Here is a 57,368-nt window from a genome sequence, read left to right as displayed (position 1 = left end):
TGCGCCGTCGAGTGGCGGGGCCATCCCCTCGGATCGGGGTGCCGGTGACATCGGGTTACCCGCCACGGCGCACACCGGCACGGCCGCCGCGGCCGCGGGACTGGCCACGCTGGACGGTGACGATTTCGGCGGTGGCCCGACGACGCCAATGCTGCCGGGCGCCTGGGATCTGGACGGCCACCTCGACGGTGACGGCCCGGCGGCCGGGGACCGGCGCGATGACTGGCCCTAGCCCGTCGGCGCGGACGTTGCGCGCGACGAGATGTTCGCAGCCTCCGAGGGGTTGCGCCCCGTCGATGAAATGGGGGCCACGCTGAGGTCTGAGTCGGGGCGCCATGTCGGGTCTATGGAGTTGCTGGTCGGCATTCTGCTGGTGTGCGCGTTGTCGGCGGCGGTGCTGCGTCATGTGGTCCTGAGCAGCGCAGCCCTGTCGACGGCGGGCACCGTATTCTGCGGCGTGTTCCTGCAGGCGCTTCCGTTTCTCGCGCTCGGCGTGTCGGTCAGTGGGCTGATCGCGGTGTTCGTGTCGCCGGAACGGCTGGCGCACTGGCTGCCGCGCCGGGCCGCGGTGGCGGTGTTGGTCGCCGGCGTGGGCGGTGCGGCACTGCCCGGCTGCGAATGCGGGTCGGTGCCGGTGGCGCGGCGACTGTTCGGCGACGGCGGGGCCACGGGAGCCGCGGCGCTGACCTTCATGCTGGCTGCGCCGGCGATCAACCCGGTGGTCCTCGTCGCCACCGCGGTGGCGTTTCCCGATGCGCCGCGAATGGTCCTCGCGCGGTTGGGGGCGTCGCTGCTGACCGCGGTGATCATGGGCTGGACCTGGTCGCGGTGGGGCCGGCCGGGGTGGGTCACCCGCGGGCTGAGCGCTCCCAGCGTCCGGACCGAGTCACGTCGGGTCGTGTTCGCCGAGGCGGCGCGCCACGACTTCCTGCACGCTGCGTCCTATCTGGTGTTGGGTGCCGGCGCGGCGGCACTGCTCCACGTGCTCGCTCCTTCCTGGCTGTTCACCCACCCGGCGGCAGACCAGATCCTCGGGGTGGCGCTGATGGCCGTCCTTGCTGTGGTGCTGGCTCTGTGTTCGGAGGCCGACGCCTTTGTCGCCGCCGGCATGACGATGGTGCCGCTGCTGCCCCGCCTGGTGTTCTTGGTGGTGGGGCCGGCGGTCGACATCAAGCTCTTCGCGATGCAGGCGGGAATGTTCGGCCGTTCCTTTGCGGTGCGCTTCGCGCCCTGCACGTTGGTGGTCGCGACGGCGAGCGCGTGTGCCGTGGGTCTGTTGGTGCTCGGCGGGTGAATGAGCCGAGAGACCGAGAACGCCGTCCTGCTGTTGCTGGCTGTCGCCGTGGCCATGACCTTGGTGTGGGACGTGTTCACCCGATACGTCAAGCCCGGACTACTGCCCTGGCTGGTCGCGTCGGTGGCACTGCTCGCCGGTCTGGCGCTCACGGCGATCGTCGCCGACGTGCGCCGCGGCGGACCGCGGATCGGGCATCACGGCCAGGGACATTCCCATCGGGCCGGCACAGCCTGGCTGCTCGTGCTTCCCGTGGTGGTGCTGATCTTCGTGACGCCACCGGCACTGCGACCCACGGCCGCTCATCCCGCCGCGACGCAGGCGGTCGATCACCGTCGCGATCGCCCCTTTCCGCCGCTGCCGCCCGGCCCGGCGCCCGAAGTGCCGCTGCCGGAGGTGCTGATGCGTGCGGCGCACGACACCACCGGCTCGTTGCGGAACCGTCGGATCACCGTGACCGGCTTCGTCCTCAACGAGGCCCGCGGTGTGGACCTGGGACGCGTCGTCATCGTCTGCTGCGCCGCCGACGCGCAGTTGGCCCGTATCCATCTGAGCGGACCGGCTGCCGCCGGTGCCCGCGGACTACCCGAGAACACCTGGATTCGGGTCCAGGGTGTGGTGACACCAGCTGCCCGCCAACACAATCCAGATACGATCCCGACGCTGCAGGTCACCCGGTTCGCCCGCGTCGACGCCCCCGCAAACCCCTACGCCTATCCTCGCTGACAATGCTCGGCGGCCACCTCAGTTGCAGGAACTCGAGTTTTTGGCCCACGCCGCAAATCCGCCGAGCCGCGCCGGCAGCGGCGTGCTTTCCCATTCGCCTGACTCCAGCCAATCTCGCAGGGCCGCCGCCTGGGCATGGCTGGTGATGGGGCCGATCCACTGCGGCGGTCTGCAGGCGTCCCGGGCGCTCGTGCAGGGCTGGAGAAGCGCCATGACGCCGCATCCGGCCGGCCGCGCCGCGCAGGTCATCGGTCCCAGCATGCAGGCGGCGGAGACGAGCACGCCATGCGGGCAGCGACGGATGGAGGGCCGCAGTTCGTCGACCACCGAGAGTGCGTGCCCGCTTCCGCAGTCGGCGCAGACGATCACCGTGAACGGGCGGTCGGTACCCCGGTGCGCGGGCGTCACCGGGTGACGCCCTGTCCGGGATAGGGCAGCAGCGCCATTTCGCGGGCGTTCTTGCTTGTGGGCCATGGTCAGCGCTCCTCCCGGAATTCGACGTGCCGACGGATCACCGGGTCGTACTTGCGCAGCAGCAGCCGGTCCGGGTCGCTGCGCCGGTTCTTGCGGGTCACGTAGGTGTAGCCGGTGCCCGCAGTGGAGCGCAGCTTGACGATCGGGCGGATCTCGTTGCCCGCCATCAGATCCGCTGCCCCTCTCGGCGCAGCCTGGCCACGACGGCCTCGATGCCGTCGCGGTCGATGACCTTGATGCCCTTGGCGCTGACCCGCAGCCGAATTCGACGGCCTTCCGAGGCGAGGTGATACGTCTTGAGCTGGACGTTGGGTGACCAGCGCCGGCGGGTTCGGCGATGGGAATGCGACACCGCGTTACCGAACCCTGGGATCCGGCCGGTCACTTGGCAACGAGTGGACACCGGGCAGCCTCCTCGACCGCTTAATGAAAATGATTTTCGACAAGCTTCGGCGAACACGGTACCGTACGAGGCGAGTTAATGAAAATGATTCTCAATAAGGAGGACGATGCGCACGCCCGTCATCCTGGTCGCCGGCCAGACAGACACCGCTTCGGTCGTCGGGGAGCTGCTGAGCATGCCCGGAACCACTGTCGTCGAGCATCGTTTCGACGGGCATGTGGTGCGGCGAACCCTGATGACGTTGCGGGACGGCGCGATGCGTTCCGCCGAATGCGGTCTGGAACTCGCGCACGGCTGCGTGTCGTGCACAATCCGCAACGATCTGCTGGTGTTGCTGCGTCAACTCCACCGTCGCGCCGGTGTGGAACGCATCGTGGTTCACCTTGCGCCCTGGCTGGAGCCGGAACCGATCTGCATGGCCATCAACCACGTTCGCGTCCGCGTCGGGCCCGGCTACGTCGACGGGCCCGCGGCCCTGGACGTGTCGATCGCCGTGGTGGTCACCTGCGTCGACTCGGCGGAGTGGCTGAATCAAGCACTCGGTGAGGCGGACCTCCCCGACGGTCGCACTCAAGCGCAGGTGGTGGTCGGTCAGGGCGAATTCGCCGACGTGGCCGTGCTCAACCGGGCCGACCCCTTCGTCGCGTCCGTGTTGCGCCGGCTCGCGCCGCGCGCACGCATCTGCGTGGGTGCCGACGGTATCGAGGACGCGCTGAACAGCTTGTACCGTGACGCGCGGCGCGGCCGCGGTGACGACCCGCACGGTCCGTTGCTGGCCGGGCAGCCTCCCCTGGATTCGCGGGGGCCGATCAGCCTGGTCGAGTTCAACGCCCGACGCCCCTTTCATCCGCAGCGGTTGCACGACCGTCTGGACGTGCTGCTGGACGGTGTGATCCGCACCCGGGGGCGGATCTGGCTGGCCACCCGGGCCGACCACGCGATGTGGCTGGAATCCGCCGGTGGCGGACTGCGCGTCAGTTCGGCCGGCAGGTGGCTGGCCGCCCTGACGCCGTCCGAGCGTGTCGGCATCGATCCGGAGCGACGCGCCTTCGCCGAACTGGGATGGGATGCCGAGCACGGCGATCGGCACACCGCGATGACCATCCTGGTGTGCGGCGCCGACGTCGCCGATATCCACGGCGCCCTGCATGACGCGTTGCTCACCGACGACGAGTTCGCCGCGCGGGACTGGGGCCGTTACGACGACCCGTTCGGCGAGTGGCACGAAGACCCCTGCACGGACCTGGCGGAAGCCGCCGAAGACAACACCCCCGCCCATCACAGCCCAGACGGAGAACGCTGATGCAACGAGAAATTCATCCCGACTACCATCCCGTCGTCTTTCAGGACGCCACCACCGGGGCGATGTTCCCGACCCGGTCTACTGTCACCAGTTCGCGCACCATCGAATGGGAGACACCGGATGGAGTGCGCAGCTATCCACTCGTCGTGGTCGAGGTTTCCTCGGACTCGCACCCGTTCTGGACCGGCAGCCGCCGCATCGTCGACAGCGCCGGGCAGGTGGAGAAATTCCGGCGCCGCTACGGCGACCGCGAACGAGTCCGCGAGGTTGAACCGGGTGCAATCTAATGGGCGTGGGCGAGGCTCCACGACGGCAGCGGATCGGCGTAGTCGACCCACCGCTGGGGGCCTTCGGCCATTTCGCTGTCGGTCAGCAACGCCGCGTGCATCAGTTCTAGTACCCGGTTGCGGTCAAGTTTGACCCCGATGAAAACGATTTCCTGACCGGGCGGAAAGTCGGCGGTAGACCAGTACTGCGCCGGTTCGATCATCAGATTGGGACCCGCTTGGGACCAGATCGCCGCGACGTCGGGCCGGCTCGCGATCCAGCAGAAACCCTTGCTGCGCAACAGGCCCTGCAACTGCTCCAGCGCCGCATTCAGACGCTGCGGGTGCAGCGGGCGTCGCGCCTGGAAGGTCACGCTGCTGATCCCGTATTCCTCGGTCTCGGGTACGTGTCCGTCGGCGATCTCGTCGGCCCAGCCCGGTGACTCGGCGGCGAGTTCGGGGTCGAACAGGCCCGTGTCGAGCACCTCTGACAGCGCGACCCGCCCGTGCTCGGTGGGCACGATCTTGGCCGCCGGGTTCAGACGCCGCAGCACCGCCGCCACCGTCGCATTGGTTTTCGCGCTGACCAGATCGGTTTTGTTCAGCAGAATCACGTCGGCGAACTCCACTTGGTCGACGAGCAGATCGGCGATGGTGCGGACGTCGCCTTCCCCGGCCGCGAGGTGGCGGTCGGCCAGCGCTTCCCCGCGTGCGAGCTCGCGCAGAAACGTCGATGCATCGACGACGGTCACCATGGTGTCGAGTCGCGCGACGTGGCTCAAGCTGAATCCGTCGTCGAATTCCCAACCGAAGCTGGCGGCGACCGGCATGGGTTCGGAGATCCCCGTCGACTCGATCAGCAGGTAATCGAAACGCCCCGTCGATGCCAACCGGGCGACCGACTCGATGAGGTCTTCGCGCAGCGTGCAGCAGATACAGCCGTTGGTCAGTTCGACCAGCTTCTCCTCGGTGCGGTCCAGGTGCCCCGCCCCGGCGACCAGTGCCGCGTCGATGTTGACCTCGCTCATGTCGTTGACGATCACCGCGACGCGCCGCCCCTCCCGGTTGGCCAGCACATGGTTGAGCAGGGTTGTCTTCCCCGCTCCCAGGAATCCGGACAGCACGGTTACGGGGACGGCGGGCACGTGTCGTCGCGGCATGCGTTAATGATAATCATTTTCAATAAGCTGGCAAGACGATTCGGCTCAGGCCATCGGCGTAATGTCGGATCAATGCGTAGCGAAGGTGATACTTGGGACATCACAACCAGTGTCGGCTCCACGGCGTTGTTCGTCGCGACCGCGCGGGCGCTGGAAGCCCAGAAGCCCGACCCGCTGGCCGTCGACCCGTTTGCCGAAGTCTTCTGCCGCGCTGTCGGCGGCCGCTGGGCTGACGTACTCGACGGTAACGCCCCCGACCACGACCTCAAGACGGCCGATTTCGGCGAGCACTTCGTCAACTTCCAGGGCGCCCGCACCAGATTCTTCGACGAGTACTTCCGCCGGGCCGCCGGCGCGGGCGTACGGCAGGTGGTCATCCTGGCGGCGGGACTGGACTCCCGCGCCTACCGCCTGGACTGGCCGGCCGCGACGACGATCTTCGAACTGGACCGCCCGCAGGTTCTCGACTTCAAACGCGCGGCGCTCGCCGAGCGGGGTGCCCAACCGCGTGCGGTGCGCCGCGAGATCGCGGTCGACCTGCGCGAGGACTGGCCGCAGGCCCTGCGGGACAGCGGTTTCGATCCGGCCATGCCCTCGGCGTGGATCGCCGAGGGACTGCTGATCTATCTGCCGGCCGCCGCTCAGGAGCAGTTGTTCACCGGCATCGACGGCCTGGCCGGCCACGGCAGCCATGCCGCCATCGAGGATGGCACGCCGCTGGACCAGCAGGAGTTCGAGGCCAAGCGTGACCAGGAGCGGGCCGCGATGGATGCGGGCGGGGCGCAACGCCCGTTTTATCAACTGGTCTACAACGAGCGCTGCGCGCCGGCCACCGAATGGTTCGCCAACCGGGGGTGGCATGCGAGTGGCGTTTCGCTGGCCGACTACCTGCGGCAGGCCGGCCGCCCGGTGCCCGGTCCGGACACCGATGCGGGGTCCATGCTCGTCCGTAACACGCTGGTCAGCGCCGTCAAGGCGTAAGCGCGCGGTAACCCGCTTCGGCGTATCGCCGGGCGGCCGTCCGCATCTCGTCGGTGATCGGGCTGCGGTTCGCAGGTTCGTCCGCGAAGACGCGTTTCGCTGAGTCCTTGGAGTGGAACAAAGACTTTTCGGCCATGAGTTCGATTGCCGCAGTATCGATGTCGAGGCCGAAATGCGGGCCGACGCGCTCCCAGACCGCGGCGGGCAGCTCGGCGTGATCGACGCACAGGCGCCGAGTCATATCGCCATCGGCCGCATCCAGCATCGCGCCGAGCGCCCGCGCGGCGAACTCGGCGCGGCCCATGGTCGGTACCGCGGCCGGATCCAGGCCGAATCGCCACGCGGCGCGCAATGGGTGAGCCTGCAGCCCGAGCCAGCCCGGCGGGTCGGCAAGGAGCGAGGCGAGCACCAGAGCCGGATCGCGCTGGACCCAGACCCACGGCGTGTCGGGGAAGGCGGCGGCGAGCACGGCACGGCGGCGGAAGTTCCAGCTGGTGGTTTTGAGCACCAGCCGTTGTTCGTCGGCATGCCGGCGGCGGCCGAGAGCCCGGACCAGCAGCCGCACCAGGTGGACCAACGTGGCGTCGTCGAGCCGGCCGGGACCGAGTCCGAGGAGCGTGTTGAGCGGCGCCGGCTCGGCGACGACGACGACACCGGGCAGCACGCCCAACAGCCGGGACACCAGCGTGGACCCACACCGCGACAGGTGAAAGATCATGCCGGCCGGCTCCAGTGACGGCTCGTCGTCCAGCGCGGCCAGCGCATCGAGTCCGGTCCGCACGAGCGGGCGGGCGGTGGGGCCGGCCGCCCAGCGGTTGACGGTCCGGTCGAAGAACGGTTCGGTGAAGCGCTCTGCGGACAGGTCGGCCCAGTAGACCGCCGGGGCGGCCCCGGAGAAGTCGAGCCTGATGGGCGTCCAGCGGGCCAGGTCGGCGAATTCCATGGGAAGCCTTCGATCAATCGCCGGGCAGCCGGATGAGGAATCCGCTGGTGACGAGCCTTCGGGCCAGCATGATTTGTTGGTCCAGACGCAGCCCGGGCAGTTCGCACACGTGAAAAGGCCGCGTGCTGGATGCGATGAACCGCAGTGCGGCTTCGTGATCGGCGGGGGCGTCGATCGAGAGTTGGGAAAACTGCAACGTCACGCCGTCGGCCGTCGGCGCGACCCGCGCGTAGAGCGGCCGGTACTTGCCTACCCGGGTCCGGCCTTCTATCGCCATGGCGTCGGCGACCCCTCCCACCGGTGGGCAGCGGCCGCGGCGAACCAAGACATCCGCCAATGCGTCGAGCCCTCCCGAGATGGCGTCCGGGTTCCCCACGGCGGTGATGGCGTCACGCAGCAGGACACCCAACGCGCCGCTGAGTTCCGGGTCGTCGAGGTGCTGCGGCGGCAGCTGGGCATTGAGGCGGTCGTCGCGGAAGCTCAGCGAATGCAGGGCCCCGATGGCAAGGGTGAGTGCGGTGGGCGCGTGGAGTCCGACGGTCAAGTGCACGGAAGGCTGCGCGCCGGCGTCGGCGGCGTGCACCAGACCGCGGGGCAGATACAGCACGTCGCCGGCTCGCGTGCGCACATCGGTGGGCGACCGAAGAGCCTCGGCGTCCACCGTCTTGTCGCGGTTCTGCATCTGGTGGGGCGGTATGCGGACGTCGCCGAACAGATGCCAGGTCTTGGATCCGGCAATCTGCAGGATCACGACGTCATGGTCGTCGTAGTGCGGCACGAGTCCCCGTGATGCAGGCGGCGTGATGTAGGCGTTGACCTGTACCGGGAAGTTCAGGTCGACCTCCAGCGATTGGGCCAGCGACGCGATCGGACGTGCGTAGCGCTCCACGCCGTCCAGGACGATCGTGAAACCGTCGGCGAAGTCCGTGCGAACGCTGGCCAGGTCAAGCCCGCCGTCGCCGAGTCGGTAGCTCTGGGGCCCACTCTTCTTGTCCTCCCCCCTGATCAGGCGAACCGCCGAGGGGTCGCCGCGAAAGAGCTCGAGAAGTTCTTCGACCGCCGAAGGGGCGGGCAGCAGGCGGTCGAAGTAGCCTGCGGAGTTCCGGTTGACGTGGCAATAGGTCTTTGCCCAGATTTCCTGGCGGAAGTACTCCACCGTCAATGGGGCAATCAGCCACGTCAGCGACGGTTCGATGGTCGGCCTCCCAAAAACCTGTGCCGGCATCGTGCGGGAGCCGCACGCACACCCTCGTCGCAAGGACCGTACGGACCAGTCACTCACGGAACTACGGCCCCTGTTCAGACGACCAATATAAGGCTATTGCGCGAACGGCTGTGGCGTGAGGCTGGTGCACGATCATGCGGGGTGAGAGGGAAAGGCCGGCATCTGGTGGTTTTTCAGGCGTTGCCGCCGGAGGTCAATTCGGCGTTGATGTACTCGGGTGCGGGGTCGACTCCCCTGCGGGAAGCGGCTGCGGCCTGGAGCGGATTGGGTTCGGAATTGGGTTCGGCCGCAGATGCTTTTGCCCTGGTGATTTCGGGAGTGGCCGGTCAGCACTGGCAGGGCTCGTCGTCGACGGCGATGCTGGCCGCAGCCTCACCGTATGTCGCGTGGCTGAACGGGACGGCCGGTCGAGCCCACGGGGTGGCCGCTGCGGCCACCACCGTGGCCGGTGCTTACGACGCCGCTCGTGCGGCGACGGTGCATCCGTCGGCGGTGGCGGCCAATCGCACGGAGTTCGCGCAACTGCTCCAGTCGAACTTTCTCGGGCAGAACGCGCCGTCGATCGCGGCCGCCGAGACACGGTACGAGCAGATGTGGGCGGCCGACGTGGCTGCGATGGCGGGTTACCACGGGGAGGTGTCGGCGGCGGCCGCGCAACTGCCGTCGTGGAACACCGGGCTGGGCAACCTGGGCAACTGGAACCTGGGCAGCGGCAATATCGGTGACACCAACCTGGGCAGCGGGAATGTCGGTGACACCAATCTGGGCAGCGGCAACATCGGCAGTCTCAACCTGGGCGGCGGTAACCATGGCAGCACCAATCTGGGGAGCGGGAATGTCGGTGACACCAATCTGGGCAGCGGCAACATCGGCAGTCTCAACGTGGGCGGCGGGAACCACGGCAGCCACAACTTCGGCAGCGGAAACCTCGGCTCCGGCAACTTCGGCAGCGGAAACAGCGGCAACTCCGATATCGGGTTCGGCAACCTCGGCTGCAATGACATCGGCTTCGGCAACACCGGCAGCGGGGACATCGGTCTCGGGCTCACCGGCAACAATCAGGTGGGTATCAACATCACCGGGTTGATGAACTCCGGGCCGGGAAATCTCGGCGTGGGGAATTCAGGTAGCGACAACATCGGATTCTTCAACTCCGGGAACGGCAACTTCGGCATCGTCAATTCCGGTGACGGCAATTTCGGTTTCGGAAACTCAGGCGATACCAATACGGGCCTCTGGAACGGTGGGAGCTTCAACTCCGGTTTCGGCAACGCGGCGGACCTCGACTTCGGGTTCGGAAACGCCGGTGCGGGAAATACGGGCTTCTGGGATGCGGGCAGCGGCAATGTGGGGTTCGCCGATGCGGGTCTTTTCAACGCCGGCGACTTCGACTCCGGTGGGGGCACGTTCGACTACTCGGGCGGCGCGACAGTGCCGGCAGGCGTGGGTTCCAACACCGGTAGCTTCAACTCGGGCAATGTGAACACGGGCTGGTTCAACTCCGGTGACAGCAACACAGGTCTGTTCAATTCGGGCACATTGGACACCGGGATCGGTCAATCGGCCGACCTGGCCGGGGTGGTCGCGAGTTCGGGCTACGGCAACTCCGGAACCGGATCCTCGGGCTTCTTCAACACGGGCAACGCGTCGTCGGGCCTGCTGAATCATGGCTCGCAAAGCGCCGGCTCGTTCAACACGGGCGACGTCCAGTCGGGGATGTTCAACACCGGCGGCTCCAATTCGGGCTTTTTCAACCGGGATTACGACAACGTCGGCATCGCCGACACCGGTTCCTACAACTCCGGCCTCGGGCTCTCGGGTAGCGACAACACCGGCCTTTCCAACTCGGGCACCTACGATGCGGGTGCTTTCAACCAGGGCAACTACCAAGTCGGCATCCTCGGGCCCGGGCCGATCGCCACCGAGACGGGCACCGACTGATCGGCATGATGGAACTTTTGCCCGTCGGCCACCGACCTACTCCAGGCCTGCTGACCGCGTCCGCCCCCAGCCCGGGTGGTCGTCGATCTGACATCCAAGGAGCTTTGCCGCTTTCGCTGACGAAAGCGGCACAGTGACCACGCCGGTCTGGATGGCGTCGCCGCCGGAGGTCCATGCCGCGTTGCTGAGCAGCGGTCCCGGGTCCGGCGGATTACTGGCCGCGGCCGGGTCGTGGAAATCGTTGAGCGAGGCCTATACATCGGTCGCAGAAGGGCTCGGCGCGATTCTGGCGGCGGTGCAGGCCGGGGCGTGGGAGGGGCCCACCGCCGAACAGTACGTGGTCGCGCACGTGCCCTACCTGATCTGGCTGATGCAAGCCGGCGCTGACAGCGCGGCCGCGGCCGCCGGGCACGAGACGGCGGCCGGCGCCTACACCGCCGCGCTGGCGGCGATGCCGACTCCGGTGGAGCTGGCCGCAAACCACGCGGCGCATGCGGCGTTGTCGGCGACGAACTTCTTCGGGATCAACACCATTCCCCTCGCCCTCAACGAGGCCGAGTACGTGTGGATGTGGATCCAGGCGGCTACGACGATGGCCCAGTATCATTTGACGTCTTCCGTGGCGGTGGCCACGGCGCCGCACACCATACCGCCGCCGCGCATCGTGAAAACGCCCCAGAGCAGTGACAGCAGCGACACCGGCGGCGGTGTGCAGGACATCGTCGACAACGACTCCGGCGACCCGTACGACCTGAGCTGGTGGGTGAATCGGTTTCTCGAGGTCCCACAGACCCTGGAGCGCGACGCGCTGGAATTCCCGCAGAATCCCTCCGTGGCGACAGCGCAGCTGGAGTCGGACATTCCGGGGTTGATCGCCGACGAGGTGGGCCACGCGGCGGAGGCTTACGAAGCGTTCTTCCCCGAGATCAACGCGCTTGCGGCCGGCCTGCCTAGTGTCAACCCGGGTCTTGCGGTCGGCGTGAGCGTCGGCCTGGGAGGTGTGCCGGAGGTCGGCCTCGACGTGGCACCTGCGGTGCCTGCCACAGCGGTTCCGCAGGCACCCGGCGCTGCGGCGGCCGGCACCGCCCCGGCCGTGAGCGCCGCCCCGGCCGCGACACCGACCCCGGCTTCGGCTCCCGCGACCGCACCGGCACCCGCACCGGCGGGCGGCCCGCCACCGGCACCGCCACCGACCGGTGTCGGTGGCGGCGGCTTTCCCTACCTCATCGGCGGTCCGCGGACGGGCGCCGGCACCGGAATGGGGTCCGGCGCCCGGCGGAAGGCCCCCGAGCCCGAGGCCGCCGCGGTCGGTGCCGCCGCCGGGGCCGTGGCGCAGCGGCGGGAGAAGTCGCGCCGGAGAAGGCGGGCGGCGATGAAGAGCCCGGATCACGGTTACCGCTACGAGTTCCTGGGCCGGGAGCCCGACGGAACGGACGCGGTCGACGAGGAGCAGCGTGCCGCGGTGTCCGGCCGGGGCGCGGGGACCCTGGGTTTCGCCGGCACGGCGCCGTCGGGCGCGGCCGCGCAAGCGGGCGGGCTGGCCGCGCTGGCCGGCGACGGATTCGGTGGCGGTCCGGCGGTACCGATGGTCCCAGTTAGCTGGGAACCAGGCGGTGGTACATAATGAAAACCATTGTCGATAAGGGCTGCCCCTCATGTCCGAAAATGCGGCTGAAGTCTGGTTACGGGAACTCGTTTGCGGTAAAGAGTGGAAAGGTGCCGGGGGGCCGAGAGGTCCGGGCGCGTGGACAGTTAGCTTATGCAATGCTAACTTCAGGCAAGTTAGGTTAGGGAACACTGTGCACAGGAAGAGAAGCGGCCGTGGATCGCGGTGACACCGGCGTGCTGGCAGCGCAGCCCGCGAATTTCTCGTCGAACGGCACGTCGAACGGCACGTCGAACGGCAAGATCGACGGCGAGGTCGTCAGCCGGTTCTCGACGTGTTGCCGTGCGCTGGGGCTCGCGGTGTACGAGCGGCAGCGCCCGGCCGACCTCACCGCGGCACGCTCCGGCTTCACCGCGCTGACCCGCATCGCCCACGACCAGTGCGACGCCTGGACCGGCCTGGCCGCCGCCGGCGACGCGTCGCTGCGGGTGCTCGAGGCGGTCTCGCGCACCGCGTCGACGGCGGGCGTGCTGCAGCGCCAGGTGGAACTGGCGCCCGGGGCGCTGGGGTTCCGCTACGACACCGGGCTGTATCTGCAGTTTCGTGCCACCACCCCCGACGACTTCCAGCTCGCGTACGCGGCGGCGCTCGCCCAGGCGGGGCGCTTCGCCGACGCCGACGGGATCGTCGCGGGGCTCACCGAACGCCGAGCGGGCTGGCGGGCGGCCCGCTGGGTCGCCGTCGTCGTCAACTACCGGGCCGAGCGCTGGTCGGACGTCGTGAAGCTGCTCACCCCCATCGTCAACGACGCCGACCTCGACGAGGCCTTCTCACACGCCGCCAGGATCGCGCTGGGCACCGCGCTCGCCCGGCTGGGCATGTTCGCCCCGGCACTGTCCTATCTGGAGGAACCCGACGGCCCGGTCGCGGTCGCAGCGCTCGACGGCGCGCTGGCCAAAGCGCTGGTCCTGCGCGCGCACGTCGACGAGGAGTCGGCCGGCGAGGTGTTGCAGGACCTCTACGCGGCCCATCCCGAGAGCGAACAGATCCAACAAGCGCTATCCGACACCAGTTTCGGGATCGTGACGACCACCGCCGCCCGGATCGAGGCCCGCACTGATCCGTGGGATCCGGCCACCGAGCCCAGCGTCGAGGACTTCGTCGACCCCGCCGCTCACGAGCGCAAGGCGACGCTGCTGTCCGACGCCGAGCGTCAGCTCGCCGAATTCATCGGGCTGGACGAGGTCAAGAACCAGGTGTCGCGGCTGAAGAGCTCGGTGGCCATGGAACTGGTGCGCAAGCAGCGCGGGCTTCAGGTCGCCCAGCGCACCCACCACCTCGTCTTCGCCGGGCCGCCCGGGACCGGCAAGACGACGATTGCCCGCGTGGTCGCCAAAATCTATTGCGGACTGGGGCTTTTGAAACGGGAGAACATCCGGGAGGTGCACCGCGCGGACCTGATCGGCCAGCACATCGGGGAGACCGAAGCGAAGACCAACGCGATCATCGACAGCGCGCTGGACGGTGTGCTGTTCCTCGACGAGGCCTATGCACTGGTGTCCACCGGTGCCAAGAACGACTTCGGCCTGGTCGCCATCGACACGCTGCTGGCACGCATGGAGAACGACCGCGAGCGGCTGGTGGTGATCATCGCCGGCTACCGGGCCGATCTGGACAAGTTCCTCGACACCAACGAGGGGTTGCGGTCGCGGTTCACCCGCAACATCGACTTCCCTTCGTATGCGCCGTCGGAATTGGTGGAGATCGCGCACAAGATGGCCGAACAGCGCGACAGCGTGTTCGAGCGGGCCGCCCTGGACCACATGGAGGCGTTGTTCTCCAAGCTGGCCGCGGAGTCGACGCCCGACTCCAACGGGATCGCCCGGCGCAACCTCGACATCGCCGGTAACGGCCGGTTCGTGCGCAACATCGTCGAACGCGCCGAGGAGGAGCGGGAATTCCGGCTCGACCATTCCGAACACGCCGGAACCGGCGAATTCAGTGACGACGAGCTGATGACGATCACCGACCAGGATGTCGAACGGTCGGTGGAGCCGCTGCTGCGCGGTCTCGGCCTTGCGGTGCCGGCATGAGCGAGTACGAGCCCGACGAGCCCCGGCGTTCGTTCTCCTCGCGGACCCCGGTCAACGACAACCCCGACCAGGTCGAATACCGCCGCGGTTTCGTCACGCGCCACCAGGTCACCGGCTGGCGTTTCGTGATGCGCCGGATCGCCTCCGGGATCGCGCTGCACGACACCAGGATGCTGGTCGACCCCTTGCGCACCCAGTCGCGCGCGGTGCTGATGGGCGTGCTGATCCTGGTCACCGGCCTGGCGGGCTGCTTCGTGTTCTCGCTGATCCGGCCCGCCGGGTCCGCGGGCACCAGCGCCGTCCTCGCCGACCGTGCCACGGCCGCCCTGTACGTGCGGGTCGGCGATGACCTGCACCCGGTGCTCAACCTCACCTCGGCGCGGCTCATCGTCGGCCGGCCGGTCGATCCGGCGATGGTGAAAAGCTCTGAGCTGGACCGGTTTCCGCGCGGCAACCTGATAGGCATTCCCGGTGCGCCGGAACGCATGGTGCAGAGCCCCGCGCGCGACGCCGACTGGACGGTGTGCGACGGCGTGGCCGGCCAGCCCGGTCACGGCGCGCACAGCACGGGGGTCACGGTGCTGGCGGGCCCGCTCGACAGCCAGGGTGCCCGAGCGGCCCCGCTCCACCCCGAACAGGGGATTCTGGTCGAGGTCCCGGCGCAGGAGGCCCCGCAAACCTGGTTGCTGTGGAACGGACGGCGCAGCAGCATCGATCTGGCCGACCACGCGGTCACCGACGCGCTGGGTCTGGGCGCCGGCCGCCACGGCGTGCCCGCGCCGCGGCCGATCGCGATCGGGTTGTTCAACGCGATCCCCGCGGGGCCGGCGCTCGCGGCGCCCGACATCCCGAACGCCGGCGCCCCCGCCGCCTTCGACGTACCGGCGCCGATCGGTGCAGTGGTGATGTCGTATGCGGTGGACCAGCGCTCGTCGGGTGCCGTGCGGTACTACGCCGTGCTGCCGGACGGTTTGCAGCCGGTCTCGCCGGTGGTCGCGGCCATCCTGCGCAACACGAACTCCTACGGACTGGACCAGCCGCCGCGACTGGGGGCCGACCAGGTCGCCAAGCTGCCCGTGTCGCGAATGCTGGACACCGCGCGCTACCCCGAACAGCAGGTCGTGCCCGTCGACGCTGCCGACGATCCCGTCACGTGCGCGCAGTGGAGCAAGCGCGCCGGGGCGGCGACCAGCTCGCTGAGCCTGCTCTCGGGCTCGGCGCTGCCCACGCCCGACGGGGTGCACACGGTGAGCCTGGTCGGTGAGGGCAACGCCGCCCGCGTCGCACTGGCCCCCGGCGCCGGGTACTTCACCCAGACGGTGGGCCACGGCGCGTCCGCGCCCGCCGCCGGGTCGCTGTTCTGGGTGTCGGACACCGGCGTCCGCTACGGCATCGACAACGAGGCCGAAAGCGGGCCGGGCCAGGGCAAAACCGTTGCGGCCCTAGGGCTGAACCCGCCCGCCGTGCCCATCCCATGGTCCATGCTGTCGTTGTTCGCCCCCGGCCCGGCGCTGTCGCGCGCCGACGCGCTGCTCGCCCACGACGGCCTGATGGCGGAAGGGGGAATTCGATGAGCCGGTTGATCTTCGAGGCCCGCCGCCGGCTCCCGGCGCCGGGTGCCCGCAAGGGCAGCATCGCCATCGAGCCGCCCCCCGAGCTGCCGCGCGTGATCCCGCCGTCGTTCCTGCGGCGCGCGATGCCGTATGTGATCGTCATCCTGATCGTCGGCATGATCGTCGCGCTGGTGGCGACCGGGATGCGGGTGATCTCCCCGCAGACCCTGTTCTTCCCCTTCGTGCTGCTGCTGGCCGCCACCGCGCTGTACCGCGGCAACGACAACAAGATGCGCACCGAGGAGGTCGACGCCGAACGGGCCGACTACCTGCGGTACCTGTCGGTGGTGCGGGACAACATCCGCACCCAGGCCGCCGAGCAGCGCGCGGCCGCGCAGTGGTCGCATCCCGACCCGGCGGCGCTGGCGGCCGTACCCGGCTCCCGTCGCCAATGGGAGCGTGACCCCCACGACCCCGACTTCCTGGTACTGCGGGCCGGACGCCACCAGGTGCCCCTGGACACGGCGCTGCGGGTGCAGGACACCGCCGCCGAGATCGACCTGGAACCGGTGTGCCACAGCGCGTTGCGCAGCCTGCTGGACACCCAGCGCACCGTGCGTGACGTGCCGACCGGAATCGACCTGAGGAAGGTCTCCCGGATCACCGTCGTGGGCGACGCCCGGGAGGTGCGGGCGGCCCTGCGCGCCTGGATCGCTCAGGCGGTGACCTGGCACGACCCGACGGTGCTGGGCGTGGCGCTGGCCGCGCCGAACCTGGAGGGCCGAGACTGGTCGTGGCTGAAGTGGTTGCCCCACGTCGACATGCCCGGCGAGCTCGACGGTGTCGGGTCGGCGCGTTACCTGTCGGCCGACCCCGACGACCTGGTCGCCCAGCTGGGCCCGGCACTGCTGGACCGCCCGGTGTTCACCGGGGAACCGGCGGACACGTTGCGGCACCTGCTGATCGTCGTCGACGACCCCGACTACGACGTGAACGCCTCGGCGCTGGGCGCGGGCCGGGCCGGGGTCACCGTCGTGCACACCAGCGCCACGCCGCCGCACCGCGAGCAGTACTCGGACCCGGAAAGGCCGATCCTGCGGATCAGCGGGGGGGACGGCGGGGGCAGCCGGGCGGTCGCCATCGAACGCTGGCAGACCGGCGGCTGGCAACCCTACATCGACCACGCCGACCAACTCGGCGCCGACGACGCCGTCCACCTGGCCCGGCAGCTGTCGCGCTGGGACTCCAACCCCACCCATACCGGGCTGCGCTCGGCGGCCACCCGCGGCGCCGCGTTCACCACGCTGCTCGGGATTCCCGACGCGTCGCAGCTCGACGTGGCCACGCTGTGGGCGCCGCGCCGCCGCGACGACGAGCTGCGCGTGCCCATCGGCGTCACCGCGACCGGCGAGCCGCTGATGTTCGACCTCAAGGACGAGGCCGAGGGCGGGATGGGGCCGCACGGCCTGATGATCGGGATGACCGGCTCGGGCAAGTCGCAGACCCTGATGTCGATCTTGTTGTCGCTGTTGACGACCCACTCGGCCGACCGGTTGATCGTCATCTACGCCGACTTCAAGGGAGAGGCCGGCGCCGACAGCTTCCGCGATTTCCCCCAGGTCGTCGCGGTGATCTCGAACATGGCCGAGAAGAAGTCGCTGGCCGACCGGTTCGCCGACACGCTGCGCGGCGAGGTGGCGCGGCGCGAGACGCTGCTGCGCGAGGCCGGTCGCCGGGTGCAGGGCAGCGCGTTCAGCTCGGTGACGGAGTACGAAAACGCCTGCGATGCCGGCGCATCCGACCTGCCGCCCATCCCGACGTTGTTCGTGGTCGCCGACGAGTTCACCCTGATGCTGGCCGATCACCCCGAATACGCCGAACTTTTCGACTACGTGGCCCGCAAGGGCCGCTCGTTCCGCATCCACATCCTGTTCGCGTCGCAGACGCTCGACGTCGGCAAGATCAAGGACATCGACAAGAACACCTCATACCGCATCGGGCTGAAAGTGGCCAGCCCCAGCGTTTCTCGCCAGATCATCGGAGTGGAGGATGCCTACCACATCGAATCCGGTAAGGAACACAAGGGGTTGGGCTTCCTGGTTCCCGCGCCCGGCGCCGCGCCGATCAAGTTCCGCAGCACCTATGTCGACGGCATCTACGATCCACCGATTCGGACGAAATCAGTTGTGGTGCAAGCTGCTCCGGAGCCCAAACTGTTCACCGCGGCAAGGGTGGAGCCGGATCAGGACACGGTGTTCTGCGCCGGCGAGGCGCAGGACGAGGCCGGGCCACCGCGCAAGCTGATCGCCACGATCGGCGAGCAGCTCGCACGCTGCGGCCCGCGGGCGCCGCAGCTGTGGTTGCCGCCGCTGGACGAGCCCATCGGACTGACCGCGGTGCTGGCTCGCGCCGGCCTGCCGCAACGCCAGTGGCGCTGGCCGCTGGGCGAGATCGACAAGCCGTTCGAGATGCGGCGCGACCCATTGGTTTTCGACGCCACGGCGTCGGCGGGAAACGTGGTGATCCACGGGGGCGCCAAGTCCGGGAAGTCGACGGCGCTGCAGACGTTCATCATGTCGGCGGCCAGCCTGCACTCACCGCGGGAGGTCACGTTCTACTGCCTCGACTACGGCGGCGGGCAGCTGCGGGCGCTGGAAGGCCTGGCCCACGTCGGCAGCGTCGCCACGCCGCTGGAGCCCGAACGGATTCGGCGCACCTTCGGCGAGATCGAGCAGCTGCTCCGGTCCCGGCAGCGGCGGGGGGTGTTCCGCGACAGGAACGGGACGGCGCCCGATGACGGCTTCGGCGAGATGTTCCTGGTCATCGACAACATCTACGCCTTCGGCCGGGACAACACCGACCAGTTCAACACCCGAAATCCCCTGCTGGCCAAGGTGACCGAGCTGGTCAACGTCGGGCTGGCCTACGGAATCCATGTGGTGGTCACGACACCGAGCTGGCTGGAGGTGCCGCTGGCGATGCGCGACGGACTGGGCCTGCGGCTCGAGCTGCGCCTCCACGACGCGCGGGACAGCAACGTGCGCGTGGTCGGTGCGCTGCGCCGGCCGGCCGACGCCGTCCCGCACGACCAGCCGGGCCGCGGTCTGACGATGGCCGCCGAGCATTTCCTGTTCGCCCAGCCGGAACTGGACCAGGTGGCGGCCATCAACGCCCGCTACCCGGGCGTGTCCGCCCCGCCGGTCCGGTTGCTGCCGGACGACCTTTCGCCTGTCGCGGTCAGGCCGCTCCATCGGGGCGGCGAACGTGTGGTGATCGGGCAGCGCGAGGAGGACCTGGCACCGGTGGTGCACGACTTCGCCGAGCATCCACTGCTGATGGTTTTCGGCGACAGCCGCTCCGGCAAGACCACGCTGCTGCGCCACCTCATCCGCACCGTGCGCGAGCACTCCACGGCCGACCAGGTGGCATTCACCGTGCTGGACCGGCGGCTGCACCTCGTCGACGAACCGTTGTTCGCCGACAACGAGTACACGGCGAACATCGACCGGATCATCCCGGCGATGCTCGGGCTGTCCCACCTCATCGAATCGCGGCGCCCCCCGGCAGGCATGTCGGCGGCCGAGCTGTCGCGGTGGCGCTATGAGGGCCACACCCACTACCTGATCATCGACGACGTCGACCAGGTTCCGGACTCGCCGGCGATCAGCGGCCCCTACGTCGGGCAGCGGCCGTGGACCCCGCTGATCGGGCTGCTCGCGCAGGCCGGCGATCTGGGGCTGCGGGTGATCGTCACCGCCCGCGCCAGCGGCTCCGGCCACGCGCTGATGACCAACCCGTTGCTGCGCCGCCTCAACGACCTGCAGGCGACCACGCTGATGCTCGCGGGCAACCCGCAGGACGGCGGCAAGATCCGCGGTCAGCGGTTCAGCCGGCTGCGGCCCGGGCGCGCGATCCTGTTGGGCGACAGCGAGACTCCGATGTACGTGCAGTTGATCAACCCGCTGGCCGCCGAGTCGGCGATGGTTGGTGAGTTCGGAACAGAAGGACTATCGGAACAGAAGGACTAGAGGAGGAGTAGCCATGACGTTGCGTGTGGTTCCCGAGGGCCTGGCCGCCGCGAGCGCGGCCGTGGAGGCGCTGACGGCGCGGTTGGCCGCCGCGCACGCGGCGGCGGCCCCGGCGATAACCGCGGTGGTGCCGCCGGCGGCGGACCCGGTGTCCCTGCAGACGGCCGCCGGCTTCAGTGCCCAGGGCCAGGAGCACGCGGCCGTCGCGGCCCAGGGCGTCGACGAACTCGGCCGCGCCGGGGTGGGCGTGGGCGAGTCCGGCGCAAGTTATCTCGCGGGCGACACCGCCGGGGCCGCCACGTTCGGGGTGACGGGCGGCTGAGAAGTGAACTCGCCCATCTGGATGGCCGCACCGCCGGAAGCGCATTCGGCGTTGCTGAGCACCGGTCCGGGGCCGGGTCCGCTGTTGTCGGCCGCCGGCGCGTGGAGCTCGCTCAGCGCCGTGTACTCCTCGGCGGCAGCCGAACTGGGTGGGCTGATCGGATCGGTGCAGGCGGGTGCGTGGCAGGGGCCCAGCGCCGGGAGTTACGCGGCGGCGCACGCGCCGTACCTGGCATGGCTGCAGCAGGCCAGCGCGGACAGCGCCGGTGTCGCCGCGGAGCACGAGGCCGTCGCGATGGCGTACACCGGCGCCCTGGCGGCCATGCCGACTCTCGCGGAACTGGCGGCCAACCACGTGATCCACGGGTTGTTGATCGCGACGAACTTCTTCGGCATCAATACCATTCCGATCGCGCTCAACGAGGCCGACTACGCGCGGATGTGGGTGCAGGCCGCCACCACGATGAGCGCCTACCAGGCGGCCTCCGGGACGGCGCTGGCTTCGGCGCCGCGGACCGCGCCCGCGCCGTCGATCGTGAAATCCGACGGCAACGCCACGACCCAGGCCAACCCGGTTTCCGGGTTCATGCAACTGGTGCAGTCTTTCGCGAACCTCTACCAGGAGGGGTTCGGCGAATTCGAGACGCTGCTGCAGAACCCGGTGGGGACCCTGCAGCAGATCATCACCGCGTTCGCCACGAATCCTGCTGCGGCACTGGTGGCCTACGGTCCGCTGTTCTTCTTCGCCGCCTACGAAGTCGTCTCGCCGATCGCGACCTACGGCCCGATGCTGATGGCGCTGGCGCTGGGCGTCAGCCTGAGCCTGGGCACCATCACCCTGCCCGCCGGCGGGATCGCGCCGATCGCGGCGCCGGTGGCCGCCGGGGCCGCGGGTGCGCCGGTGCTGGCGGCGGCCGGGCGAACGGCATTGCCGGCCGTGACCATGGCTCCGACGATCGCGACCCCCACCGCGGCGACGGCCTCGGCACCGGCCGCCGGGGCCGGTGCTCCCGGTGCGCCCGCCCCGACGGCGGCGACCGCCGGCTTCGGCTACGCGGTGGCCCTCGGCGGCGACCCCGGGCCCGGCTTCGGGCCCACACTGGGTGGCCGCGGCGGCTCCAAGGCGCCCGCGTCAACCATCCCCGCGGCGGCCGCCGCGGTGGCCAGCCGGTCCGGGTCGCGGGCGCGGCGGCGCAAGAGGGTGGCGATGCGTGAGTACGGCGACGAATTCCTGGACCTGGAACCCGATTTCGAGGTCACGCCCGATCACGACGACACACAGGCGGTGGCCGGCGCGAGCGGGGCCGGGTCGTTGGGTTTCGCCGGCACCGCCCACCAGGACGCCGTCCTGCGGGCGGCGGGCCTGACCAAACTGGCCGACGGCGAGTTCGGCAGCGGCCCGCGGATGCCGATGGTGCCCGGCACCTGGGAGCACGACGGCGAAGACCCGGGGGGAGGGGGATCGGACGGATAGCGATGTGCAGTTAGGCGACCGGAACTCGGCACAATCACGAAGAAGGGAAACACCATGAGCCTCTTGGATGCTCACATTCCACAGTTGGTGGCCGCGCAGTCCGCATTCGGCGCCAAGGCGGCGTTGATGCGCAGCACGATCAGCCAGGCCGAGCAGGAGGCGATGTCGGCGCAGGCGTTCCACGTCGGCGAGTCCTCGGCGGCATTCCAGGCCGCCCACGCGCGGTTCGTCGAGGTCGCCGCCCGGATCAACACGTTGCTCGACATCGCCCAGGCCAATCTCGGCGACGCCGCGGGCACGTATGTGGCCGCTGATTCCGCGGCCGCGTCTACCTACCCCGGCTTCTGACCCCGGCCCACCCGCGAAAGGACTTGTGATGTCACAGATCATGTACAACTACCCGGCGATGCTGTCGCACGCCGCGGACATGTCCGGCTACGCCGGAACGCTGCAGGGGCTGGGAGTCGACATCGCCAGCGAACAGGCGACGCTGTCCAACGCCTGGCAGGGCGACACGGGCATGACCTATCAGATGTGGCAGGCCCAGTGGAACCAGGCCATGGAAGACTTGGTGCGGTCCTACCAGGCGATGGCCAGCACCCACGAGGGCAACACCCTGTCCATGTACGCCCGCGACGCGGCCGAGGCCGCCAAGTGGGGCGGTTAGGCACCGCGTCGCCGACGTCGATGAACACAGCACCCAACGCCGTCGAGATGACGGTCGACCAGGCGTGGTATGTCGCGGAAACCATCGGGGCGGGCGATTTCCCCTGGGTTCTGGCGATCACCACCCCCTACCGCGACGCGGCGCAGCGCGACGATTTCTGCCGGCGTCGCAAAGACGAGCTGACCGGTATGGGCCTGCTGTCGGCCGGGGGCGTGGTCAACGCGGCGATCGCCGACTGGGTCAGGGTGGTGTGTTTTCCGGACCGGTGGCTGGACCTGCGCTTCGTCGGGCCGGGCCCGGGCGCGTTGCTGCGCGGCCTGGTCGCCCAGCGCCCGGGCATCACCGGCAAGACCATCGTGGCGCTGCGCAGTGCGCAGCTGATCACGTTGACCGCCATGGACATCGAGGATTCCCGCGCCCTGGTTCCCGTGCTCGGTGCCGGGCTCGAGCGGCGCCCGCCGGCCCAGTTCGAGGAGTTCAGCATGCCGGCGCGCGTCGGGGCGCGGGCCGACGAGAGGTTGCGTTCCGGTGCACCGCTGCCGGAAGTCATTGACTACCTGGGTATTCCGTCCTCGGCCCGGCCCGTGGTGGAATCGGTGTTCACCGGTCCGCGCAGCTACGTCGAGGTCGTCGCCGGCTGTCGCTGCGACGGTCGGCAGGCGACCACCGAGGTCGGCATGAGCCTGGTCGACACCACCGCGGGGCGCGTGCTGGTCAGCCCGTCGCGCGCATTCGACGGCGAATGGGTGTCGACGTTTCACCCGGGAACCCCCTTCGCGACGGCGGTCGCCGTCGAACAGCTGACCGCTCTGTTGCCCGACGAACAGTGGTTCCCCGACCAGCGGCTGTCCCGAGACTTTTCCGCACCAACACACAGATAACAACACACAGATAGAGAAGAGAGCACGATGTCCCAGCAACCGTGGCGGGCCCAGTGACGTCGGGCGCCGTCATGCCGATCGTCCGCGTCGCCATCCTCGCGGACAGCAGGCTGACGGAGATGGCCCTGCCCGCCGAACTGCCGCTGCGCGAAATCCTGCCCGCGGTCCGGCGCTTGATGGTTCCCGCCGCCTCCAACGGCCACGGCGACACGCCAGGTGACGACGGTGCAGTCGTCGCGCTGAGCCTGGCGCCCGTCGGAGGCGCGCCGTTCAGCCTGGACGCCAGCCTGGACACCGTCGGCGTCGTCGACGGCGACCTCCTTGCTCTGCAACAGGTTCCGGCCGGACAGCCCGCGCCCGGGATCGTCGAGGACATCGCGGATGCCGCCATGATCTTCTCGGCGTCGCGTCTGCGGCCCTGGGGCGGCGCCCACGTCCGGCGCGGCGCCCTGGCCGCGACGATCGTCGTGGCGCTGGTGGCCACCGGGTTGTCGGTCAGCTACCGGGCGGCCACCGGGGCGCTGGCCGGCCTGGTCGGGGTCAGCGTGGTCGCGGCGCTGACCGCTGTGGCCGGTTTGCTGGTCACCGCGCGGTCGGCCCGCACCGGGATCGCGCTCTCGATCACCGCGCTGGTACCCATCGCCGCTGCGCTGGCGCTGGCGGTGCCGGGCCCGTTCGGGCCCGCGCACCTGGTGCTGGCCGCGGCCGGGGTCACGGCCTGGTCATTGATCGCGCTGATGGTGCCCGGCGGCGAACGCGAACGTGTCGTCGGTCTGTTCACCGCGACTGCGGTGCTCGGAGCCGGCGTGCTGGTGGCCGCGGGCACCGAGATGTTCTGGCGGCTGCCGATGCTCAGCGTCGGTTGCGGGCTGATCGTGGCGGCCCTGCTGGTGACCGTCGAGGCGGCCCCGCTCTCGGCGGTGTGGGCCCGCTTCCCGTTGCCGGTCATCCCGGCGCCCGGCGATCCCACGCCGTCGGCGCCGCCGTTGCGGGTGCTCGAGGACCTGCCCCGCCGGGTCCGCATCGGCGACGCCCACCAGAGCGGGTTCATCGCGGCCGCGGTGCTGCTCAGCGTGCTGGGCTCGGTCGCGATCGCCCTGCGGCCCGGGGCCGTCAGCGGTTGGGGCTGGTACGTGGTGGCCGCGATCGCGGCGGCGTCGGTGCTGCGCGCCCGGCTGTGGGACTCGGCGGCGTGCAAGGCCTGGCTGCTCGCCCAGCCCTATCTCGTCACCGGAGTGCTGCTAGTGTACTACACCGCGACAGGGCGCTAGGGGCCGCCCTCGGTGCGCTGACGGTGCTCGTCGCGCTGATGTCGGCGTGGCTGGTGGCGGCGCTGAACCCGGGCATCGCAGCGCCGGAGAGCTATTCGCTGCCGCTGCGCCGGCTGCTGGGCTTCGCGGCTTCCGGGCTTGACGCATCGCTGATTCCCGTCATGGCTTACCTGGTCGGGCTGTTCGCCTTGGTGCTCAATCGATGATGCGGGCCGGATCGGCCTGCCTCGCAGCGGCGTTCGCGGTCATGCTGGCGGCGTGTCCACCGGCGTTCGGGATCGACCCGCCGCAGGTGGATCCCGGGGTGCCGCCGCCTGCCGGCACGCCCGGCCCCGTGCAGCCGATGGAACAGCGCGGCCCGTGCAGTATCTCCGGGGTGATTCCCGGCAGCGATCCCGAGGTGGTGTCGCCCAGCCAGGAGATGCTGAATCTGCCTGCTGCGTGGCAGTTCTCGCGCGGTGAGGGCCAGCTGGTCGCGGTGCTGGACACCGGGGTGCGGCCCGGTCCGCGACTGCCGAACGTCGACCCGGGGGGCGACTTCGTGGAGACGACCGACGGCCTGACCGACTGCGACGGGCACGGCACCCTGGTCGCCGGAATCATCGCCGGCCAGCCCGGCCCGTCCGGTGCACAGGGTTTCTCCGGGGTCGCGCCCGCGGCGCGGGTGGTGTCGATCAGGACGACGTCGGCGAAGTTCTCGCCCCGCACGCCGGGTGGCGATCCGCTGCTGGCGCGGGCCACCGTCGACGTCGCCGCGCTGGGGCGGGCGATCGTGCACGCCGCCGACTTGGGCGCGCAGGTGATCACCGTCTCGGCGATCGCCTGCCTGCCCGCCGACCGCCCCGTCGATCAGGCCGCTCTCGGGGCGGCGCTGCGTTACGCGGCGGTCGACAGGGACGCGGTGATCGTGGCCGCCGCGGGCGACGGTGGCCCGAGCGGATCGATCGCCGAGGGAGCGCCGTGCGAGTCCAACCCGCTGACCGACCGGAGCCGTCCCGATGACCCGCGTAATTGGGCCGGCGTCACGTCGGTGTCGATCCCGTCGTGGTGGCAGCCCTACGTGCTGTCGGTCGCTTCGCTGACGCCGCAGAGCCGTCCGTCGAAGTTCACGATGGCCGGGCCGTGGGTGGGCATCGCGGCGCCCGGCGAGAACATCGTGTCGGTGAGCAACGACGACGGTGGTGGTCTGGCCGACGGCCTGCCCGACAACCACCAGCAACTGGTAGCGCTCAGCGGCACCGGTTACGCCGCAGGCTACGTGTCCGGTGTCGTGGCGCTGGTGCGCAGCAAGTACCCGCAGCTGACGGCCGCCCAGGTCGTGCAGCGTCTCACGGCGACCGCGCACAACGGTGCCCGGGTCCCCTCCGACGTCGTCGGAGCCGGCAGCCTGGACCCGGTGGCGGCCCTGACCTGGCAACTACCCGCCGGCCAACAGGCCGGGTTGCCGGCCACCCGAGTGGCCGTGCCGCCGGTGCCGGCTCGGGCCGACACCAGGCCGCGGACCGTCGCGGTGGCCGGTACCGCCGCGCTGGCCGTGGCGGTCGCGGCCGTCGCCGCTTTCACCGCAATCGGCGCACGCCGACGGAAGGAGTCATCTCAGTGAGCGTGCTTCGCTCGATACCGGCCCCCGGACCCGGCCGGATGACACTGGCGCTGCTGGCTGTGGTACCCGCGGCGATGGCCTACCCGTGGCGGTCCGAACGCGCCTACTGGCTGCTCGGTGTCGCCGCCGTCGCGGTGGTCCTGCTGTTCGGGTGGTGGGATGGGTTGCATGTCACCACGATCCTGAGCCGTCGCCTCGCCATCGTGAGCCGCCGCAATCTCTCGGTCCCGGAAGCCGCGCCCGCGACGAAGGTGACCGCGCTGCTGCGGGTCGGTCCCCCGGTCGACGAGTCGGAGGTGCTGCCGCTGGCGCTGATCGCCCGATACCTCGACTGCTATGGCATCCGGGCCGACGCGATACGGATCACCAGCCGCAGCAGTGCGGCCCGGGTGCAGGAGACCTGGATCGGGCTCACGGTGTCGGCCGCAAACAACCTGCCGGCACTGCGGGCCCGTTCGTCGCGGATACCGTTGCCCGAGACCACCGGTGTCGCCGTGCGGCGCCTGGCCGACCACCTTCGCGAAATCGGTTGGGACGCAGTCGTGGTCGGGCCCGAGGACGTCCCGCGGCTGCTGCCGGCCAACGCTCGACAAAGCTGGCGCGGGTTGCAGCGGGGCGCTTCGGATTACGTTGCGGTGTATCGGGTCTGCGTTGACGAGTCGTTGCCCGAGACCTTGGAGGCGATCCGGTCGCATCCGGTGCGCGAGACGTATACGGCCCTGGAGATCGCCGGTGACCGCACCAGCCGGAGCCTCGCGGCCGCTTGCGTCTTCCTCACCGAGTCGCCACCGGAGGCCGCCGCGCCGGTGCCCGGTTTGACCCCGCAACGCGGCAACCACGGCCCCGCGCTGGCGGCGCTGGAGCTGCTGTCCGCCCGGCGGCTCGACGGCCACACCGCGGAGCCGTCAGGCCTGCTGACGCGGCTGGACTGGCCCACGCCGGCGGCCGGCGCGCACCGGGCGGCGATCGACTGAACGCACCTGGCGCCGAAGGAATGACGATGCGGTGATCGCCTGTGACGCGGGCGCCGAACCGCGGTTCATCGCCGGCGGTGCCTTCACGTCAGGACGAACGCCTCGGCTGCACAGGTGGTTCCGGCCGGTCGAATCTGCAGGTTTCCTGTGCGTTGGTCTGCTCGGCTTGTCGAGCAGGTCCCCATAGGTTTCTACTAGCGGGAGCAAGAAGCCGGAACACCCGGTCTGGCGCCATCGAAAAGTTGGCGCCTGTTGGTGGTGGGGCTCACCATGAATGCGGACGACGTTGTCCGCCAACAGTCCCTGCGCAGTATCGGTACGCGGTACGCCGATGGCAACCGCGTTTGACGCAGGGGATCATGATGGCAACTCTTCTTCTTGAACGGGTGATTCTTCTTGAACGGGTGAGCACCATGACGTGTCCACCCGGGTTCCAACGTCATGACGTCGACCCGGTTCTGTGCTGTGCGCCAACCCTGCCTCGGCGAAGCACCTGCCTCTGCAAGGAAGCGAGATAGGCACGTCATGATCTGGCTGGCTTTGTTTCTCGCACTCTTCGTGGGCATAGTGGTGGGCGTCCTGGGCAGCGGCGGATCGGTCCTTTCGGTTCCGCTGCTCGCCTACGTCGCCAGAATGGATCCCAAGCAGGCGATCGCGGTCGCACACATGATCGTCGGCGCCACGAGCACCGTCGCCGCAATCTCATTCATCCGGGCTGGCCGGGTCCAGTGGAGGACGGCGTTGCTCCTCGGCAGTGGTGGTTTCGTCGGGGCGTACGTCGGTGGTCTGCTCGCTCGCTTTTTCAGCGGTGAGGCGTTGCTTCTGGGATTCGCCTCGATTGTGGCCGTCACCGGAATCGCGGTACTGCGCGGTCGCCGCCACGCCGTCGAGGACGAGGAGCACCGAGCACTGCCCGCGGTTGTGGTCACGCTCGGGGGCCTCGCGATCGGGATGGTGTCCGGCCTGGTCGGAGCAGGGGGAGGGGTCTTCATCGTTCCGTTCCTGATTTTGGTCGGCGGCCTTCCCATGGCCTACGCCGTCGGCACGTCTCTGATAGTCGGCGCCCTCAACTCGTTCGCCGGACTGGGTGGCTACCTGAGCAGCGTGCACGTCGACTGGAAGTTGGGCGCGGCCTTCACCGTGATCACCGTGGTCGGCGGGCAGATCGGAACGCACCTCCACGCTCGATTCGATCCCAGCGCGTTGCGCAAGTCCTTCGGGTTGTTCGCCTTGGGGATTTCGTCGATCACCTTCGGGCGGGAGATCAATGCCGAGACCGGAATTGCCCTGGCAGCGGCAACCGTGTTGGCGGGCCTGCTCATTTTCGCCCGCGAGGCCAAAGAGCGGCGCGCCGCGGCGAGCCGCCCGTTCCATGACACGATCCCGGACGCAGACGAGCGCCTCGAGCATGCCCGTCAAGGTTCGTCTTGACGATGTCGGATCCCCAGCCGGGGATCATGCCGCCCGCAACAGGAGGAGTCCACCCACAGGCGGCGTTCCACAGCCGCGCATCATTGAATCCCCTGCGAGCGAGCGCGCCTCGTGGCACTTCCCAAACCGACGTGTCGACTTTCGCGGTCGCTGACGAGAGGCAGTCAAACCATGTTGCGTAGGCATCGCATCGCGGAGTGGAACCCGGAAGACTCCTCGAAGTGGGCTTCCGGCAACAGCGTCATCGCGCGCCGTAATCTGCTCTGGTCGATTGTCACCTCGCACGTGGCTTTCTCGGTCTGGTCTTTGTGGTCGGTGATGGCGCTGTTCATGCCGCAGTCCGTCTACGGTTTCTCGACCGGCGACAAACTGTTGCTCGGTGCCACCGCGTCACTTGTCGGCGCGGTCGCGCGCTTGCTCTACCCGATGGCCAACGCCAGGTTCGGCTGCCGCAACTGGGCGGTGTTCTCGTCTTTGTTACTGGTCATCCCGACGTCGGGAGCCATTGTGCTGCTGGCTCATCCCGGCCTGCCGCTGTGGCCCTACCTGCTCTGCGCGGCACTCAACGGCCTGGGGGCAGGAAACTACTCGTCATCGCTGGCCAACTCCGAGGCCTTTTACCCACAGCGACTCAAGGGCTTCGCGTTGGGGCTCACCGGCGGGATCGCCAACCTCGGTTCGGCATCCATCCAGGCCGTCGGACTGGTGGTGCTGGCCGTTGCCGGCAACCAGGCGCCGTACTGGGTCTGCGTGATCTATCTGCTGCTGTTAGGCGTCGGCGCTCTTGGTGCGGCGCTGTTCATGAACAACCTCGACTACCGCATCGAGATGACCCATTTCAGGTCCATCCTTCCGCTGCCGGACTCGTGGGGAATCTCATTTCTCTATCTGACCTGCTTCGGTTCTTTTCTCGGCTTCGCTTTCGCCTTTGGCCAGGTCTTGCAGCACAACTTCATGGCAAGCGGGCAGACCAGTGCCCAGGCGGCGCTGCACGCCGCCGAAATCGCCTTCATCGGACCGCTGTTGGGCTCCGCGGGCCGGGTCTTCGGAGGCCGACTGAGCGACCGGATCGGGGGTGGTCGCGTGACGCTGGGCTCGGTGACCGCGATGGTTGTGGCCGAACTGTTCCTCATCGCCGTCAGCACTCACGACGATCTCACGCGCGGGCCTGGTGGATACGTGTCGGAGCTCACGATGATCGGATACGTCGTCGGCTTCATCGCGTTGTTCACCCTGTCGGGCGTGGGGAGCGGTTCGGTTTTCAAGCTGATTCCCTCGGTGTTCGAGGCGCGCAGCGACGCACTGGGTGTCGGCGATGTCGATCGGCTGGACTGGGCCCGCGTCCGGTCGGGAGCGTTGATCGGCTTCGCCGGCGCTTTCGGGACGCTCGGCGGCGTGGGGATCAACGTGGTGTTGCGGCAGGCCTACGACAGCACCGGCACCGAAACACCTGCGTTCTGGGTCTTCCTGGTCTGTTATGTCGTTGCCGCAGTCCTGACCTGGATGCGCTACGTACGGCCGCAGGACCGGTCCGGGGCGACTTCTGGTTCCGGGACGGCGGTATCCGGGTCCTCAGCTCCTGCGGGGGTCCGGACGTACTGAGCAGTTTGTCTGAAGGACACGCCTAATACGGCGGTGGCTGGTTGCGCTGCGCGACGTGGGCGGCGTTGAGCGCGCGTTCGGCGTCGATGCGGCGGGCGCGATCTTGTTTTCGGGTCCGGCGGCGCGTGGGCATCATGATGCTGCGGTTCCCGGTGTGCCGCAAAGTAGTGGCGGCACTGGTCAATTCAGCGGTGGGCAGGCTCAGGGCGGGGAACAGCAGCCGGCTTCCCGGGCGTGTGATGTATTCGCGCTCCGAGGGCGAGGTCCACACGATGACCCCGTCGGGGTGCTGCCGATCGCGCCAGCCCGTCCAAAAAGTTTTCAGCAAATGATGTTTTGTGCACAGGCATTTGAGGTTGGACGGGTGCGTCGGCCCGAGCGGGTAGGGAATCGTGTGGTCGATCTCGGTAAATTCGGCGGGCCGATCGCAGCCGGGGAACCGGCAGGTCAGGTCCCGGCAGCGGATGAACCGCTGCAGCGCGGCGGACGGGCGGTAACCCGGCTCGGGCGGGCCGTCGCCGGGATGACGCACCGGCCGGACCTGCGCGCCGCGGCGGATCAGCTCGGCCAGGACCGGGGCCGGCAGTACCGCGCCACCGGCGATGAGGGCGGCGGGCGGCCTGGGGCCGGCCGGTACGTCGGGTTCGGGATCCTGGGCCAGCGCCTCGGCCAGGGTCGTCTGCGCGGTGAGGGACGGCGGCGCCACTTCGCCGGACAGGTGCGGGTCGGGTGGTGTGTCCAGCGCCGCCGCATCGGCCAGCACGTGGATGACCACGGCGGTGGCCCGTGCGTCGGGCCCGGCGGCCGGGCACTGATCGTTGCCGCAGTCACAGGCCAGCCGCTCGGCGCCGGCGGCCAGAGCGCCCAGGGCGTCGGCGCGGCGCTGGGCGACGGTGCGCGGGTCGTCGGCGCAGACGCCGTGGGCGAGCTGTGAGAGCCGACGCTCGAGCACGGCCGCGTCGGTGGCGAACATGGCTCCCCACAGGTTCGCGATGCCCGACTGGTCTTCCGGAGGGGTGATCACCACGTCGCGGCCGCGGGCGCCGGCACGGATGCGCCGCAACGCCGCGGGATCATGCCGGTCGACGACGGCGTCGATGGCCTGGGCGGTCTTGGACACCGACATCGGCCCGAACCGGGCCGCGTCGGCGGCCAGGGTGGCATCGACCAATGCCAGGATCTCGGGGTCCTTGATCAGGTCGGTGTGCCACACGATCGTCGAGGCCAGCCGGGCGCCGATCAGACCGTCGGCGAACAGGGCCCCCACCTTCGGCAGGCGCTCGCGCAGCGCCATGCCGAGATACATCTGCCCCGACGCCATGGCGTGGCTGATGCCCTGGACGGCGGCCACCTCAGCGGCCAGCGCGTCCCAGTTGTCGCACGACCAGTGGGCACGCGTGGTGTCGCCGCCGGCGTGGCGGGACACGAACTCGGCGACGGCGGCCAGCCGACGGGCCGCCGCCACCGCCTCGGCGCGCGTGGCGGCACCGATGGCGTCCACGACCACCGCATCGTCGGCGGCGCGCAACGACGCCGCTTCCGACACCCGGGTATCACACATGTGTTCGAATCTAGCGGGGATGTGTGACGGGGAGAGTCGCGCCAAGCCGAACCTGTGGACAAAGCCCGGACTGTGGATGACGTCGACGGGCGAGAACGGGCGAGAACGGGCGAGAACGGCTAGAACATCACTGGCCGCAGAAAACGCGTCATCCGGCGCAGATAGTCCAGCTGGTTCACGTGCAGGATGTGACTGCCCGGGAACCAGTGCAGCGCGCAGCGGTCCCAGTGCTCCCACAGCATCACGGCCTGCTCCGGCGGCGCCATCCGGTCACCGAGGCCGGTGATGAGCAGGCGACGGTCCCTGGGCACCAGCGGTCGGTAGTTCAGCGGGCAGTGATACGCCAGGCCCGCCGCGAGCTCGTCGCTGCCGATCCCCGACAGGCGCAGCCCCAACCCGACGAGTTTGTTTGCCGGGAACCAGGTTTCGAACATCGTCGCGGGGGTGACGACCGGGCAGTTGGGGATGACGGCTTCGAGTCGGTCGTCGACGGAGGCGACCAGCGCGCAGGTGTACCCGCCCAGCGAGATGCCGGTCAGCGCGATGCGGTCCACGCCGGTGTGTCGCAGGTAGCCGAGGATGGAACGGAAGTCATGCACGGCCTGGGCCATCGCCTCGGCGAAGCCGCCGAGCCCACTCGAGAAATAGCCGAAACCGCTGAACGGCGAGAACCGTCCGCGCCGTTTGCCGTGAAACGGCAGCGTGTACATCAGCACGTCGTAGCCGGCCCGGTGATACCACGGCAGTGAGAAGAACCGCCCGTTGGCCAGGTACGAGGAGCCCATGAAGCCGTGGATCACGCACAGTGTGGGACGCGGCCCGTCGTGGTGGCGCCAGTGCTGTGCGCGCACGATGTTGTTGGCGTGCAGCGTATTCCACCGAGCGCGCATACTCGGGTTGATCGCGGTGAAGCTGCTGGGGAACGCGATGTCCTCGACCGTGCCGCCGGCGATCCATTCGGCGACCGAGTGCGCCGGCTGCGACCGGACGCGGGGCACCCCGGTGGGCGCCGGGAACGACTTCGCCGGGTCTCGTTCGGCGGCCAGCGCGGCATAGAAGCTCAGGTTGGCGCGTTCGTCGTGGGACTCGGCCCGGCGCACCGCGGCGGAGACCGTCACCGGCCCCGCGGTGGCGGCCAGCAGGGACGCGACCCAGGTGCGCAGGGCGAGATCGCCGAGAGCCGAGGACTTGACCACCAAACGCTCGCGCGGAGAGAGCGCCGACAGGGGCGGCAGTACCGCGGCACCGGCCGGCACGTCCGCACCCTCCAAGGCGCCCGGCCCATCCGGACCGGGGTGGGGCGGATCGGCCGGCGCCGTGTCGGATGTCACAACAGCCGATGGTATCCGCCCCCTCCGGGGACGCGCGGAAACGGCGTACGGTAATACGGTTTGCCGAAGGCCGACGAGCGAGACTCAGGAGGACCGGTATGTGGGATCCCGACGTCTACCTGGCTTTCGCCGACCACCGCGGCCGCCCGTTCTACGACCTGCTCGCCCGGGTCGGGCCCGAACGCGCACGCCGTGTGGTCGATCTCGGGTGCGGACCGGGAAGCCTGACGGCCCATCTGGCCAGACGCTGGCCGGCCGCGGTGATCGAGGCGATCGACAGCTCGCCGGAGATGGTCACCGCGGCGCGTGAACGCGGCATCGACGCCACCGTCGGTGATCTGCGCGACTGGAGACCCCGGCCCGACACCGATGTGGTGATCAGCAACGCCGCCCTGCACTGGGTGCCCGAGCACGCCGATCTGATGATGCGCTGGGTCACGGAACTGGCGCCTGGATCCTGGATCGGCGTCCAGATGCCCGGCAACTTCGAGTCGCCGTCGCATGCGGTGGTGCGGACGTTGGCGCGACGTGAGCCGTACGCAAAGGTGTTGCGCGACATTCCGTTTCGTGTCGGAGCTGTGGTCCAGCCGCCGACGCACTACGCGAACCTGCTGCTGGATGCCGGCTGCGAGGTCGACGTATGGGAGACCACCTACCTGCACCAGCTCACCGGTGAGCATCCGGTGCTGGAGTGGATCACCGGCACCGTGCTGGTCCCGGTGCGCGAGCGGCTCGGCGACCAGGACTGGGAGCACTTCCGCCGGGAACTGATACCGCTGCTGGACGACGCCTATCCGGCCCGGGCCGACGGCATCACCGTCTTCCCGTTCCGCCGGGTGTTCATCGTCGCCGAGGTCGGGGCCGCGCGCCGCTCAGGTGGGTAGGCCCAGCCGGGGCGCCTCACCCCGGTAGCGGTCGACCCACTCGTCGGATCGCACGTCGGCCTGGCGTTCGGTGATCGGCGCGTGCGCATGCCGCCGATCCTGCCCCAGTGCCTCCAGGATGTCGCCGACAACGGATGTCAGGTTGCGCCACAGCATCGGATACGCGAAGTCGATGTACTCGATATTCTCTTCGGCAAACCACGTGCGCCAGCCGTTCTGCTGTTCGCGCAGGATTCCTATCACGTGGGCGACGGCGCCGGCGTGATAGACAGCGCGCGCGTCGCGCTCGGGGTCTGCACGGCCCTGCCACACCTGGGTCTGCGCGGCGCGCCAGAAGGAGACCGCCTGCGACACCACGTCGGGCCGGTGCAGGTGCACGTACACGGGCTCGCTTCCGATCACATCACGGATCGCCGAGCGCAGGCCGTCACCGGAGCGGTCCGGCAGCAGCGCTGCGCGCCGGAGCAATTGTTCGGCCTGGTTCCACATCAGCTTGCCGCCCCAGACACCGTTGGGAGTGCGACCGGATCTTCGGATGTTTTCACGCCAGGCGACCGGCGGCGTGACGTCGGGGACACCGGGGACCAGTGGATCGAGCAGTTGCAGGATCGACTCGTCGGTGACGCCGGCAAACCACTCGCGCGGCTGCGGTGCCCTGCCGGTGCCGGGTAGGTACTGGAAGAACTCGTGCGGGTCCCCGGCGCACCCCGTCGCGCGCAGCGACTCCATCAGCATGGTGCTGCCGGTGCGCTGGGTGGCCACGATCAGATACGAGGTGGCGGGAGCGGACATCGCTGTCGGGACGCCTCGAGCCTGCGCATCATCACGAGTCTTCCGGCGAAGTCGGAGGGGATCACGTCTCCGGTCTGCTGGCGCCAATCGTTGAGTCGCAGCGCCAATTCGGCTGCGATGGTCTCGACTTCGCCAAAGTCGCCGGACAGCAGGTCGGTGGTCTCGGCGGGGTCGCTGCGCAGGTCATAGAGTTCGCGCTCGGGACGCGCACCCGCAACGAACGCCGCGAACGCCGCTCCCGACGGGCTCTCCTTGATGTCCAGCGGCAGGTCGACCAGTGGCCGGGGCGCGTAGTTCTCGATGTAGCTGTGGTCCTTGGTGCGGATCGCGCGGATCGGGTCGAACGAGTCGTGATAGGTCTTGCTGGTGAACACATGGTCCCGGACCGGTGTAGTGGGCGGGTCCGGCGCGAGCAAGGCCGCCGCGTGTGACAGGCCGTCGACGTCGTCGGGAACGTCGAGACCCAGCAGGCCCAGCAGCGTCGGCACCAGGTCGACGCCGCTGAACAGTTCGTCGTAGACGCGGGGACCCGTGGCGCGCACGGTGGGTGGGCGCACGATCATCGCGATGCCGGTTCCGGCGTCGTAGAGCGTCGATTTCGCCCGAGGGAAGGCGGGGCCGTGGTCGGTGAAGAACACCACCCAGGTGCGCTCGTCGAGGCCGGTCTCAGCCAAGTCGTCCAGCAGTCGTCCGGCCGCGGCGTCGGCCACGGCGATGGCCCCATGGAAGGCGGCGACGTCGCCGCGGACCTCGGGGGTGTCGGGCAGGTAGCCGGGCGGGTCCACGGTATCCGGGTCGGCTGGCGGGTAGCGGTCGGCCGGGTAGGGGCGGTGCGCTTCGAAAAAGCCAGCGGTCAGTAGGAAGGGTTGGGCCGCAGCGCTTTCGGCCTGGTGTCGTAGCCATTGCCCGGCCCGTTCCACCACGTGGTCGCAGTAGGGGTCCGACACGTCGACCTCGTCGAAGCCCAGCCGTCGCGGGTGCGAAGTTTCGTGCTGCATGCCGAACAGTGCTGAGCGCCAGCCGAATCCGGCCAGGATCTGCGGAAGTGTGCGGACCCCGGACCGGTACTCCCAGCCGTGGTGGGCCAGGCCCGCGAGTCCGTTCGTCTGCGGGTAGCGACCCGTGAACAGCGAACCTCGCGACGGCGAGCACTGCGGCGCGGTGGCATGGGCCCGGGTGAAAAGGATGCCTTCGGCGGCAAGCCGGTCCAGTCGTGGGCTGGAGACGTCGCGGTGTCCGTAAGCGCCCAGTTGGCGTCCGAGATCGTGACAGTGCACGATCAGGACGTTGTCGCGCTGCCCGTCCGCCACGTGTGTGCCGCCCCTTCTGGTTGCGTTCCGTCGGCGACGATACCCCCTGCCCGGCACCGAGCCTGCGGCCTGCGTCGGCAAACCGCCGAAACGGATTCGCTCAGTGGGTTTTCGGTGAGTCGGCGGCCAGCCGATCCCAGTGATTCTCGCTGACGAACTCCGACAACGGTCGCGCGAAGGCCCAGCCGTCCAGTTCCAGGGCGGGCCGATCGGGGAACTCCGGCACCGGGCCCAGGCAAAGGATGGCAACCGGCTCGGCCCCGGCGGGCATTGTCAGGAGGTCCGCCAACCGTTGCGGATCGAACAGGGACACCCACCCCAGGCCGAGGCCTTCGGACCGGGCGGCCAACCACAGGTTCTGGATGGCGCAGGCCACCGAAGCAAGGTCCATCTGCGGCAGGGTCCGGCGGCCGAACACGTGTCGTTCCCGGTCCTCGCACAGCGCCACGACGAACAATTCGGCGCAGTCGAGGATGCCCTCGACCTTCAGCTCGAGGAATTCCCCACCCCGCTCGCCCAGGGCGGCGGCGGTCAGCGTGCGCTCCTCGTCGACGAGCGCATGGATGCGGCGCCGCAGGGAGTCGTCGGTGATGCGGACGAAGCGCCAGGGCTGCATCAGCCCGACGCTGGGCGCGGCGTGGGCGGCCTGCAGCAAACGCACCAGCACTTCTTCGGGCACCACGCCGCCGCGGGTGAAGCGGCGCATGTCCCGCCGCTCCGAGATCACCCGGTACACCGCCCTCCGTTCGTGCGCGCTGAACGCCCCGTCGGTCATGGGCTGCAGGTGACGCCACCGGCCCGGACAATGCATTCGGCCGGAACGGCCGGTTCGTGGTGCCGTGACTGTGCGCCGCGGAACCCGTCGTCGAACAGCTCGCCGGTGCCGAACAACTTCCGGATGAACACCGCCATGACGCCAGTATGACCCGTGCGGCCGGGGACGGACTCGCGGCGCCCGGATCACGCGACCGTGATCCAAACGGGGCTCAACTTTTACTTGACGACGCGGTTTGCGTGCCCCGACGATGGGTGGCATGCGCCTGTTGGCTTTGCTGTGTGCTGCAGCGTGCGCGGTGTTCGGGTCGCTGTGGCTCGCCCCGAGCGGTGGTGCCGCCGCCGACCCCTGGTTCGCGAAAGCGGTCGGCAATGCCACCCAGGTGGTGTCGGTGGTGAGCACCGGAGGTTCGACGGCGCAGATGGACATCTATCAGCGCACCACCGCCGGATGGCAGCCGCTGCGGACCGGGATCGGAACCCACGTCGGTTCGGCGGGGATGGCGCCGCAGGCCAAAAGCGGCGTGCCGGCCACTCCGATGGGCGTCTACACCTTGGACTCGGCCTTCGGTACCGCGCCGAATCCCGGTGGGGGACTGCCGTACACGCAGGTCGTCGGACCCAATTACTGGTGGAGCGGCGACGACCACAGCCCCACCTTCAACTCGATGCAGGTCTGCCAGAAGTCGCAGTGCCCGTTCAGCACAGCCGAGAGCGAGAACCTGAACATCCCGCAGTACAAGCACGCCGTCGTCATGGGCGTCAACAAGAACAAGACTCCCGGCGGCGGGGCGGCGTTCTTCTTCCACACCACCGACGGCGGCCCCACCGCGGGCTGCGTGGCGATCGACGACGCGACACTGGTGCAGGTCATCCGCTGGCTGCGGCCCGGCGCGGTGATCGCGATCGGCAAGTAGCGCCGCAGCCCCTGTGATCGGTCCGGCCCTGTGATCGGTCTGGCCCTGTGATCGGTCCGGCCCTGTGATCAGTCCAGGGCGCGACCGGGGGCGAGCTTGAAGTCCAAGCCCGCCAACGACATCGTCGCCTCGTAGGTGCGCTCGTAGCCGGTGGCGCTGATCTTCCAGCCTTCGTCGGTGCGCCGGTAGGTGTCGTGGTAGAAAGCCGCACCGATAAGCATGAAGTTGAAGTCGGCCACGATGACCCGGTCCTGCAGGTACCAGGTGCCCGACGCCTCGTCGCCGGACACGGTGATCTCGGGATGGGTCACCCGGTGCTCGGTGATCACCGCCGGCCCAAGGGATTTGCGCATGTAGTTCACCAGGTCGACGCGGTTGGTGAAGTGGTGCTCCTCGCCGACCGACGACCCGTAGTCGCCGATCACGTCGTCGGCCAGGGTGTCGGCGAAGTCGTCCCAGCGCTTGGTGTCCAGCGCACGCAGATAGCGGTATTTGACCTGCTTGACGGCTTCGATGTCGGCGAACTCTTGGGGGATCATCAGGTCATTCCAGCACATCGGATGCACCACCGCCCGAGCGTTGCAGGTAATGCGTCACCATGTCGACCAGCGCGCGCCGCTCGGCGCGCCAGTCGACCGGTGCGCCGATGATCATCTGCACCAGGACCACACCCCGTAGCGCCGCCCAGATCACCTCGGCCACGCCGTCGTCGGCGGGGTCGTCGGTGATCAGCCGGCCGAGCTGAGCGATCGCGGAGTTCATCTCGAGCAGGTGGTGCCGCGACGCCGCGTCCGGGCCGCCACGGGTGGCCCGAAGAATCTCCAGGGCCGCCGTCGAGGTGGGGCTGCTGTAGCAGGTCCAGGCCGTGTCGACGACGACTTCGATGCGCTCGTTCAGCGGCAGGTCGCTGACGTCGGCCGACGACAGGCTGTCGATCAGTCTGGCGACCCCGTCGTCGACGACGGCCATCAGCAGGCCGTTGCGGTCCCCGAAGTGGTATTGGATGACCCCCCACGTCACGCCCGCACGTTCGGCCACGTGCTTGGCTGTCGCCGCGGCGAAACCCTCCTCGACGATGCAGCGGACCGTCTCGTCGATGATCCTCGCCCGGGTATCGTCGCCGCGCTTGCGCGGTGCGCTGGTGCGCCGCGTGGGATTCGCCGAGCGGCCTGACTTCTGACCTGGGGAAACCGACATTGTTGACTTTATAACATAGTCGAGTCTATTTTTGGGCGGTGCATCGCTCCCGGTACGCGCAGCTGTCCCGTCAGGAACTGGCCGTCCTGGTTCCCGAACTGCTGCTGATCGGGCAGCTGATCGACCGTTCCGGCATGGCCTGGTGCATCAACGCCTTCGGCCGCGACGAAATGGTGCAGATCGCGATCGAGGAGTGGGCGGGTGCCAGCCCCCTCTACACCAGGCGCATGCAGCGGGCGCTGGGCTACGAGGGCAACGACGTGCCCACCATCTTCAAGGGTCTGCAGCTCGACATCGGGGCCCCGCCGCAGTTCATGGACTTCCGCTACACGATCCACGACCGCTGGCACGGCGAATTCCACCTCGACCACTGCGGTGCGCTGCTCGACGTGGAGCCGATGGGCGAGAAGTACGTGTTCGGTATGTGCCACACGATCGAGGACCCGACGTTCGACGCCACCGCGGTGGCGACCAACCCGCGCGCGCAGGTCCGGCCTGTCCATCGGCCGCCGCGGCAGCCGGCGGACCGGCATCCGCACTGCGCGTGGACCGTCGTCATCGATGACTCTCATCCCGAGGCGCGGGCCATCCCGGCCCTGGACGTTGTTCGCCAGACCAACGCCGCCACCTGGGAATTGGCGGCGATCGATCCCGCCGACGAGGGGCTGGCCGACTACACGGGGCCGGTGCTGGCCGACCTGGACTTCGGCGCCTTCTCGCACTCGGCGCTGGTGCGCATCGCCGACGAGGTGTGCGTGCAGATGCACCTGCTGTACCTGTCCTTCGCCCTCGCGGTGCGTGCACGGGCGAGCGACGATGCCCAGGCGGTCGACGTGTGCACCCGCGGCCTGGTCGGCATCGCCGGGCTGGCCGCCGAGCGTATTCACCGTGCGCTGCCACTCCCCGGCGGTGCCGAAGGAACCCTGCGGGTGCTCGAGCTGCATCCCCTGCTCAACCCCGCCGGCTACGTGCTGGCGCAGACACGGGGAAACGGGCTTTCGGTGCGGCCGTCGCCGGCCCATGACGACCGCGCCTGGATCGCGCTGTGTTCACCGGAGTCCGTGCAGCCGCTGCAGGCGATCGCCACCGCCATCGATCCGCGGCTGCGGGTCCGGGTGAGCGGCACGGTCACCGAGTGGACGGCGGAGTTCGTTGCCGGCGACACCCCCGCCGACGAGCTGCCGGAGGTCTCGGTGGCCAAGGTCAGCGGCGGATCGACGTTCGAGTTCCAGCCGAGGCGCTCGCTGCCCCTCACCGTGGTGTGAACCCCGACCGGGCGGACTTGTCAAGGGGTCTGCGGTACCACTTCGGTGACACAATGGCATCGCACGTATACCAATGACGTTGCAAGCCATCGTCTTTGGGCGTGTCTACGGCTAGGGTTAGCGCTGGCCATCGACCCCTGCAGCCGAAGGTGTTCGCTTTATGTACGACCCAGTCGGGTTGTCGATCGGGACCACGAACCTGGTCGCCGCGTGTAACGGAAGCCCGCCGCTTTCGCGGCGTGCCGTGCTGACGCTGTATCCGCACTGCGCGCCGAAAATCGGTCTGCCCGTCGAGGCTCCGCCACTGAGCGAGGCCGGCGTGCTGATGAGCGGCTTCGTCGAGCGCATCGGTGACTCGGTGGCGCTGGTGTCCGCGGACGGCTCGGCGCACGATCCGGACCTGCTCATGGTCGAGGCGCTGGACGCGATGGTGCTGGCCGCCGGTGCAGACGCGTCGTCGTCGGAGATCTCGATCGCCGTTCCTTCACATTGGAAACCGGCGACCGTGCAGGCGCTGCGCAACGGCCTGCGGACCCATGTGGGCTTCGTCCGAAGCGGCATGGCGCCGCGCGTGGTGTCCGACGCCGTCGCGGCGTTGACCGCGGCGAACGCCGAATTATGTTTCGGGGCAACCGGGGTGGTCGGATTGCTCGACTTCGGCGCCAGTGGTACCTCAGCCACGCTGATGAACCTCGGCGATGAGTTCGAGCCGGTCAGTCCCACCATGCGTTTCCCGGAGTTCTCCGGTGACGAGATCGACCGGGCGTTGTTGCTGCAGGTCTTCGAGGAACTCGGGCACGGCAGCGGTGTGGACCCGGCCAGCGCCACCGCGGTGGGTCAGCTGGGTCGGCTCCGGGAGCAGTGCCGCGCGGCCAAGGAGACACTGTCCACCGAGACGGTGACCGAGATCGCTGCCGAGCTCGGCGGACGCCGGTGCACCATGCGGCTGACACGCGAGGAGCTGGGCGACCTCATACAGGATCGCCTGACGGGGTTGATCTATGCGCTCGACGACATGCTGGTTCGCAACAACAGGAGCTGGGCGGACCTTTCGGCGGTGGTGACCATCGGTGGCGCAGCAAGCATTCCGCTTGTCACGGAACGTCTTTCGGTGCACTCCCACAGGCCGGTCGTGTCGCCCTCGCAGCCCGCCTTCGCGGCGGCGTGCGGTGCGTTGATGCTGGCGTCTCGCGGTGCGGAACTCGACTTTCGCACGCGCACCTCCGTTGGCCTGCTCGCTGCCGCGGCGGATGCCTGCGAAGTCGTCGATCTGGGGTGCGGCGACGTTCTGGTGATCGACGATGAGGCCATGACGGACCGCGAATTGGCCTGGTCGCAAACCGACTACCCGGGCGACGTGCGGTTGCCGTACACGCCCGAGGCCTACGACGAGGACGGCCCCGCGGGCTGGTCGATGCGCCTCAACATGCTCGACGAGCCCATCACGCGGCCGCGGCGGCGGGTGCGGTTGTCCCAGTTGATCATCGGCGCCTGTGCGATGGTGGCAATGACGGCGATCGGTGGGGTGGCCTACACGCTGACGGGTATCGAGAACCGCCAGGCACCGCCTGCGCCCAGCGTGGCGCCCCGCCCGGTGCCGCTGCCCAGCGTGGTGCCCACGGCCGTCCCCCCGCCGCCGGTGCCCAGTGCGTCCCCGCCCCCACCCCCGCCCCCGTCCCCACCCCCACCGCCGCCGCCACCCGTGGTCGTGACCACGCCGCCGCCACCCGTGGTCGTGACCACGCCACCCCCACCCGTGGTCGTGACCACGCCTCCCCCGCCGCCGCGACGGACCCAACCGCCGGCCGCGACGACGACTGCGCCGCCGCCCAGCCCGACCGAGACGCCCACGACGACACCGCCGCCACCGCCCACGTCGGAGACGCCGACCACGACGACGGTGCCGATGACGACGGAGTGGATCCGCCTCCCGCTGCTGCCGGTGCCGATCCCGGTGCCGGTGCCGGCGAACCAGGTCCCCCAGAACCAGGCCCCCCAGTACCCCGGCGCCGGGCAGAACCCGTTCCTGGGGCCGGGTTACTGAGCGCATCGCGGCGGCACCACCTCCTGCAAGGTGCCCTCGCATCGCGGCGCGCGCTCTCGACGGCGATTCGGATTCCTCGGCCCCACGACGTTCCCGCAGACGGTCCGGGCCTGTAGTTTCTGCTTCGTGCCCGACTTGCAAAACCGTCAGATCGTGTTGCGCCGCCGCCCGACCGGGCTGGTCCGGCCCGTCGACACCGAGCTGGTGACCACGCCGGCGTCCGAGCCGGCCGAGGGGGAGGCGCTGATCCGTACCACCTACGTCGGCATCGACGCCGCCGCCCGCACCTGGCTGGACGACCAGCCCAGCTACCTGCCGCCGGTGCAGCTGGGCGAGGTGATCCGGGCGGCCGGCATCGGCGAGGTCGTGACGTCGCGGTGTGCCGCCTTCGCCGTCGGCGACGTCGTCACCACGCTGACCGGCTTCTCCGAGTACGCGATCATCCGCGACGACATGTTCAGCACCCCCATCCCCGGCGAGGACGACCAGCTCGCGATCATGTCGGTGTACGGGCCGACCGGTGCCACCGCCTACTTCGGGATGACCGACATCGGTCGCCCGCAGCCCGGGGAGACGGTGGTGGTCTCGGCGGCCGCCGGCGCCACCGGGTCGGTAGCCGGGCAGATCGCCAAGATCGCGGGCGCCCGGGTGGTGGGCATCGCGGGCGGGCCGGACAAGTGCAAGGCGGTGGTCGAGGACTTCGGCTTCGATGCATGCATCGACTACAAGAACGACGACCTGGCCGCGGCGCTCAAGGAGCACTGCCCGCGACGGGTCGACGTCTACTTCGACAATGTCGGGGGGCCCATCCTCGACGCGGTGCTCGGCCGGCTGGCCGCCCGCGCGCGCGTGGTGCTGTGCGGTGTCATCTCCAGTTACCTGAGCGGCGAGCACCCCGGTCCGGCGAACTACGTCAACCTGTTGTCCAAGACGGCGCTGATGCAGGGCTTCAACGCCCTGGACCAGTGGGGGCGCTTCGACGAGGCGTTCGCCGCGTTGCGCCGGTGGGAGGCCGACGGGCTGCTGCGGCACCGGGAGACCCTCTTCGAGGGCATCGAGTCGTGCGTCGATGCCCTCAACGGGCTGTTCACCGGGGTCAACATCGGCAAGACGCTGGTCAAGCTGAGCGAACCCACGTCTCGGTAGGGCCCCGGCCTTCGCCCCGGGCGCCCGCGATGCCGTGCCCGCCCCTTCGGGCCGTCGGCGGACGCGCCGTGACGCGGCGGGGCGAGATGCAGCGCGCCCCCGCCGCGTGGTTTCATAACACGGTTTGCAGCGTTGCTTTCGGGGGAATGTCGCAGGATGGCGTTTCCGGCTCGCGGATGGGTGGTGTCTAGGAATGGATCGTCGCAGCATGTTGACGACTGGGATCGGCATGCTTGCGGCCGCGGCCGCCGCCTCGGTCCGTCTGCCGGAGGCAGAGGCGCACCCGCTGCCTCCTTCGGCGCCCGCCCAATCCGCGGGCGGGCCCTACATATTCCAGGACGAATTCGACGGCCCGGCGGGCTCGGCACCGGATCCGGCCAAGTGGACGGTGCAGACCTGGCAGGACGACGTGTTCCCGCCGGTCGAAGGCATCTACCGGGACGACCGCCAAAACGTTTTCCTCGACGGCAATTCCAACCTCGTCCTGTGCGCCGCCAACGACTTCGGCACGTATTACACCGGCAAACTGCGCGGCAACTTCCGCAGTATGATCAACCAGACCTGGGAATCAAGGGTCAAGCTGGACTGCCTGTTCCCTGGTCTGTGGCCCTCGTTCTGGGCTGTCAACGAGGACCCGCTGCCCGACGGCGAGGTCGACATCTTCGAGTGGTACGGCAACGGCAGCTGGCCGGCAGGCACCACGGTCCACGCGGCGTCCAACGGGAAGACCTGGGAGGGCAGGTCGATTCCCGGGTTGGTCGACGGCGCGTGGCACACGTGGCGAATGCACTGGGGCGAAAACGGATTTCAGTTCTGGCGCGACTACGTCGACGGCGCCAAGCCCTATTTCAGCGTTCCCAACAAACCGATTCCGGTGCACGGCAACCCGGACGACAAACGCTGGCCGTTCAACGATCCCGGCTACTGGATGACTCCCGTGTACACGCTTGCAGTCGGCGGGGTCGGCGGTGGGGACCCGGCGATGGGCAGGTTCCCGTGCACCATGCTCATCGACTACCTCCGCATCTGGTGAGCGTCACCGTCGCGCTTTGATCACCTGGACCAGGCTGAACTGCCAGCGCTCGACGAGTCGGAAGCCCAGTTCGTCGGGCACCGCGAAGGCGGGGGTCGCCCCGTAGCTCTGACCTGGTGGCAGTGCGGGGCCCTGCTCGTGAGCGGGCCGCGACTCGTCGGCCTGGGTGATGATCCATACGACGCCGCAACGGCTCAGGGGTATGGCGACGACCTCGGGTATCAGGTTGGTGTCGAAGACGTCGGCGCGGTCGGTAGCCCGTTGCCACAGGGTGAGGTCGACCAGCTTGCGGTACGCATCGGGGCGCGCCGCCATCAACGGGCGCATCGGGGCGGGCATGAACGTCACCGTGTCGTTGACGAGCAGGCAATCGCCCGGTGCTGCGCGCGCGGCGATCACGTTGGCCACCTGACTGTAGTCCATACCGTATTTTGCGTACGGGTTGCGTTGCACCGAAATGTAATTCGGCGCAGCGACCATGGCGAACAATCCGACCAGGACCGCCGTGCGCCGCGGGTTGACGGCCACTGCCGCGGCGCCGGTGCCCAGCACCAGCGCCATCGCCGGTGCGGTGAACGACAGATAGCGCGGCGTGTAGACCGGGTGAACCAGCGCCGACCAGACCACGATCGCGGCGGTCGGTATCACCAGCCAGGCGACCGCCAGCGTCGGCAACCGCCGATCCGCCGGCCCCGGCGTGCACAGCCGGACGACGATCGCGGCCGCGACGAGCAGGCCCGCCAGCACTGCGAACCGCGGGTTTCTCTCGAAGTACTGCTGCACCGCCACGTCTTCGAATGTCCGGCGCCCGATCCGTGCGATCCAGCTGATCTGGTGCACCTGCCCGGCGGCCAGCGCCAGAAACGGCGTCACCGCACAGCCTGTCAGCACCGAGGCGACGGTGAACCGCACCAGAACGCTCCGCCTGCGCAGGAACGCGATGACGAAAGCCGCGTGCGCCAGCACCAGCAGCGCCAGGTACACGTCGAGAACGATCGAAACCGCTTGTGCAACAGCGTAAAATGACCAGACCCGCGTGTCGTCACGCCGGATGGCGTACAGCAGCAACACCGTCAGCCAGACCGCGGCCATCATGGAAACGGCGTAGGGTCGGGCTTCGATTCCTGCCCAGGTCGAGCGGGGCAGGATCGCGCAGAACACGCCGGAGGCCACCGCGGCGGTGCGTGACGAGAGCTGTTTGCCGAGCACTACCACCCCGGCCGCGGCGCCGCCGACGGCCAAACCGCTTGGCGCGCGGGCCCAGAACTCCGTGGGTGCAAAGACCGCGAACCAGCCGTGCATCAGCAGGTAGTACAGGCCGTGCACGGCGTCGACGTTGCCCAGCATCCGCCACAACTGGGGCAGCGAGCGACTGTAGGCGGCCGAGATCGTCGCCGCCTCGTCGTACCAGAAGGACGGGCGGCCGGCCCCGATCAGGCTGACCGTCGCCGCCAGTGCCCCGATCATCAGCGGATCCAGCGCCGCCGGTAGCGGCCACAGCCGGGCGCGGATGAGCATCACCGCTATGGTGCCATGCGCGCGACGCCGCCCCGCGTATTCGAACTCATGATCGACAGATGGGCCAGCTCGGTTCGACCGGGTGCGCCGGGCAACCGGTCAGCGGACCGTTTCGGGCGGTGCGGCCGCCCGTTGCGGTGCTCGTGGACCTGACTGCGCTGTTCCCGTGCGAGCCGCTGCGCCCCAGAGGCTTCGCTTGGTCCCCCGGTGGGGTAGGCGGCACGCGTTCGGCCAGTCCGGCGGCTGCCTGCAGAACACGATCCGTCCGTCGCCGGCCAACGGGGCTCCGGTGTCCGTGCTGCCCAGCCGGAGCGCCAATGCGATGATTGCTGCCCGTGGCACAAAGTTCGGGCTCCGTACTGACCGCGCTCATCGCGCTGGCGCTGGTCATCGCAATCTCCCCCATCACGGTCATTCCGGCGGTCCTGGTCCTGCACGCTTCCCGGCCACGACCCGTCGGCCTCGCCTTCCTCAGCGGCTGGGTGCTGGGCCTGGCGGCCGTCACCGCGGCGTTCGTCGCGAGCTCGGACCTGCTCGGCAACCTGCGCACGTCGCCGCCGGCCTGGGCGTCCTGGCTGCGCGTGGTGCTGGGGTCGGCGCTGGTCCTCTTCGGTGTCTACCGCTGGGTGACCCGCAACCGCCACGGTGGCATGCCCGCCTGGATGCGCTCGTTCTCCAAGCTGACCCCGCCGCGCGCGGCCATGACCGGGGCGCTGCTCGTGGTGATACGGCCCGAGGTCCTGATCCTGTGTGCGGCGGCCGGCCTGGCCATCGGCAGCAGCACCCTGGGCGTCGCGGGCGGGTTCACCGCCGCCGCGCTCTTCGTCGTCATCTCCGCGTCGACAGTGGCGGTGCCCATCCTGGCCTACGTTGGCGCCGGTGACCGCCTCGACGGCACGCTGGAGCGGCTCAAGGCCTGGATGGAGGAAAACCACGGCGCGATGATGGCGGTGATCCTGGTGCTGATCGGTTTCATGGTGGTTTACAACGGAATTCACGCTCTGCGGTAGTCGGCTGTGGCAGGATGCCTGCCCATGGCAGGCAGTTGGGGTTCGGTGCTGACCGCACTGGTGCCGCTGGGACTGGTCATCGCGCTCTCGCCGATCACGGTCATTCCGGCGGTCCTGGTCCTGCAGGCCCCGCGGCGGCGGCCGAGCGGCCTCGCCTTCCTCGCCGGCTGGCTGGTTGGCCTGGCCGCGCTGACCGCGCTGTCGGTGGCGGCGTCCGGCCTGCTGTGCGTGTCGGCCGGACTGGCCATCGGCACCAGCGGACTGGCTCTGATCGGTGACTGGATCGCCGCCGCGTGCTTCGTCGTCGTCGCCGCCTCGACGGTCGCGATCCCGATCCTGGCCTACGCCGTCGCCGGCCGCCGCCTCGACGACACGTTGGCACGGCTGAAAACGTGGATGGACGAGAACAATGCCGCACTGCTCGCGGCGGTCCTCGTCGTGATCGGGCTGATGTTGCTGCACAACGGAGTTCACGACCTGTAGCCACCGTCGGAGAGGCCCGCATCCGCCTCGAGCCGATTTGTCGCTCCAAAAACCAACTCGCGCAGTAGTTCTCGGCCGTAGTCGAAAATCATGCCCTGGTAGCCCTTCCCCGCCCATTGCTGGGAGTGGATCTCCTCGTGGTGCAGCACCCGGTCCAGGTCGGGGTTGCTGCGGGGCGACCGGATGACGCGGCGCAACCGCTCGGCGGGGTCGGTGATCCGGCCCGCGTTGACCATGAAGATGTCGCCCCAGGTGGTGCCGCCCTGCCGGCTGAACTGGCGCTGGATCCAGTTGCCGCCCAAGCCCATCAGCATGCCGTTGGGGGTGGTGACCAGGCGACCCCCGTTTCGGTGCACGAACCCGACGTCGCGGGTGTAGCTCCAGTCGTTGCGGCTCTGCCGATGACGGATTCGCCATACCTCCGCAGCGCTGTACGGCGTTTCGGGGAAGTCTGCGGGCTGACCGCCCGGCGCGCCGTAGCCGGTGCCCGCATTGAGGATGTAGGTCAGCAGCACCGCGTGGCGGGCGTCGTCGCCGCCGGTGGACTGCGGGACCAGGAAGAACGACTTGCCCTGGGGGTCGCGGATCTCGTCCATTGCCTCGAGGAGCCCAAAGCCGGCGGGTGGGACGTGGGACGCGATGCCGGCGGCGACCTCCGCGGGCACGCCGCACCGCTCGGCGTTGTCGAGCCATTGCCTGGCGTAGCCCTGGGCATCGGGGTATTCGGCGAACACGCGGCATCGGGTCCCTTCCTCGCAGAACTTTCTAGCAGCTCCGCGGCCGTCCGGGTGGAGCCAATGAGCGGTCGGTCCTGGCAACGCGTGCGCGGTGTCGATCTTCGGTTGTCGTCGGCCCAGGGCTATCGTCGTGTGCCGGTTTGTCTTTGGCTGATCGCATCGAAGACTCCCGGGTGGTGCGCGCGATGCCACTGACGACGAGCCCGTCGGTCATGCATCGCGGGCGTCACGTTGCCGATCGAACCGGCAAACTGCACAATGGAGCCGCGCGCGCACCCGGACCGGGGGTAGAGCAGGGGAACGAGCGCTCCAGGTTGTGAACGGATCCGCAGTCGGGCGAGGAAGGTGTCGCGGTGGTCGCTGAACCCTCCACGTCGGCATCGGTCCGGCCGGGCGAACGACATGCGGCGGGCCGCGTGCAGCGGCAGCGTGCCCGGTTGACGACCGTCCGCGATCAGGTGGGCCAGCTGCTGCGGGGCGCGGCCACAGCTGCCGCCGCTCGCGGGCCTGCTGAGGCCGAGCAGGACTTACGGCGGATGATCGACGACAGCGCCGTCGCGATCTGTGTGCACGCCGAAGGCCGCTGCCTCTATGCCAACGACACCATGGTGCACACGATGGCGGCGGAATCCGCCGTCCAACTGGTGGGGCACCGGATCATCGACTTCGTGGCCCCGCAATCGGTTCCCACGGTGCTCTCTCGGACCGCGGCCCGCCAACGTGAGGGGGACATCTCGCCGCCGGTGGAGCTGGTCATTCTGCCCTTGGACGGGACGGCCCGCGTGGTGGAGGCGGTGGCAGTTCGTTGCCAGTGGCTGGGCAGGCCTGCCCACCAGGTCGCAGTGTGGGACGTGACCGCACCCAAGGCCGGCGAGGCGGTCAGCGCCGCCCCGGACCAGACCGCGTTGCAGCGCGCCGAACAGCATTTCCAGACCGTCGTGGCCTCCCTGGAGGAGGGCGTCATCGTCATCTCCGCCGAGGGAATCGTCGAATCGGTGAACCCGGCGGCGCTGCGCATCATGGGCATGCGGGAGACGGGTGTCGACGCCCTCGAGTTGGTGACGTCACACCCGATGCCGATCTACGACAGCGACGGCGAGTTGCTCATCGTCGATCGCCCTCAAGTGCTCGAAAACTTGAAAACCAGTCCGCAGCGGGGCCGGGTTTGTGGTGTGGACCGATTGGACGACGGACGGCGCGTCTGGGTCTCCGCAAACTGGTCGCTGCTCGATCCCGCGGATCCGACCGGGTCATCGGTGCTGGTGTCGTTCACCGACGTCACCAAGCAACACACCACCTACCAGCGACTCGCGCATCAGGCGACACACGATCACGTGACCGGGCTGCCCAACCGTGCCCACATTCTGGACCTGGTCACCGACGCGCTGGAAGCCGGGGATCACCGGTTGGGCGCGGTGCTGTTCATCGACCTCGACAAATTCAAGCGGGTCAACGACGCGCTCGGGCATCACGCCGGCGACGCCGTGCTGCGAATCACCGCCGAGCGCCTCCGTGCGGCGTTGGGCCCCGACGATCTGGTCGGACGAGTCGGCGGCGACGAGTTCGTCGCGCTGCTGGCCGGTCCTGTCGAGCACACCGAGGCCGACCTCGTCGCCGGCCGGCTGCATCTCGCGCTGAGCGAACCGGTCGCCGCCGGGCGCGACGGCGGCGGGATCCCAGATGTCAGCTGCATCAGCGCCAGCATCGGGGTTGTCGCGGTGCGGCCCGACGAGCAGCGTGACGCCGCCGAAATCCTGCACGAGGCAGACCTCGCGATGTATCAGGCGAAGGAGCGGGGGCGGGCGTCAAGCGACGGGACCGGGGTCCCCGACCGGCAGGGCCCTGCCCGCAACGGTCGCGGGTAGCTCACCGCCCGGGCCGGGCCGGCGTCACAGCCAGCCGGTGCGGGCCGCGGCGACGGGTTCGGCGGGGGCCGGGGCCAGTTGTCCGTCCGCCACCTGCTCGAGCATCCGCTTCACCGTGGCGACGATCTCCGGGGCCGACGCGGCCAGCGCGGTCTTGTCGGCCTCGGTGACCTCGTCGGCGTCGACGCCGGCCCGTGCCAGCACGGCCGCCGGGTCGGCCAGCTGACCGGCCAGCCAGGAGACCGGGTCGGCCGACAGTTCGGGCACGAAGTTCCGGCGCCCGGGTTCCCACCCGTTGAAGCGGGGGTGGTGGTGCGCCCGGTCCAGCGTCCCCGGCGGGCTCTCGGTGGACCCGAACAGGTCCACCCGCCACACCGGCCGATCGAAGGAGATCGGGACGCCGGCGTAGATGGACCCCCGCGGCGCGCCGCGGTCGACGAGGCGCAGTTCCAGCCTGACTCCCCGTTCCGGGGTTTCCTGGCCCTCGAGCGGCGACGGGTCGACGAAGAACATGTCCCCGACGACCACGCCCAGGGTGTCGAATCCGAATGCTGCGAGCATTGCGCACCTTCCCAGTCACTCTCGGGTCGCTTGTCGTCCGTCTTCGAGGGTAGACCGGGCGAGGGTAGACCGGGCGAGGGTAGACCGGGTTGGTGGCGCAGCTCAGCCGTGGAGCCGATGACATCGGGAGGGTGCACGGCGATTTCGCCATGATCGGGCGGCCCCGAGACGACTGGGGTGAACCAGAATCCTTGTGCGTTATGCAAATCACACCACGTGCGTTAAGCTCGGCCGGTGGCGCAACTGACATTCCAGCGCGCTCGCACCGAGGAAGAGAAGCGCCAACGTGCGGAGGCCCTCGTGGAAGCCGCACGCTCGCTGGCAATGGAAACGGGCGTCGCGTCGGTCACCCTGACCGCGGTCGCCAGCCGCGCCGGAATTCACTATTCGGCGGTGCGCCGCTACTTCACCTCCTACAAGGAAGTCCTGCTGCGTCTGTCCGCCGAGGGCTGGGTGCGATGGTCCAATACCGTGTCGGAGAAGCTGGCCGAGCCCGGCGCGAAGTCGCCCTCGCGCATCGCCGAGACATTGGCCGAAGCCCTGGCCGAGGACCCATTGTTCTGCGACCTGCTTGCCAACCTGCACCTGCACCTGGAACACGAGGTGGACGCTGAGCGGGTCGTCGAGGTCAGGCGGATCAGTACCGCGGCCACACTCTCGCTGGCCGATTCGATCGGATGCGCGCTGCCCGAACTCGGACGATCGGGCTCGCTGGACATCCTGCTCGCCGCCTACTCGCTGGCGGCGACGCTGTGGCAAGTCGCGAACCCGCCGAAGCACCTGACCGACATCTACGCCGAGGAGCCCGAAGTGGTTCCGCCCGAGTGGAATCTGGACTTCGCAACCGCTCTCACCCGCCTGCTGACGGCCACCTGCATCGGCCTCGTCTCGGGATCCTCATGAACTCAGGAAGGAGGCCGGAGCGCTGTGATTTGGCGAACTGCAACCGGTGAAGACGGTCCCGAACTCTTCGAGCACTCGGGGCCGCAGCCGACCGCGCAACCCTCCGCCGCAACCGGTAGGGGGCCGGAGGCCACGCCGCGGGCGTTGGAAACCAGCCGCCGCAGCGACGCCCGGATGAAGGAAGGCCGTCGAAGGGGGACTGCTATGGCCGACCCGATCAAGGACCCGTGGGTCATCTCAGAGGTTGCACACAGGCTAACTAATGTTGTGCCCGTGACGAAGGACTTGAAGCGCCCATGACGATGACTGAGCCGAGGACCGAACCGCTGAAGAAGCAGGGCGCGGCCGGCAGGGAGGGCAACGAGGTCGGCCCGCAGCGCGCCAAGGAACAGGGGATTTTGGGTCGTTTCTGGTTGGTGCTCACGATCGCGGCCGTCGTTGCTGTGTCGGGATTCGTCGTATACCGATTGCACGGCATCTTCGGCGTTCACAGCGGTTCGTTCGGTGGTGGCACCTCGGGCGAGGTCCTCGACCAGTTCAACGCCAAGACGATCACGCTCGAGGTCTGGGGCTCACCGGGCAGCACGGCGACCATCAACTACCTCGACGAAAACACCCATCCGCAGCAGGCACTGAACGTGCCCTTGCCCTGGAGCAAAGTATTGAGTTCAACGCAGCCCGGCATCCCGGCAAACCTGATCGCGCAAGGAGACGGCAGTTGGATCGCGTGCCGATTCGTCGTGAACAACCACGACGGTCACGGTGACGTCATCAAGGCCCCGAATCGCTCGGATTCCGACGAAACGGTGAACCCCTTCGTCTACTGCCTGGACAAGTCCGCATGATCGAGCCGAGCGAGGCTCCGCCGCGCGTCGATCAGCCGCTGATTCCGCCGTTCCTACCGCGAATGATCCATCGGCTGGCGCTGCCGATCGTCCTGGTGTGGTTGGGCATCGTCTTTGTCACCAACACCGTGGCCCCGCAACTCGAGGTCGTCGCCAAAAACCACTCGGTGTCGATGAGTCCGACGGACGCGGCATCCTTCCAGTCGATGATGCGCGTCGGATCGACGTTCAAAGAGTTCAACTCCGACAGCTCGGCGATGGTCCTGCTGGAGGGTGACAAGCCGCTCGGAGCGGAAGCCCATCGCTATTACGACGAGATCGTCAGGCGTCTCGAGCAAGACAAGAAGCACGTTCAGCACGTGCAGGATTTCTGGAGCGATCCGCTGACCGCCGCGGGTTCCCAGAGCCACGACCAGAAAGCCGCCTACGTCCAGGTCTACCTCGCCGGCAACATGGGTGGCGGCCTGTCCGCTGAGTCCTCCGACGCCGTCCGCAAGATCGTCGACTCGGTGCCCGCCCCGCCGGGGATCAAGGCGTACGTCACCGGCGCGGCTCCGTTGTTTGCCGACCAGTCCCACGCAGGCGAGAAAGGCGTCGCAATAGTCACCATGGTCACGATCCTGGTGATCTTTGTCATGCTGCTCTTCGTCTATCGCTCGCTCGTCACCGTCCTGGCCGTGTTGTTCATGGTCTTCGTCGAATTGTTGGCGGCCCGGGGCGTCGTTGCCTTGCTGGGCAACTACGAGATCATCGGACTCTCCACGTTCGCCAACAACCTGTTGGTGTTGATGGCGATCGCCGCCGGAACGGACTACGCGATTTTCGTGGTCGGCCGCTACCACGAGGCCCGCGGTCTGGGGGAGACTCGCGAAGAAGCCTTCTACACCATGTTCCACAGCACCGCGCATGTCGTGCTCGGGTCGGGCCTGACCATCGCCGGCGCGATGTACTGCCTGAGCTTCTGCCGATTGCCGTATTTCCAGTCATTGGGCGCTCCGTGCGCCGTCGGCATGTTGGTAGCGGTGCTCGCGGCGTTGACCCTGGGCCCCGCAGTGCTGACCGTGGCGTCGTTCTTCAAGCTCCTGGATCCGAAGCGCAAGCTGCAGACCCGGGGCTGGCGCCGGATCGGCACGGCGGTCGTCCGCTGGCCCGCACCGGTTCTCGCGGTGACCATCGGTGTCGCATTGGTTGGTCTGCTCGCCCTGCCCGGTTACAAGACGGACTACGACCAACGCCACTTCCTGCCGGCGGACACCCCTGCCAATGTCGGATATGCCGCCGCGGACCGGCACTTCGACCAGGCTCGGCTCAATCCTGAGCTGTTGATGATCGAGACCGATCACGACCTGCGCAACCCGGCCGACTTCCTGGTCCTCGACAAGGTCGCCAAGGCGGTCTTCCACATCCCCGGCATCGGCCGCGTGCAGACCATTACCCGGCCGTTGGGCACGCCACTCGACCACAGCACGCTGGGTTTCCAGATGAGCGCACAAGCCGCAGGGCGGATCCAGACCCAGCACTATCAAGACGAGCAGGCGAACAACTTGCTCAAGCAGGCGGACGAGCTGCACAAGACGATGGCGACCCTGCACGAGCAGATGCGGGTCACCCAGGACCTCAGCAACACGACGCACGAAACAGCCAAGCTGACCAGGGAAACCGTGCAGATCACCGAGGCGTTGCGCGACGACATCGCCAACTTCGACGACTTCTTCCGGCCGATCCGCAGCTACTTCTACTGGGAGAGACACTGCTACGACGTTCCGGCATGCTGGGCGATCCGATCGATCTTCAACGCGCTCGACGGCATCGACCAGGTGGCGCAGAACATCGTGAACCTCAGCGCGAACCTGGACAAGCTGGACCGGATTCAGCCGAAGCTGGTTGCGCTGATCCCGCCGCAGATCGAGAGCCAGCAGCGCAACCTGGACACCATCATGTCGAACTACGCGACCACGATGGGTCTCAACGAACAAGCCAGAGCGCAGTCCGACAACGCCACCGCCGAAGGCGATGCCTTCGACAAGGCCAAGAACGACGACACCTTCTACCTGCCCCCGGAGGCGTTCAAGAGCCCGGATTTCGCGCGGGGTCTCAAGCAGTTCATCTCCCCGGACGGGCACGCCGTCCGGTTGATCATCTCCCATGAAGGCGACCCGGCGACCCCCGAGGGCATCAGCCACATCGAACCGATCAAACAGGCCGTGCACGAGGCGATCAAGGGCACGCCCTGGGAGGGCGCCAAGGTCTACCTCGGCGGCACCGCCGCGACGTACAAGGACATGCACGACGGCTCCAACATCGACCTGATGATCGCCGGAATTGCCGCAGCCACACTGATTTTCACCATCATGCTGGTGATCACCCGAAGCGTCGTGGCAGCCTTTGTGATCGTCGGTACAGTGTTGCTGTCACTGGGCGCCTCTTTCGGGCTCTCCGTGCTCCTCTGGCAGTACATCTTGGGCATGAAGCTGCACTGGATGGTGCTGGCGATGGCGATCATCCTGCTGCTGGCGGTCGGCTCGGACTACAACCTGCTGTTGATATCGCGGTTCAAGGAGGAAATCCACGCCGGACTCAAAACGGGGACGATCCGCGCGATGGCCGGTTCGGGCTCGGTGGTGACCTCCGCCGGTCTGGTGTTCGCCGCGACCATGGCCACGTTCATGTTCAGCCCGCTGCTGGTGATGGCCCAGGTGGGTACGACGATCGCGCTGGGGCTGTTGTTCGACACCTTGATCGTCCGGTCGTTCATGACGCCGTCGCTGGCCACTCTGCTCGGGCGCTGGTTCTGGTGGCCGCAGCATGTGCGTCCGCGGCCGGCCAGCACCATGCTGCGGCCGTACGGACCGCGTCGCGCGGTGCGCGACTTGATCCTCAAAAACGTCGAGGAGCGCCCGGCGGGCGGATTGGTACAGTCGCGCTGATCGCACGAGGCGCGTGAGTGTCGCGATTCGCGCCGGCGTGGTCGAATTGCGACTCGGCTTTGATGGAGGCGCGACGCCGGTTCTGTGCTCAGCGGTGAACGACCGGCCACTGAACTGCAGTTTTGTGGAGCCGATGACGGGAATCGAACCCGCGTATTCAGCTTGGGAAGTCGAATTGAGGTGTCCTTAGTTGTCTCGGTGTGCCCGCCTGGCACTCTTCGAGTCGCGTCAAACATGCCGTGAGGTTTCCTGCCGCTGCCTCCGCCGCCGCTCCCGTTCGCTTTGGGCCTTCGCGCACCGGTGCGAGCAGTACCGCACGCCCGCAGTGCGGTTCCACTCCCCGACGGTCCCCGGCCTACCGCGCTGCTTAGTGAATAACTTCCGGCATGACTCGTTGGCGCAGCTGCCGAACGGGACGCCTTCGACGATGTAGTTGTAAAGCTGCAGGGCGCAAGCTTCGTAGAGTGTCGGCATTGCCTTTGCGCCCGTCAGCAGTCCAAAGAGTTCAGGGTCGGATTGGATGCTTACGTGGTACGGAGTAAGCGCCTGGTTGATCGCGGAGTCGAACCATAGCCACGCCATGCCCTCCGTAGATGGCTCAACCGGGTGGCCGTGGGCCACCCAGGCTTGCTGATACGCCTCCAGGTCGCCGCCCGACAGGTATACGTGCAAGTGAGCGGCCATCGCACGTAGGAACTGAACGTGTAATGCGATGAGCCGGACAGGAACAATGAAATCAGCGGAATACCCTTCTTCCGAAACTAATTCGATCCACTCACGGTGTTGCTGCTCGCCGTGACGGCCGGAGTATGTGCCGGGAGGAAGGCTATTAAGGCGCTGATCACCGAAGTGTGTCAGCCATCCCCACCGACTCGTAAAGTCGGCGAGCGCCTCGGCGTCATCGACGTCGAACCCGAACACCTCTTGGAGCACAAAGTCGTCGGGCAGCGCCACCGATGACTGTTCGCGCCCTGCAACGTCGTACTCAATAACCAAGTCGTCAAGGGGAAACTCTTGCAAAACCTTGGCCGGCGTCCGGTGCACCTTGGGGACCGGGATCGTCCCACCTGGCCATGGCGTGGGACGAAAACGCCCGGGTATCGTTCCTTGCATTTACCCATTGTGCCGTGGGACGCTATGCGACGTCAACGTCCCACGGATGAGAAGGTTGCGCAATGACGATGCATGAGAAGAGGGCGAGGTGGAGTTAGTCCCAAGCGGGGAGCATGTCGAGCCGAAACGCATAGAGCATGTGCAGTGACTGATCGACACGTTTTCATCGACGAAAGCAAGCGTCGGGATTACGTCGTGGTCGCTGCGGTCCTAGTGCCCGATGACCTTCGAGCATTGCGGCATGTCGTCACGGAGCTGTTGCTGCCGGGTCAGCGCAGCCTCCATATGACAGATGAGAGCGACGGACGGAGAACAACAATCGCTCAAGCGTTCGTTAGCGCAGGCGTTGAAGCGACCGTGTACGACGCCGGCCGCAGTTACAGAACTCAGTTGCAGGCCCGGGCGGCATGCTTACGTCTGCTCGTCGATGACTTGGCAACAGCCCCAGACGACGCGTTCCTGATCATCGACCAGGATGACAGCTTGGTTCATTCGGATCGCCAACTCCTCTTCCAAGCCGTCAGAAAGGTAGACAGGCTAGAAAGCATGCGTTACGACCATCGACGGCGCCACGAGGAACTTCTGTTAGGCATACCCGACGCGATAGCTTGGTGTTGGGCCAAAGGCGGGCGGTGGCGGAATCTTATCGGTCCGATGGTCAGCAGTGTCAGGAACCCATGAGACCAGAAAACGCGAGGCCCGAGCGCCGCGGTCGTCCGACCGGGTCTCGGGCTCACTTTCTACGGCTAGTGCCGCAGACACCCCAACTATAGCGACACATCCTCGAATGGGCCACAAGTCGGCGTGCCTCACCTACTTTGAGCGCGTAGCCGGCGGTGGTGCCTCAGCTATTTTGAGCGCGTAGCGCGGAAGGCTTGCCCGATATGGAGGGCAAGATCGACATGGCCGCAAGACGGCAGGTAACCAACAAA

50 protein-coding genes and 1 pseudogene (1 of these 51 running past the window's edge) are annotated in these 57,368 nt (G+C 68.5%); 33 read left to right on the top strand and 18 right to left on the bottom strand.

What is annotated here, in order from left to right; genetic code table 11:
* From AC2VOK_RS14385 to AC2VOK_RS14375, 3 genes are all read left to right on the top strand, one after another.
* Window positions 1–232, top strand: the 3' portion of a protein-coding gene (locus AC2VOK_RS14385; protein ID WP_428901086.1) for a PPE domain-containing protein. It extends 1,496 nt beyond the left edge of the window; the window shows 232 of its 1,728 coding nt (coding positions 1,497–1,728); its start codon lies beyond the left edge, outside the window; its stop codon occupies window positions 230–232.
* Window positions 233–346: 114 nt separating this feature from the next.
* A complete protein-coding gene (locus tag AC2VOK_RS14380; RefSeq protein ID WP_428901085.1) occupies window positions 347–1,294 on the top strand; it encodes a permease in 948 nt (315 codons plus the stop codon).
* Window positions 1,295–2,020, top strand: a complete 726-nt coding sequence (locus AC2VOK_RS14375) for a TIGR03943 family putative permease subunit (protein WP_428901084.1) — start codon at window positions 1,295–1,297, stop codon at window positions 2,018–2,020.
* Window positions 2,021–2,038: 18 nt separating this feature from the next.
* On the opposite strand, the gene AC2VOK_RS14370 is transcribed toward AC2VOK_RS14375, so the two are convergent.
* The 3 genes from AC2VOK_RS14370 to rpmB form a co-directional block, all read right to left on the bottom strand.
* Window positions 2,039–2,428 (bottom strand): hypothetical protein, encoded by a 390-nt coding sequence (locus AC2VOK_RS14370; protein WP_428901083.1) that lies wholly within the window; start codon window positions 2,426–2,428, stop codon window positions 2,039–2,041.
* A gap of 68 nt (window positions 2,429–2,496) precedes the next feature.
* Window positions 2,497–2,661 (bottom strand): 50S ribosomal protein L33, encoded by a 165-nt coding sequence (gene rpmG / locus AC2VOK_RS14365; protein WP_421531221.1) that lies wholly within the window; start codon window positions 2,659–2,661, stop codon window positions 2,497–2,499.
* On the bottom strand, window positions 2,661–2,897 hold the full coding sequence (gene rpmB, locus AC2VOK_RS14360) for a 50S ribosomal protein L28 (RefSeq protein ID WP_421531220.1): 237 nt from the start codon (window positions 2,895–2,897) through the stop codon (window positions 2,661–2,663). The genes rpmG and rpmB overlap by 1 nt, the downstream gene beginning before the upstream one ends.
* Window positions 2,898–3,003: 106 nt before the next feature.
* Between rpmB and mrf the strand changes: the two genes are divergently transcribed.
* Both mrf and AC2VOK_RS14350 read left to right on the top strand, forming a co-directional pair.
* A complete protein-coding gene (mrf, locus tag AC2VOK_RS14355; protein ID WP_428901082.1) occupies window positions 3,004–4,200 on the top strand; it encodes a ribosome hibernation factor-recruiting GTPase MRF in 1,197 nt (398 codons plus the stop codon).
* Window positions 4,200–4,487 (top strand): type B 50S ribosomal protein L31, encoded by a 288-nt coding sequence (locus AC2VOK_RS14350; RefSeq protein WP_428901081.1) that lies wholly within the window; start codon window positions 4,200–4,202, stop codon window positions 4,485–4,487. Before mrf ends, AC2VOK_RS14350 begins: the two co-directional genes overlap by 1 nt.
* Here the strand turns inward: AC2VOK_RS14350 and AC2VOK_RS14345 are convergent.
* Entirely contained in the window at window positions 4,484–5,626 is a 1,143-nt protein-coding gene (locus AC2VOK_RS14345) for a GTP-binding protein (RefSeq protein WP_428901080.1), read from the bottom strand. The two genes, AC2VOK_RS14350 and AC2VOK_RS14345, sit on opposite strands and share 4 nt — an antisense overlap.
* A gap of 72 nt (window positions 5,627–5,698) precedes the next feature.
* On the opposite strand from AC2VOK_RS14345, the gene AC2VOK_RS14340 reads away from it, so the two are divergent.
* A complete protein-coding gene (locus tag AC2VOK_RS14340; protein ID WP_428901079.1) occupies window positions 5,699–6,607 on the top strand; it encodes a class I SAM-dependent methyltransferase in 909 nt (302 codons plus the stop codon).
* On the opposite strand, the gene AC2VOK_RS14335 is transcribed toward AC2VOK_RS14340, so the two are convergent.
* Window positions 6,597–7,550 (bottom strand): hypothetical protein, encoded by a 954-nt coding sequence (locus tag AC2VOK_RS14335; protein WP_428901078.1) that lies wholly within the window; start codon window positions 7,548–7,550, stop codon window positions 6,597–6,599. The two genes, AC2VOK_RS14340 and AC2VOK_RS14335, sit on opposite strands and share 11 nt — an antisense overlap.
* Before the next feature lie 13 nt (window positions 7,551–7,563).
* Entirely contained in the window at window positions 7,564–8,775 is a 1,212-nt protein-coding gene (locus AC2VOK_RS14330; RefSeq protein ID WP_428901077.1) for a cupin domain-containing protein, read from the bottom strand.
* Between the two features lie 165 nt (window positions 8,776–8,940).
* Between AC2VOK_RS14330 and AC2VOK_RS14325 the strand changes: the two genes are divergently transcribed.
* From AC2VOK_RS14325 to AC2VOK_RS14255, 15 genes and pseudogenes are all read left to right on the top strand, one after another.
* Window positions 8,941–10,716 (top strand): PPE family protein, encoded by a 1,776-nt coding sequence (locus AC2VOK_RS14325; RefSeq protein WP_428901091.1) that lies wholly within the window; start codon window positions 8,941–8,943, stop codon window positions 10,714–10,716.
* Window positions 10,717–10,849: 133 nt separating this feature from the next.
* Complete coding sequence (locus AC2VOK_RS14320; protein ID WP_428901076.1) at window positions 10,850–12,340, top strand: PPE domain-containing protein; 1,491 nt, start codon at window positions 10,850–10,852, stop codon at window positions 12,338–12,340.
* A 197-nt stretch (window positions 12,341–12,537) separates the two neighbouring features.
* Complete coding sequence (gene eccA, locus AC2VOK_RS14315) at window positions 12,538–14,415, top strand: type VII secretion AAA-ATPase EccA (RefSeq protein ID WP_428901075.1); 1,878 nt, start codon at window positions 12,538–12,540, stop codon at window positions 14,413–14,415.
* A complete protein-coding gene (gene eccB, locus AC2VOK_RS14310) occupies window positions 14,412–15,989 on the top strand; it encodes a type VII secretion protein EccB (protein WP_428901074.1) in 1,578 nt (525 codons plus the stop codon). The genes eccA and eccB overlap by 4 nt, the downstream gene beginning before the upstream one ends.
* Window positions 15,986–19,996 carry a type VII secretion protein EccCa gene (eccCa, locus tag AC2VOK_RS14305; RefSeq protein ID WP_428901073.1) on the top strand — a complete coding sequence of 1,337 codons (4,011 nt, stop codon included), beginning with the start codon at window positions 15,986–15,988 and terminating at the stop codon, window positions 19,994–19,996. Before eccB ends, eccCa begins: the two co-directional genes overlap by 4 nt.
* Window positions 19,997–20,009: 13 nt before the next feature.
* Window positions 20,010–20,318, top strand: coding sequence for a PE family protein (locus AC2VOK_RS14300; RefSeq protein WP_428901072.1), 309 nt, complete (start codon window positions 20,010–20,012; stop codon window positions 20,316–20,318).
* Between the two features lie 3 nt (window positions 20,319–20,321).
* Entirely contained in the window at window positions 20,322–21,791 is a 1,470-nt protein-coding gene (locus AC2VOK_RS14295) for a PPE domain-containing protein (RefSeq protein ID WP_486944289.1), read from the top strand.
* Between the two features lie 54 nt (window positions 21,792–21,845).
* Complete coding sequence (locus tag AC2VOK_RS14290) at window positions 21,846–22,139, top strand: WXG100 family type VII secretion target (RefSeq protein ID WP_421530117.1); 294 nt, start codon at window positions 21,846–21,848, stop codon at window positions 22,137–22,139.
* Window positions 22,140–22,167: 28 nt separating this feature from the next.
* Complete coding sequence (locus tag AC2VOK_RS14285; protein ID WP_428901071.1) at window positions 22,168–22,458, top strand: WXG100 family type VII secretion target; 291 nt, start codon at window positions 22,168–22,170, stop codon at window positions 22,456–22,458.
* 20 nt (window positions 22,459–22,478) lie between these two features.
* Entirely contained in the window at window positions 22,479–23,339 is an 861-nt protein-coding gene (locus tag AC2VOK_RS14280) for an ESX secretion-associated protein EspG (protein WP_428901070.1), read from the top strand.
* Between the two features lie 71 nt (window positions 23,340–23,410).
* Window positions 23,411–24,816, top strand: a pseudogene (gene eccD / locus AC2VOK_RS14275) (type VII secretion integral membrane protein EccD).
* Window positions 24,813–26,213 carry a type VII secretion-associated serine protease mycosin gene (gene mycP / locus AC2VOK_RS14270; protein ID WP_428901069.1) on the top strand — a complete coding sequence of 467 codons (1,401 nt, stop codon included), beginning with the start codon at window positions 24,813–24,815 and terminating at the stop codon, window positions 26,211–26,213. The pseudogene eccD and the gene mycP overlap by 4 nt, the downstream one beginning before the upstream one ends.
* 38 nt (window positions 26,214–26,251) lie before the next feature.
* Window positions 26,252–27,187 (top strand): type VII secretion protein EccE, encoded by a 936-nt coding sequence (eccE, locus tag AC2VOK_RS14265; protein ID WP_428901089.1) that lies wholly within the window; start codon window positions 26,252–26,254, stop codon window positions 27,185–27,187.
* Between the two features lie 525 nt (window positions 27,188–27,712).
* Window positions 27,713–28,618, top strand: coding sequence for a sulfite exporter TauE/SafE family protein (locus AC2VOK_RS14260; RefSeq protein WP_428901068.1), 906 nt, complete (start codon window positions 27,713–27,715; stop codon window positions 28,616–28,618).
* A 171-nt stretch (window positions 28,619–28,789) separates the two neighbouring features.
* A complete protein-coding gene (locus AC2VOK_RS14255; RefSeq protein WP_428901067.1) occupies window positions 28,790–30,220 on the top strand; it encodes an MFS transporter in 1,431 nt (476 codons plus the stop codon).
* 22 nt (window positions 30,221–30,242) lie between these two features.
* Here AC2VOK_RS14255 and AC2VOK_RS14250 read toward each other — a convergent pair whose 3' ends face one another.
* Window positions 30,243–31,781 (bottom strand): HNH endonuclease signature motif containing protein, encoded by a 1,539-nt coding sequence (locus AC2VOK_RS14250; RefSeq protein WP_428901066.1) that lies wholly within the window; start codon window positions 31,779–31,781, stop codon window positions 30,243–30,245.
* Between the two features lie 119 nt (window positions 31,782–31,900).
* Window positions 31,901–33,112: an alpha/beta hydrolase family protein gene (locus AC2VOK_RS14245; RefSeq protein ID WP_428901065.1), complete on the bottom strand. Its 1,212-nt coding sequence runs from the start codon at window positions 33,110–33,112 to the stop codon at window positions 31,901–31,903.
* Window positions 33,113–33,210: 98 nt separating this feature from the next.
* Between AC2VOK_RS14245 and AC2VOK_RS14240 the strand changes: the two genes are divergently transcribed.
* Window positions 33,211–33,996 carry a trans-aconitate 2-methyltransferase gene (locus AC2VOK_RS14240; RefSeq protein WP_428901064.1) on the top strand — a complete coding sequence of 262 codons (786 nt, stop codon included), beginning with the start codon at window positions 33,211–33,213 and terminating at the stop codon, window positions 33,994–33,996.
* Here the strand turns inward: AC2VOK_RS14240 and stf0 are convergent.
* The 4 genes from stf0 to AC2VOK_RS14220 all read right to left on the bottom strand — a co-directional run bounded on the left by stf0 (window position 33,985) and on the right by AC2VOK_RS14220 (window position 37,010).
* Window positions 33,985–34,788 (bottom strand): trehalose 2-sulfotransferase, encoded by an 804-nt coding sequence (gene stf0 / locus AC2VOK_RS14235; RefSeq protein WP_428901063.1) that lies wholly within the window; start codon window positions 34,786–34,788, stop codon window positions 33,985–33,987. The genes AC2VOK_RS14240 and stf0 overlap by 12 nt on opposite strands.
* The gene (locus AC2VOK_RS14230; RefSeq protein ID WP_428901062.1) at window positions 34,761–36,098 is read right to left on the bottom strand and encodes a sulfatase family protein; all 1,338 of its coding nucleotides are present in this window, start codon (window positions 36,096–36,098) and stop codon (window positions 34,761–34,763) included. The genes stf0 and AC2VOK_RS14230 overlap by 28 nt, the downstream gene beginning before the upstream one ends.
* 100 nt (window positions 36,099–36,198) lie before the next feature.
* Window positions 36,199–36,873 (bottom strand): 5,6-dimethylbenzimidazole synthase, encoded by a 675-nt coding sequence (bluB, locus tag AC2VOK_RS14225; RefSeq protein WP_421528465.1) that lies wholly within the window; start codon window positions 36,871–36,873, stop codon window positions 36,199–36,201.
* Complete coding sequence (locus AC2VOK_RS14220) at window positions 36,870–37,010, bottom strand: hypothetical protein (RefSeq protein ID WP_428901061.1); 141 nt, start codon at window positions 37,008–37,010, stop codon at window positions 36,870–36,872. Before AC2VOK_RS14220 ends, bluB begins: the two co-directional genes overlap by 4 nt.
* A gap of 113 nt (window positions 37,011–37,123) precedes the next feature.
* Here AC2VOK_RS14220 and AC2VOK_RS14215 point away from each other — a divergent pair, with 113 nt between their 5' ends.
* Entirely contained in the window at window positions 37,124–37,789 is a 666-nt protein-coding gene (locus tag AC2VOK_RS14215) for a L,D-transpeptidase family protein (RefSeq protein ID WP_428901060.1), read from the top strand.
* A gap of 68 nt (window positions 37,790–37,857) precedes the next feature.
* Here AC2VOK_RS14215 and AC2VOK_RS14210 read toward each other — a convergent pair whose 3' ends face one another.
* Together AC2VOK_RS14210 and AC2VOK_RS14205 are read right to left on the bottom strand one after the other, a co-directional pair.
* Window positions 37,858–38,346: a nuclear transport factor 2 family protein gene (locus AC2VOK_RS14210; protein WP_428901059.1), complete on the bottom strand. Its 489-nt coding sequence runs from the start codon at window positions 38,344–38,346 to the stop codon at window positions 37,858–37,860.
* The gene (locus AC2VOK_RS14205; RefSeq protein ID WP_428901058.1) at window positions 38,333–38,986 is read right to left on the bottom strand and encodes a TetR/AcrR family transcriptional regulator; all 654 of its coding nucleotides are present in this window, start codon (window positions 38,984–38,986) and stop codon (window positions 38,333–38,335) included. Before AC2VOK_RS14205 ends, AC2VOK_RS14210 begins: the two co-directional genes overlap by 14 nt.
* Before the next feature lie 38 nt (window positions 38,987–39,024).
* Here AC2VOK_RS14205 and AC2VOK_RS14200 point away from each other — a divergent pair, with 38 nt between their 5' ends.
* The 4 genes from AC2VOK_RS14200 to AC2VOK_RS14185 all read left to right on the top strand — a co-directional run bounded on the left by AC2VOK_RS14200 (window position 39,025) and on the right by AC2VOK_RS14185 (window position 44,474).
* Window positions 39,025–40,251 (top strand): hypothetical protein, encoded by a 1,227-nt coding sequence (locus AC2VOK_RS14200; protein ID WP_428901057.1) that lies wholly within the window; start codon window positions 39,025–39,027, stop codon window positions 40,249–40,251.
* Between the two features lie 160 nt (window positions 40,252–40,411).
* A complete protein-coding gene (locus tag AC2VOK_RS14195; protein WP_428901056.1) occupies window positions 40,412–42,295 on the top strand; it encodes an Hsp70 family protein in 1,884 nt (627 codons plus the stop codon).
* Between the two features lie 126 nt (window positions 42,296–42,421).
* A complete protein-coding gene (locus AC2VOK_RS14190) occupies window positions 42,422–43,441 on the top strand; it encodes an NADP-dependent oxidoreductase (RefSeq protein WP_428901055.1) in 1,020 nt (339 codons plus the stop codon).
* Between the two features lie 193 nt (window positions 43,442–43,634).
* On the top strand, window positions 43,635–44,474 hold the full coding sequence (locus AC2VOK_RS14185; RefSeq protein ID WP_428901054.1) for a glycoside hydrolase family 16 protein: 840 nt from the start codon (window positions 43,635–43,637) through the stop codon (window positions 44,472–44,474).
* Between the two features lie 3 nt (window positions 44,475–44,477).
* On the opposite strand, the gene AC2VOK_RS14180 is transcribed toward AC2VOK_RS14185, so the two are convergent.
* Entirely contained in the window at window positions 44,478–45,992 is a 1,515-nt protein-coding gene (locus AC2VOK_RS14180) for a glycosyltransferase family 39 protein (protein ID WP_428901053.1), read from the bottom strand.
* Window positions 45,993–46,327: 335 nt separating this feature from the next.
* Between AC2VOK_RS14180 and AC2VOK_RS14175 the strand changes: the two genes are divergently transcribed.
* On the top strand, window positions 46,328–47,002 hold the full coding sequence (locus AC2VOK_RS14175) for a GAP family protein (protein ID WP_428901052.1): 675 nt from the start codon (window positions 46,328–46,330) through the stop codon (window positions 47,000–47,002).
* A gap of 24 nt (window positions 47,003–47,026) precedes the next feature.
* Entirely contained in the window at window positions 47,027–47,485 is a 459-nt protein-coding gene (locus AC2VOK_RS14170; RefSeq protein WP_428901051.1) for a GAP family protein, read from the top strand.
* Here AC2VOK_RS14170 and AC2VOK_RS14165 read toward each other — a convergent pair.
* On the bottom strand, window positions 47,473–48,219 hold the full coding sequence (locus AC2VOK_RS14165) for a hypothetical protein (protein ID WP_428901050.1): 747 nt from the start codon (window positions 48,217–48,219) through the stop codon (window positions 47,473–47,475). The genes AC2VOK_RS14170 and AC2VOK_RS14165 overlap by 13 nt on opposite strands.
* A gap of 356 nt (window positions 48,220–48,575) precedes the next feature.
* Here AC2VOK_RS14165 and AC2VOK_RS14160 point away from each other — a divergent pair, with 356 nt between their 5' ends.
* Window positions 48,576–50,087: a diguanylate cyclase domain-containing protein gene (locus tag AC2VOK_RS14160; RefSeq protein WP_428901049.1), complete on the top strand. Its 1,512-nt coding sequence runs from the start codon at window positions 48,576–48,578 to the stop codon at window positions 50,085–50,087.
* A gap of 24 nt (window positions 50,088–50,111) precedes the next feature.
* On the opposite strand, the gene AC2VOK_RS14155 is transcribed toward AC2VOK_RS14160, so the two are convergent.
* A complete protein-coding gene (locus tag AC2VOK_RS14155) occupies window positions 50,112–50,648 on the bottom strand; it encodes a hypothetical protein (RefSeq protein ID WP_428901048.1) in 537 nt (178 codons plus the stop codon).
* A gap of 234 nt (window positions 50,649–50,882) precedes the next feature.
* Here AC2VOK_RS14155 and AC2VOK_RS14150 point away from each other — a divergent pair, with 234 nt between their 5' ends.
* The 3 genes from AC2VOK_RS14150 to AC2VOK_RS14140 all read left to right on the top strand — a co-directional run bounded on the left by AC2VOK_RS14150 (window position 50,883) and on the right by AC2VOK_RS14140 (window position 55,323).
* Window positions 50,883–51,551 carry a TetR/AcrR family transcriptional regulator gene (locus AC2VOK_RS14150; RefSeq protein ID WP_428901047.1) on the top strand — a complete coding sequence of 223 codons (669 nt, stop codon included), beginning with the start codon at window positions 50,883–50,885 and terminating at the stop codon, window positions 51,549–51,551.
* Window positions 51,552–51,847: 296 nt separating this feature from the next.
* Window positions 51,848–52,396, top strand: coding sequence for an MmpS family transport accessory protein (locus AC2VOK_RS14145; RefSeq protein WP_428901046.1), 549 nt, complete (start codon window positions 51,848–51,850; stop codon window positions 52,394–52,396).
* Window positions 52,393–55,323, top strand: coding sequence for an MMPL/RND family transporter (locus AC2VOK_RS14140; RefSeq protein WP_428901045.1), 2,931 nt, complete (start codon window positions 52,393–52,395; stop codon window positions 55,321–55,323). Before AC2VOK_RS14145 ends, AC2VOK_RS14140 begins: the two co-directional genes overlap by 4 nt.
* Window positions 55,324–55,551: 228 nt before the next feature.
* On the opposite strand, the gene AC2VOK_RS14135 is transcribed toward AC2VOK_RS14140, so the two are convergent.
* Entirely contained in the window at window positions 55,552–56,436 is an 885-nt protein-coding gene (locus AC2VOK_RS14135) for a hypothetical protein (RefSeq protein WP_428901044.1), read from the bottom strand.
* Between the last annotated feature and the right edge of the window lie 932 nt (window positions 56,437–57,368).

Source organism: Mycobacterium sp. TH-M116 (genome assembly GCF_057473685.1).
This window is presented reverse-complemented; position numbering and strand designations above follow the sequence as displayed.

What these genes read in the sequence shown, in the direction of transcription:
- AC2VOK_RS14380 (WP_428901085.1), top strand. Translation starts at nt 347, where the DNA reads ATGGAGTTGCTGGTCGGCATTCTGCTGGTGTGCGCGTTGTCGGCGGCG.
- AC2VOK_RS14375 (WP_428901084.1), top strand. Translation starts at nt 1,295, where the DNA reads ATGAGCCGAGAGACCGAGAACGCCGTCCTGCTGTTGCTGGCTGTCGCC.
- rpmG (WP_421531221.1), bottom strand. Translation starts at nt 2,661, where the DNA reads ATGGCGGGCAACGAGATCCGCCCGATCGTCAAGCTGCGCTCCACTGCG.
- mrf (WP_428901082.1), top strand. Translation starts at nt 3,004, where the DNA reads ATGCGCACGCCCGTCATCCTGGTCGCCGGCCAGACAGACACCGCTTCG.
- AC2VOK_RS14350 (WP_428901081.1), top strand. Translation starts at nt 4,200, where the DNA reads ATGCAACGAGAAATTCATCCCGACTACCATCCCGTCGTCTTTCAGGAC.
- AC2VOK_RS14345 (WP_428901080.1), bottom strand. Translation starts at nt 5,626, where the DNA reads ATGCCGCGACGACACGTGCCCGCCGTCCCCGTAACCGTGCTGTCCGGA.
- AC2VOK_RS14340 (WP_428901079.1), top strand. Translation starts at nt 5,699, where the DNA reads ATGCGTAGCGAAGGTGATACTTGGGACATCACAACCAGTGTCGGCTCC.
- AC2VOK_RS14335 (WP_428901078.1), bottom strand. Translation starts at nt 7,550, where the DNA reads ATGGAATTCGCCGACCTGGCCCGCTGGACGCCCATCAGGCTCGACTTC.
- AC2VOK_RS14330 (WP_428901077.1), bottom strand. Translation starts at nt 8,775, where the DNA reads ATGCCGGCACAGGTTTTTGGGAGGCCGACCATCGAACCGTCGCTGACG.
- eccB (WP_428901074.1), top strand. Translation starts at nt 14,412, where the DNA reads ATGAGCGAGTACGAGCCCGACGAGCCCCGGCGTTCGTTCTCCTCGCGG.
- eccCa (WP_428901073.1), top strand. Translation starts at nt 15,986, where the DNA reads ATGAGCCGGTTGATCTTCGAGGCCCGCCGCCGGCTCCCGGCGCCGGGT.
- AC2VOK_RS14300 (WP_428901072.1), top strand. Translation starts at nt 20,010, where the DNA reads ATGACGTTGCGTGTGGTTCCCGAGGGCCTGGCCGCCGCGAGCGCGGCC.
- AC2VOK_RS14290 (WP_421530117.1), top strand. Translation starts at nt 21,846, where the DNA reads ATGAGCCTCTTGGATGCTCACATTCCACAGTTGGTGGCCGCGCAGTCC.
- AC2VOK_RS14285 (WP_428901071.1), top strand. Translation starts at nt 22,168, where the DNA reads ATGTCACAGATCATGTACAACTACCCGGCGATGCTGTCGCACGCCGCG.
- AC2VOK_RS14280 (WP_428901070.1), top strand. Translation starts at nt 22,479, where the DNA reads ATGAACACAGCACCCAACGCCGTCGAGATGACGGTCGACCAGGCGTGG.
- mycP (WP_428901069.1), top strand. Translation starts at nt 24,813, where the DNA reads ATGATGCGGGCCGGATCGGCCTGCCTCGCAGCGGCGTTCGCGGTCATG.
- eccE (WP_428901089.1), top strand. Translation starts at nt 26,252, where the DNA reads ATGACACTGGCGCTGCTGGCTGTGGTACCCGCGGCGATGGCCTACCCG.
- AC2VOK_RS14260 (WP_428901068.1), top strand. Translation starts at nt 27,713, where the DNA reads ATGATCTGGCTGGCTTTGTTTCTCGCACTCTTCGTGGGCATAGTGGTG.
- AC2VOK_RS14255 (WP_428901067.1), top strand. Translation starts at nt 28,790, where the DNA reads ATGTTGCGTAGGCATCGCATCGCGGAGTGGAACCCGGAAGACTCCTCG.
- AC2VOK_RS14250 (WP_428901066.1), bottom strand. Translation starts at nt 31,781, where the DNA reads ATGTGTGATACCCGGGTGTCGGAAGCGGCGTCGTTGCGCGCCGCCGAC.
- AC2VOK_RS14240 (WP_428901064.1), top strand. Translation starts at nt 33,211, where the DNA reads ATGTGGGATCCCGACGTCTACCTGGCTTTCGCCGACCACCGCGGCCGC.
- stf0 (WP_428901063.1), bottom strand. Translation starts at nt 34,788, where the DNA reads ATGTCCGCTCCCGCCACCTCGTATCTGATCGTGGCCACCCAGCGCACC.
- bluB (WP_421528465.1), bottom strand. Translation starts at nt 36,873, where the DNA reads ATGACCGACGGGGCGTTCAGCGCGCACGAACGGAGGGCGGTGTACCGG.
- AC2VOK_RS14220 (WP_428901061.1), bottom strand. Translation starts at nt 37,010, where the DNA reads ATGGCGGTGTTCATCCGGAAGTTGTTCGGCACCGGCGAGCTGTTCGAC.
- AC2VOK_RS14215 (WP_428901060.1), top strand. Translation starts at nt 37,124, where the DNA reads ATGGGTGGCATGCGCCTGTTGGCTTTGCTGTGTGCTGCAGCGTGCGCG.
- AC2VOK_RS14210 (WP_428901059.1), bottom strand. Translation starts at nt 38,346, where the DNA reads ATGTGCTGGAATGACCTGATGATCCCCCAAGAGTTCGCCGACATCGAA.
- AC2VOK_RS14205 (WP_428901058.1), bottom strand. Translation starts at nt 38,986, where the DNA reads ATGTCGGTTTCCCCAGGTCAGAAGTCAGGCCGCTCGGCGAATCCCACG.
- AC2VOK_RS14195 (WP_428901056.1), top strand. Translation starts at nt 40,412, where the DNA reads ATGTACGACCCAGTCGGGTTGTCGATCGGGACCACGAACCTGGTCGCC.
- AC2VOK_RS14185 (WP_428901054.1), top strand. Translation starts at nt 43,635, where the DNA reads ATGGATCGTCGCAGCATGTTGACGACTGGGATCGGCATGCTTGCGGCC.
- AC2VOK_RS14180 (WP_428901053.1), bottom strand. Translation starts at nt 45,992, where the DNA reads ATGCTCATCCGCGCCCGGCTGTGGCCGCTACCGGCGGCGCTGGATCCG.
- AC2VOK_RS14170 (WP_428901051.1), top strand. Translation starts at nt 47,027, where the DNA reads ATGGCAGGCAGTTGGGGTTCGGTGCTGACCGCACTGGTGCCGCTGGGA.
- AC2VOK_RS14155 (WP_428901048.1), bottom strand. Translation starts at nt 50,648, where the DNA reads ATGCTCGCAGCATTCGGATTCGACACCCTGGGCGTGGTCGTCGGGGAC.
- AC2VOK_RS14145 (WP_428901046.1), top strand. Translation starts at nt 51,848, where the DNA reads ATGACGATGACTGAGCCGAGGACCGAACCGCTGAAGAAGCAGGGCGCG.
- AC2VOK_RS14140 (WP_428901045.1), top strand. Translation starts at nt 52,393, where the DNA reads ATGATCGAGCCGAGCGAGGCTCCGCCGCGCGTCGATCAGCCGCTGATT.
- AC2VOK_RS14135 (WP_428901044.1), bottom strand. Translation starts at nt 56,436, where the DNA reads ATGCAAGGAACGATACCCGGGCGTTTTCGTCCCACGCCATGGCCAGGT.